The sequence below is a fragment of the Nocardia iowensis genome, assembly GCF_019222765.1.
GTDB lineage: Bacteria > Actinomycetota > Actinomycetes > Mycobacteriales > Mycobacteriaceae > Nocardia > Nocardia iowensis.
Genome location: NZ_CP078145.1, coordinates 3,037,231 through 3,094,901, shown reverse-complemented (window position 1 = coordinate 3,094,901; position 57,671 = coordinate 3,037,231). Strand labels below are relative to the sequence as shown.

Annotated in this window: 48 protein-coding genes (2 of these 48 only partly in view); 20 read left to right on the top strand and 28 right to left on the bottom strand. The window is 67.0% G+C overall.

Annotated features, from left to right (window positions below):
- The 11 genes in view from KV110_RS14210 to KV110_RS14160 are tightly spaced (at most 47 nt apart) and all read right to left on the bottom strand, a layout consistent with a single transcriptional unit that may run on beyond the window.
- A protein-coding gene (locus KV110_RS14210; RefSeq protein ID WP_218476541.1) for a PEP/pyruvate-binding domain-containing protein crosses the window boundary here: on the bottom strand, positions 1-818 show its start. It extends 1,630 nt beyond the left edge of the window; the window shows 818 of its 2,448 coding nt (coding positions 1-818); it begins with the start codon at positions 816-818; its stop codon lies off the left edge, out of view.
- A 2-nt stretch (positions 819-820) separates the two neighbouring features.
- Positions 821-1,141 (bottom strand): antibiotic biosynthesis monooxygenase family protein, encoded by a 321-nt coding sequence (locus tag KV110_RS14205; protein WP_218476540.1) that lies wholly within the window; start codon positions 1,139-1,141, stop codon positions 821-823.
- Positions 1,138-1,509: an antibiotic biosynthesis monooxygenase family protein gene (locus KV110_RS14200; RefSeq protein WP_218476539.1), complete on the bottom strand. Its 372-nt coding sequence runs from the start codon at positions 1,507-1,509 to the stop codon at positions 1,138-1,140. Before KV110_RS14200 ends, KV110_RS14205 begins: the two co-directional genes overlap by 4 nt.
- Complete coding sequence (locus KV110_RS14195; RefSeq protein ID WP_246634527.1) at positions 1,509-2,237, bottom strand: SDR family NAD(P)-dependent oxidoreductase; 729 nt, start codon at positions 2,235-2,237, stop codon at positions 1,509-1,511. The genes KV110_RS14200 and KV110_RS14195 overlap by 1 nt, the downstream gene beginning before the upstream one ends.
- Before the next feature lie 31 nt (positions 2,238-2,268).
- Positions 2,269-2,748 (bottom strand): anthrone oxygenase family protein, encoded by a 480-nt coding sequence (locus KV110_RS14190; protein ID WP_218476538.1) that lies wholly within the window; start codon positions 2,746-2,748, stop codon positions 2,269-2,271.
- Positions 2,748-3,263 carry an SRPBCC family protein gene (locus KV110_RS14185; RefSeq protein ID WP_218476537.1) on the bottom strand — a complete coding sequence of 172 codons (516 nt, stop codon included), beginning with the start codon at positions 3,261-3,263 and terminating at the stop codon, positions 2,748-2,750. Before KV110_RS14185 ends, KV110_RS14190 begins: the two co-directional genes overlap by 1 nt.
- The gene (locus tag KV110_RS14180; protein ID WP_218476535.1) at positions 3,260-3,586 is read right to left on the bottom strand and encodes an acyl carrier protein; all 327 of its coding nucleotides are present in this window, start codon (positions 3,584-3,586) and stop codon (positions 3,260-3,262) included. Before KV110_RS14180 ends, KV110_RS14185 begins: the two co-directional genes overlap by 4 nt.
- A gap of 47 nt (positions 3,587-3,633) precedes the next feature.
- On the bottom strand, positions 3,634-4,872 hold the full coding sequence (locus tag KV110_RS14175) for a beta-ketoacyl synthase N-terminal-like domain-containing protein (RefSeq protein WP_218476534.1): 1,239 nt from the start codon (positions 4,870-4,872) through the stop codon (positions 3,634-3,636).
- The gene (locus tag KV110_RS14170) at positions 4,869-6,134 is read right to left on the bottom strand and encodes a beta-ketoacyl-[acyl-carrier-protein] synthase family protein (RefSeq protein WP_218476532.1); all 1,266 of its coding nucleotides are present in this window, start codon (positions 6,132-6,134) and stop codon (positions 4,869-4,871) included. Before KV110_RS14170 ends, KV110_RS14175 begins: the two co-directional genes overlap by 4 nt.
- A gap of 2 nt (positions 6,135-6,136) precedes the next feature.
- On the bottom strand, positions 6,137-6,547 hold the full coding sequence (locus KV110_RS14165) for a cupin domain-containing protein (RefSeq protein WP_246634526.1): 411 nt from the start codon (positions 6,545-6,547) through the stop codon (positions 6,137-6,139).
- Complete coding sequence (locus KV110_RS14160; protein WP_218476530.1) at positions 6,544-6,867, bottom strand: TcmI family type II polyketide cyclase; 324 nt, start codon at positions 6,865-6,867, stop codon at positions 6,544-6,546. The genes KV110_RS14165 and KV110_RS14160 overlap by 4 nt, the downstream gene beginning before the upstream one ends.
- 150 nt (positions 6,868-7,017) lie before the next feature.
- On the opposite strand from KV110_RS14160, the gene KV110_RS14155 reads away from it, so the two are divergent.
- The 6 genes from KV110_RS14155 to KV110_RS14130 all read left to right on the top strand — a co-directional run bounded on the left by KV110_RS14155 (position 7,018) and on the right by KV110_RS14130 (position 12,822).
- Positions 7,018-8,058 (top strand): methyltransferase, encoded by a 1,041-nt coding sequence (locus tag KV110_RS14155; protein ID WP_218476529.1) that lies wholly within the window; start codon positions 7,018-7,020, stop codon positions 8,056-8,058.
- Entirely contained in the window at positions 8,055-9,197 is a 1,143-nt protein-coding gene (locus KV110_RS14150) for a cytochrome P450 (protein ID WP_218476528.1), read from the top strand. The genes KV110_RS14155 and KV110_RS14150 overlap by 4 nt, the downstream gene beginning before the upstream one ends.
- Before the next feature lie 17 nt (positions 9,198-9,214).
- Complete coding sequence (locus tag KV110_RS14145) at positions 9,215-10,411, top strand: cytochrome P450 (RefSeq protein WP_218476527.1); 1,197 nt, start codon at positions 9,215-9,217, stop codon at positions 10,409-10,411.
- Position 10,412: 1 nt separating this feature from the next.
- Positions 10,413-11,570 carry a glycosyltransferase gene (locus tag KV110_RS14140; RefSeq protein ID WP_218476526.1) on the top strand — a complete coding sequence of 386 codons (1,158 nt, stop codon included), beginning with the start codon at positions 10,413-10,415 and terminating at the stop codon, positions 11,568-11,570.
- A complete protein-coding gene (locus tag KV110_RS14135) occupies positions 11,567-12,007 on the top strand; it encodes a pyridoxamine 5'-phosphate oxidase family protein (RefSeq protein WP_218476525.1) in 441 nt (146 codons plus the stop codon). Before KV110_RS14140 ends, KV110_RS14135 begins: the two co-directional genes overlap by 4 nt.
- A 113-nt stretch (positions 12,008-12,120) precedes the next feature.
- Positions 12,121-12,822, top strand: a complete 702-nt coding sequence (locus KV110_RS14130) for a VC0807 family protein (protein WP_218476524.1) — start codon at positions 12,121-12,123, stop codon at positions 12,820-12,822.
- A 118-nt stretch (positions 12,823-12,940) separates the two neighbouring features.
- Here the strand turns inward: KV110_RS14130 and KV110_RS14125 are convergent, their stop codons facing one another.
- The 4 genes from KV110_RS14125 to KV110_RS14110 are packed head-to-tail and all read right to left on the bottom strand — an operon-like array spanning position 12,941 to position 17,629.
- Positions 12,941-13,315, bottom strand: coding sequence for a hypothetical protein (locus KV110_RS14125; protein ID WP_218476522.1), 375 nt, complete (start codon positions 13,313-13,315; stop codon positions 12,941-12,943).
- Positions 13,316-13,339: 24 nt separating this feature from the next.
- The gene (locus KV110_RS14120) at positions 13,340-14,518 is read right to left on the bottom strand and encodes a cytochrome P450 (RefSeq protein ID WP_218476521.1); all 1,179 of its coding nucleotides are present in this window, start codon (positions 14,516-14,518) and stop codon (positions 13,340-13,342) included.
- Positions 14,511-16,598: a non-ribosomal peptide synthetase gene (locus KV110_RS14115; RefSeq protein ID WP_218476520.1), complete on the bottom strand. Its 2,088-nt coding sequence runs from the start codon at positions 16,596-16,598 to the stop codon at positions 14,511-14,513. The genes KV110_RS14120 and KV110_RS14115 overlap by 8 nt, the downstream gene beginning before the upstream one ends.
- A complete protein-coding gene (locus KV110_RS14110) occupies positions 16,595-17,629 on the bottom strand; it encodes an LLM class flavin-dependent oxidoreductase (protein ID WP_218476519.1) in 1,035 nt (344 codons plus the stop codon). Before KV110_RS14110 ends, KV110_RS14115 begins: the two co-directional genes overlap by 4 nt.
- Positions 17,630-17,868: 239 nt before the next feature.
- Between KV110_RS14110 and KV110_RS14105 the strand changes: the two genes are divergently transcribed.
- The 4 genes from KV110_RS14105 to KV110_RS14090 are packed head-to-tail and all read left to right on the top strand — an operon-like array spanning position 17,869 to position 24,905.
- The gene (locus KV110_RS14105; RefSeq protein WP_218476518.1) at positions 17,869-19,083 is read left to right on the top strand and encodes a nucleotide disphospho-sugar-binding domain-containing protein; all 1,215 of its coding nucleotides are present in this window, start codon (positions 17,869-17,871) and stop codon (positions 19,081-19,083) included.
- A complete protein-coding gene (locus tag KV110_RS14100; RefSeq protein ID WP_218476517.1) occupies positions 19,080-20,381 on the top strand; it encodes a condensation domain-containing protein in 1,302 nt (433 codons plus the stop codon). The genes KV110_RS14105 and KV110_RS14100 overlap by 4 nt, the downstream gene beginning before the upstream one ends.
- Positions 20,365-21,270: an arylamine N-acetyltransferase family protein gene (locus KV110_RS14095; protein ID WP_218476516.1), complete on the top strand. Its 906-nt coding sequence runs from the start codon at positions 20,365-20,367 to the stop codon at positions 21,268-21,270. The genes KV110_RS14100 and KV110_RS14095 overlap by 17 nt, the downstream gene beginning before the upstream one ends.
- Complete coding sequence (locus tag KV110_RS14090; protein ID WP_218476515.1) at positions 21,267-24,905, top strand: SDR family NAD(P)-dependent oxidoreductase; 3,639 nt, start codon at positions 21,267-21,269, stop codon at positions 24,903-24,905. Before KV110_RS14095 ends, KV110_RS14090 begins: the two co-directional genes overlap by 4 nt.
- On the opposite strand, the gene KV110_RS14085 is transcribed toward KV110_RS14090, so the two are convergent.
- Positions 24,902-26,728, bottom strand: a complete 1,827-nt coding sequence (locus KV110_RS14085; protein WP_218476514.1) for an AfsR/SARP family transcriptional regulator — start codon at positions 26,726-26,728, stop codon at positions 24,902-24,904. The two genes, KV110_RS14090 and KV110_RS14085, sit on opposite strands and share 4 nt — an antisense overlap.
- A gap of 474 nt (positions 26,729-27,202) precedes the next feature.
- Between KV110_RS14085 and KV110_RS14080 the strand changes: the two genes are divergently transcribed.
- On the top strand, positions 27,203-27,676 hold the full coding sequence (locus KV110_RS14080; RefSeq protein WP_393540597.1) for a DoxX family protein: 474 nt from the start codon (positions 27,203-27,205) through the stop codon (positions 27,674-27,676).
- 132 nt (positions 27,677-27,808) lie between these two features.
- On the opposite strand, the gene KV110_RS14075 is transcribed toward KV110_RS14080, so the two are convergent.
- Entirely contained in the window at positions 27,809-28,414 is a 606-nt protein-coding gene (locus tag KV110_RS14075) for a TetR/AcrR family transcriptional regulator (RefSeq protein WP_218476513.1), read from the bottom strand.
- Positions 28,415-28,570: 156 nt separating this feature from the next.
- Between KV110_RS14075 and KV110_RS14070 the strand changes: the two genes are divergently transcribed.
- Together KV110_RS14070 and KV110_RS14065 are read left to right on the top strand one after the other, a co-directional pair.
- Positions 28,571-28,819 carry a F0F1 ATP synthase subunit C gene (locus tag KV110_RS14070; protein WP_218478453.1) on the top strand — a complete coding sequence of 83 codons (249 nt, stop codon included), beginning with the start codon at positions 28,571-28,573 and terminating at the stop codon, positions 28,817-28,819.
- Between the two features lie 98 nt (positions 28,820-28,917).
- Positions 28,918-30,276: an MFS transporter gene (locus tag KV110_RS14065; RefSeq protein ID WP_218476512.1), complete on the top strand. Its 1,359-nt coding sequence runs from the start codon at positions 28,918-28,920 to the stop codon at positions 30,274-30,276.
- A gap of 80 nt (positions 30,277-30,356) precedes the next feature.
- On the opposite strand, the gene KV110_RS14060 is transcribed toward KV110_RS14065, so the two are convergent.
- The 3 genes from KV110_RS14060 to KV110_RS14050 are packed head-to-tail and all read right to left on the bottom strand — an operon-like array spanning position 30,357 to position 33,721.
- Positions 30,357-32,126, bottom strand: a complete 1,770-nt coding sequence (locus tag KV110_RS14060) for an oleate hydratase (protein ID WP_218476511.1) — start codon at positions 32,124-32,126, stop codon at positions 30,357-30,359.
- Between the two features lie 48 nt (positions 32,127-32,174).
- The gene (locus KV110_RS14055; RefSeq protein WP_218476510.1) at positions 32,175-33,029 is read right to left on the bottom strand and encodes a 3-hydroxyacyl-CoA dehydrogenase; all 855 of its coding nucleotides are present in this window, start codon (positions 33,027-33,029) and stop codon (positions 32,175-32,177) included.
- Positions 33,026-33,721 (bottom strand): TetR/AcrR family transcriptional regulator, encoded by a 696-nt coding sequence (locus tag KV110_RS14050; RefSeq protein ID WP_246634524.1) that lies wholly within the window; start codon positions 33,719-33,721, stop codon positions 33,026-33,028. Before KV110_RS14050 ends, KV110_RS14055 begins: the two co-directional genes overlap by 4 nt.
- A gap of 203 nt (positions 33,722-33,924) precedes the next feature.
- On the opposite strand from KV110_RS14050, the gene KV110_RS14045 reads away from it, so the two are divergent.
- The 5 genes from KV110_RS14045 to KV110_RS41780 all read left to right on the top strand — a co-directional run bounded on the left by KV110_RS14045 (position 33,925) and on the right by KV110_RS41780 (position 43,944).
- Positions 33,925-38,154, top strand: coding sequence for an LGFP repeat-containing protein (locus KV110_RS14045; RefSeq protein ID WP_218476509.1), 4,230 nt, complete (start codon positions 33,925-33,927; stop codon positions 38,152-38,154).
- A gap of 148 nt (positions 38,155-38,302) precedes the next feature.
- Entirely contained in the window at positions 38,303-39,187 is an 885-nt protein-coding gene (locus KV110_RS14040) for a twin-arginine translocation signal domain-containing protein (RefSeq protein ID WP_218476508.1), read from the top strand.
- Positions 39,180-40,955, top strand: a complete 1,776-nt coding sequence (locus KV110_RS14035; RefSeq protein WP_218476507.1) for a GMC oxidoreductase — start codon at positions 39,180-39,182, stop codon at positions 40,953-40,955. The genes KV110_RS14040 and KV110_RS14035 overlap by 8 nt, the downstream gene beginning before the upstream one ends.
- Before the next feature lie 94 nt (positions 40,956-41,049).
- On the top strand, positions 41,050-43,779 hold the full coding sequence (lanL, locus tag KV110_RS14030; protein WP_218476505.1) for a class IV lanthionine synthetase LanL: 2,730 nt from the start codon (positions 41,050-41,052) through the stop codon (positions 43,777-43,779).
- A gap of 33 nt (positions 43,780-43,812) precedes the next feature.
- Positions 43,813-43,944 (top strand): hypothetical protein, encoded by a 132-nt coding sequence (locus KV110_RS41780; RefSeq protein WP_281427766.1) that lies wholly within the window; start codon positions 43,813-43,815, stop codon positions 43,942-43,944.
- A gap of 56 nt (positions 43,945-44,000) precedes the next feature.
- Here the strand turns inward: KV110_RS41780 and KV110_RS14025 are convergent, their stop codons facing one another.
- Positions 44,001-44,804 carry a methyltransferase domain-containing protein gene (locus KV110_RS14025; protein ID WP_218476503.1) on the bottom strand — a complete coding sequence of 268 codons (804 nt, stop codon included), beginning with the start codon at positions 44,802-44,804 and terminating at the stop codon, positions 44,001-44,003.
- 488 nt (positions 44,805-45,292) lie between these two features.
- On the opposite strand from KV110_RS14025, the gene KV110_RS14020 reads away from it, so the two are divergent.
- Positions 45,293-50,749, top strand: coding sequence for an ATP-binding protein (locus tag KV110_RS14020; RefSeq protein ID WP_218476502.1), 5,457 nt, complete (start codon positions 45,293-45,295; stop codon positions 50,747-50,749).
- 52 nt (positions 50,750-50,801) lie between these two features.
- Here the strand turns inward: KV110_RS14020 and KV110_RS14015 are convergent, their stop codons facing one another.
- The 7 genes from KV110_RS14015 to KV110_RS13985 all read right to left on the bottom strand — a co-directional run bounded on the left by KV110_RS14015 (position 50,802) and on the right by KV110_RS13985 (position 56,907).
- Positions 50,802-51,503 (bottom strand): cation efflux transmembrane domain-containing protein, encoded by a 702-nt coding sequence (locus tag KV110_RS14015; RefSeq protein ID WP_393540724.1) that lies wholly within the window; start codon positions 51,501-51,503, stop codon positions 50,802-50,804.
- Complete coding sequence (locus KV110_RS14010; RefSeq protein ID WP_218476498.1) at positions 51,500-51,829, bottom strand: ArsR/SmtB family transcription factor; 330 nt, start codon at positions 51,827-51,829, stop codon at positions 51,500-51,502. The genes KV110_RS14015 and KV110_RS14010 overlap by 4 nt, the downstream gene beginning before the upstream one ends.
- A gap of 47 nt (positions 51,830-51,876) precedes the next feature.
- Positions 51,877-53,193 (bottom strand): lipase family protein, encoded by a 1,317-nt coding sequence (locus tag KV110_RS14005; protein WP_218476496.1) that lies wholly within the window; start codon positions 53,191-53,193, stop codon positions 51,877-51,879.
- Positions 53,194-53,346: 153 nt separating this feature from the next.
- A complete protein-coding gene (locus tag KV110_RS14000) occupies positions 53,347-55,020 on the bottom strand; it encodes an ABC-F family ATP-binding cassette domain-containing protein (protein ID WP_218478451.1) in 1,674 nt (557 codons plus the stop codon).
- Positions 55,021-55,383: 363 nt separating this feature from the next.
- The gene (locus tag KV110_RS13995) at positions 55,384-55,551 is read right to left on the bottom strand and encodes a hypothetical protein (RefSeq protein ID WP_218476494.1); all 168 of its coding nucleotides are present in this window, start codon (positions 55,549-55,551) and stop codon (positions 55,384-55,386) included.
- A gap of 46 nt (positions 55,552-55,597) precedes the next feature.
- Entirely contained in the window at positions 55,598-56,263 is a 666-nt protein-coding gene (locus KV110_RS13990) for a VC0807 family protein (RefSeq protein ID WP_218476493.1), read from the bottom strand.
- Positions 56,264-56,277: 14 nt separating this feature from the next.
- Positions 56,278-56,907, bottom strand: coding sequence for a TetR/AcrR family transcriptional regulator (locus KV110_RS13985; protein WP_218476492.1), 630 nt, complete (start codon positions 56,905-56,907; stop codon positions 56,278-56,280).
- A gap of 141 nt (positions 56,908-57,048) precedes the next feature.
- Between KV110_RS13985 and KV110_RS13980 the strand changes: the two genes are divergently transcribed.
- Positions 57,049-57,671: the 5' portion of a M48 family metalloprotease gene (locus tag KV110_RS13980; protein ID WP_218476491.1), read on the top strand. It continues 394 nt past the right edge of the window; only the first 623 of its 1,017 coding nucleotides appear in the window; its start codon is at positions 57,049-57,051; its stop codon lies off the right edge, out of view.

The following is a 57,671-nucleotide window of genomic DNA, read 5'->3' as shown; positions in this document are numbered from 1 at the left end:
GAGAACCCGTCGGGCACGACGATCGGGATCGGAATCGGCTCGACCGCCGCGGCCAGTGTGGTGATCGGGCGGGCCTGCACCAGCCACAGCCCGGTCTCGTCGAAGGCCCACTCGATATCCTGGGGTGTGCCGAATTCCGCCGCGACCTGGACGGCAAGCTCGGCTACCTGAGCCGCCTCGGCGGCGGTGAGACCCGCCGAGCCCGCCGCGGAACGCAGCACGGCCTGCCCATCCCGCACGGACCATTCGTCGGCGACCGCGGAGCCGTCCATCAATTGTTCGGCCAGGCCGGACACCGCACTGACCACGGCTTCGTCCGGATCACCGGTCACCGGATTCACACTGAACGCCGCACCGGCGGCGCGGGCCTCGACCATGCGCTGCACCAGCACCCCCATGCGCGGCGCTGCCACGCCCGCCGGATCGTCGGCCCCGCGGTACACCGCGACCCGCTGCGAGCGCGCCGAGCGCCAGCAGGTGTCCACCGCGGCCAGCACAGCATCGATGCCGTGCACATTCAGCGCCGATTCATATTGCCCCGCAAACGATTTCCCGGCCAAGTCCTCCTCGATGCCGGAGGAGCGCACCGCGACGCCCACCGTGTCCGCGTCCAGCTCGGCCAAGGCCGCCGCCACTTCCGCGACCAGATCGGGCACGGATTCGGCCGTCTCCCCCGCCTCGGCGGCCTGCCAGTCGATCGCGAATCCGTCCGGTACCGGGAATCCGGCCCGCCGCAATCGGGCGAGCACCGCGGCCTTTCGGCCGACCCGTCCGGTGTCCTCGATATCCAGTTGCGACAACGCGATGACGTGGACCACGCTCACTCCGATCGTCGGGCTCGGTGGGCGGCCGCCACCTCGAAGACTTCGAACACCTTGCCGCGCGAGTCGTCCTGATACGGCCGCAGCGGTGAGGTGGCGCCGCGATGTGCCTGACCACTCTCCCAGGCGCGGAACGCGGGCAGCGACTCCCATTCGCTCAGCACCGCACCGCTGTCGCCCGCACCGCGCAACAGTTCGTTGCCGAGCAGTCCGGCTGTGCCCGCGAGGTCCGCGCTGATGCGGTGGTAGGCGTCCTCGACCGCCGCGGCGTCGGCGTCGGTGATGGACAGATAGACCAGGACCCGGACGCGTCCGGTCACGCCGAGGCCTGCTGCCGGGTGAATTGCGCACCGGCCGAGTCTGTTCCTGTCGATGCGGCACCGGTCAGGTAGTGCAGCACGGTGGCCACCGCCATCGACCCCTTGCTCCGATACGGGTGCAGCCGGGAACGGTGGTGCAGATGCTCCTCGCTGCGCTCATAGGTCCGGAACGACGCCTCGTCCACCCAATCGCTGACGATGTAGTACACCGCCTGCTCCTCGGTGCTGCGGGAAAGCCACTGCCCCAGATTGGCGGGCTGGCCGGTGATGATCGACGCGCCGTCGAGCCATGCCCGCTCGAATTCGGCCTCCTGCCCTGGGTTCACCTCCATCCGCAGCATCACCCGGAATACCGTGCTCTCGGTCATCAGATACCTCCGTCGACGTGAATGGTTTCGCCGGTGACGTACGCGGCCCCGTCGCCGGCCAGGAAGGCGACGACGGCGGCGATATCGGCGGTCGCGCCCAGCCTGCGCAGCGAGGTCATCCCCTCGTATCGAGCGATCACCTCGGCGGGCAGTTCCACCTCCGTCGCGGTGACTCCGGGGGCGACCAGATTCACCCGAATACCCTGGGGACCTAGCTCTTTCGCCAATGACCGGGTCAGTCCGATCAATCCGGCCTTGGCGGCGGTGTAGTGCGCGCGCAGCGGAATGCCGACCGTGGCGACCCGGGAACCGATATTGATCACCGACGCGCCGCGGTCCAGCAACGGCAGCACCTGCTGGGTCACGTGGAACGCGGCGGTCAACCCGGTATCGATGACCCGATGCCATTCGGCCAGTGGCAATTCCGCGAACGGCACATGGCTGATCGCGCCCGCGTTGTTGACCACCACATCGAGCTTGCCGAAGCGTTCCCGGCAGGTCTGCGCCAAGGCGATCACCTGATCCGGGTCGGTCACATCGGTCAGCACCAGGTGGTGCTCGCCGCCGATCGTGGCGAGTTCCTTCTCCAGCACGTCGATGTGGTCGCCGGGGGTGTGATAGCAGGCGATCACCTGCGCACCGGCCTCGGCCAGCGTCCGGGTGATCGACGCGCCGATGCCGCGTACCCCGCCGGTCACCAGTGCCGTCTTGTTCGCCAGCGCATTCATGATCTCGACTCCTCTTGCTCTCGAGCTGGATTCACCCAGCGAAGGCGGTGGTCAGCACCGCGATGACGAAGGCGGTCGATGCCGACCCGGTGCGCACGACATTCCAGCGCCGCCAGTGCCCGCGCGGATCCCGGTCGGACCAGTCGGCGGGCGGATGATCCGGATCCAGGCTCGCCACATAGCGATTCACCGGCAGGTTCTTGGTCACCGAGATGAGCACGGTCCCGGCCAGCAGCACCGCCGCGAGCCCGAAGCCGATCCGGACCGGGCCGGAATCGGCGACCAGGATCGCGAGCACCAGGTACACCAGCAATGCGGTGAGATTCAGCGCTGGCATGATCGGATCGAAGCGCGGCCACATGAACCGCACTCCCGCAACGTATTCCCGGTAGGACTGCACGCCCTGGTAGGGCGCGACACCGATCACCGTGGCCAGCATGATCCCGGTCGCCAGCCCGTTGGCGGCGATCCCGACCGCCGCAAGCACCGGCCCCGCCGCACCCGTTGGCATCAGCCCGCTCCGTCCGCGGCATGGCGCGCCTCCAGGATCTGCTTGATCCGGCTCATTTCCCGCGGCGTGTTGGTGTTGATCCGCTCGGCCATCTGCTCGTCGGTGACCGGTGCGGTCGGCTTCAGCCGGAAGCGCTGCTGCCAGCGCATCCGCACGCCCTCCGCCTCGGGCGTATATTCCCAACGCAGGTACATGAATTCGAAGGGGCCGGTCTCCACGCGCCTGGCATGCACCACCCGACCCTCGGGATCGAGGCGCCGTTCGGACACCCAGCTCCAGACGGCGCCGTTCGCGTCCGGGTGCATGGTCAGCCGGAAGCGCACGTAATCCGGTCGCTCATCGAGTATTTCGACGGCGGCGTACTCGCTGAACAACCCGGGCCACGCGGACACGTCGTTGGTATCGGCCCAGACCCGATCGAGCGGGGCGTTGATCACCACCGCGTTCTCGGTCACCAGGCCACCGCTGGCCGCGTGCGCGAAAACCGTGCCGATCTCGGCATCGACGCCGGTCATGACTGCGGCACCGGGTTGTTGCCGCGCTGAACCAGTGGCGTCGACGTACTGGTCAGTGCCGCCAGTGGAGCCTCCGCGAGCAGGGCGTTGACCGCGGCGATCAGCTCGGCCGGTGTGCTGGTCCCGGTGATCTGCCCGTCCTCCAGTCGAACGCCGAATTGCCGCCTGATGAGCGCCTGCGTCTCGATCAACGCCAGCGAATCCAGGCCCAGCTCCTCGAATTCGATGGCGGTGATGTCACCGGCGACACCGAGTTCCTCGTCCGGTTCGCCGAAGGCTTGGACCAGAATCGGTCGCAGATCCTCGATCGTGAACTCAGCCATCGCTGTCCCTCCTGTTGCGCGAAATTCGAACGTTGCGGCCGAGGCGTTCATGACGTCGCGGCCAATACCATCGCGGAGTTGAATCCGCCGTGCCCGCGAGCGAGCACCACCGCATACCGCAGCGGTCGCGACCGTGAGCTGCCGATGACCAGATCCAATTCCGGATAGGCCGAAGTGATCTCGCCCGGTGTCGGCGGGATCGTCTGATGGCGCAAGGCCAGCAGGGCGGTGGCGATGTCGAGGGCCGAACCGCCCGCGTACAGCCGACCGGTCAACGCCTTCGGTGCGGTCACCGGCACCGCGCGCGGACCGAAGACCGCGGAGATGGCCGCCGCCTCGGCGGCGTCCAGCTCCGGAACAGCCATCGCGTCGGCGAAGACGACACCCACCTCGCCCGGGGCGCAGCCCGCATCGGCCATGGCGCGCACCAGGACACGGCGCAGACCGGCCCCGGTCGTCGGGGCCGCATCGAAACCCGCCGCGTATCCGGCGATCCTGCCGTAGCCGACGCCGCCGCGGGCGGTGACTTCGTCGGCGGCCTCGACGGTGAACATCGCGCCGCCCTCCCCGGGTACGAAACCGCTTGCGCCAGCGTCGAAAGGCAGATAGCCGCGAGTGGGATCGGTTGCCGCACTGAGTAACCCACCCGCGATCTGGCAGGAATAGGCGTAGGGCGACAGCGGGGCCTCGGTGCCGCCCGCGAGCATCAACCCGGCGCCGCGGCGCACCTCCCGACGCGCCTGCGCCAGCGCGTCCAGACCCGCCGCCTGCTCGGTCAGCACGACCGAACACGGGCCCTTCGCGCCATTGCGAATCGACACCTGCCCGGTCGTCGCCGCGTAGAACCAGGCGATCGATTGGTACGCACTCACCTCCGCCGGGCCCGAAGCCCACAGGTTCGCGATCTCGCGCTGGCCGAATTCGTTTCCGCCGGAGGAACTTCCGGTCACCACGCCGATAGATTCTGCGGGCAGGCCCGCCGGGTCCACCCCGGCGTCGGCGATGGCCGATGCCGTCGCGGCGAGACCGAACCAGGTCCACCGATCGGTCTGTACCGTCAACCGGCGCGGGATATGTTCGGCGGCAACGAACTCGGGAACCGGAGCGTGGAGAATGCTGAGGTACCCGCTGTCGCGGTACTGCTCGTTTACCCGAATTCCGCGCACGCCGGATAGGCACGCCCGCCAATGCGCGTCCGCACCGACACCGGTCGGAGCGACGATACCGATCCCGGTCACCACCGCCTCGACGGTTTTCGAGCGCACATCGGCCACATCGATACTCATCGCACGGCTCCTACTTCGGCCAGCACCATCGCGGACTGGAACCCGCCGAAACCGCTGCCGACCGTCAGCACCGTCCGCAGCGACGCATCGCGCGCGGTCCGCGGCACATAATCGAGATCGCAGAACGGATCCGGCTCGTACAGATTCGCGGTCGGCGGCACCACCTGATGACGCAAAGCCAAAGCGCACGCGGCGATTTCGATCGAGCCGATCGCACCGAGCGAATGTCCGACCATCGATTTGATCGAACTCACCGGCACCCGATACGCGTGCGGGCCGAGCGCTCGCTTCAACGCCATGGTTTCGTGCCGATCGTTCTGCTGAGTGCCTGATCCGTGCGCACTCACGTAGTCGATGGCGGTCGGGTCGAGCCGAGCCCGGTCCAGGGCTGCGCGGATGGCCCCGGACAGCTCCAGCCCGTCCGGACGCAACCCGGTCATATGAAATGCGTTGGCCTGGCGGCCTTCACCGGCCACGGCGCAATAGATGTCCGCGCCGCGCCGCCGCGCCCGTTCGGCGGTCTCCAGCACGAACATCGCCGCGCCCTCGGCGAGGACGAAACCGCTGCGCCTGCGATCGAACGGGCGCGAGGCGCCGGCGGGATCGGAGTCGTCGGCGGTGGTCGCCAGGATGGCGTCGAAGGACGCCGAGGAGATCGGCGAAATCGGCGCCTCGGTCGCACCGACCACGGCCACCTCGGCCGACCCCTCCCTGAGCAATTCGGCCGCGTGCGCCACCGCATCGATGCCCGCGGTGCAGCCGGTGGAGATCATCGCGCACGGCCCGCCCGCGCCGAGGGTCCGGGCCACCTCGGCGACCGTGGCGGACGGCACGAGATAGGTGTAGGCGTGCGCGGACAGCGCCGCGGCGTCGACCAGCCAGCGCGCGCCGGACCCGCTGATGTTCACGAATTCGTGCTCCAGGCTGGTGGTCGCGCCCACCGCGCTGCCGATCACCACCGCGGTTTCCGCGCCGCATTCGGACAGCTCGATGCCGCTGTCCGAGATCGCCTCCGCAGCGCTGACCAGCGCGAACTGGGTCATCCGGTCCAGTTCGGCGGCCTGACGCCGGTCCAGGCCGTTGGCGGCGGGATCGAAATCGACCTCGGCCGCGATCCGCGACCGGAAGGCCGACGCGTCGAAGAGGGTGATCGGCCGGGTCGCGGTGCGTCCGTCGACCAGTAGCTGCCAGAAGTCTTTGCTGCCGACACCGCCGGGCGCCACCACCCCGACTCCGGTGATCACCGGCGTGCGCGCGTCCATGGTTATCCGGTCACCTGCGGCTGGGCGGCGTCCGGATCGGGTAGCGGCTCGGTATCGACGTGGCCGAGCGCGGGCTCCGGCGCCAGCGGCCCGAGCTGGAATACCGCTTCCGCGGGCACCGTACCCCGGTTCTCCACCCGATGCCGCACCCCGATCGGCACGAAAATCCCACTGCCCGTGGCGACTTCGAGCGGCTCGCCGTCCAACAGCACCGTCAGCGAACCCGAGACGACGTAGAGGAACTCCTCCGAATACGGGTGGTAGTGCTCGCTGACGAACTCGTCCGGCGCCAGCCGCAACACACCCAGAAATCCGGATGTCGACTCGACCGTGCGCGGGCTGAGCAGCACGCGCAGGTCGCCGCCGCGCCGCCGATTCGGCTCGACCGCGGCCGCCGCCACCACCCGCGTCACGGCCGCGTCCACTGATAGAACGGCCGGGCCATCGCGTCGGCCGGACTGCGCCAGCTCGGCGAATAGGGCTCGATGAACGGCAGCAGACCGTCGTTGATCTCCCGGAACAGCGGATGGTCCCGCACCTCGGCGACCCGGCCCGCCACCGCCGCGTCGGCCTCGATCAGATGGAAATACAGGTCGTGGAAAGCGAACAACGTGCGCCGCCGCACCCCGACCAGATGCGGCAGTTCGGTCTCGTCCGAACGCGCGAACAGCTCGGCGACCCGCTCGCTGTCCCCTGGCCGCATCCGCGCCACGATCAGACTGAGCTCCGACATCTTCGCTTCTCCTCACGTTGCTCAACGCCCCCAATGAGATTCGCCGGACTCTGTCACTTCCTGATCGAGCCGCACTGTGGACTCGATCGAAGACAGCAGGTCGAGAGCTGCTCCAGCGATCGTGGAGCGCGCGAACCGACGATCGCTCGCATGTCGACCGAGACCACCACGGGTGGGCAGGCCCAGCAACAGCTCCTCGGATTGCTGGCCGGAAAGATGATCTCCGCGACCATCTGCACGCTGGCCCGAATCGGCATCGCCGATCACCTCACCGATGGCCCGCAACCGGTGACCGCGCTGGCCACGGCCACCGGGACCGACCCGGACATGCTCTACCGCTTCCTGCGCACCGCGGCGGCGGTCGGCGTGTTCACCGAGCATCCGGACAAGTCGTTCGAACTCACCGAAACCGGTGCGCTACTGCGCTCGGACGTAGACGGCTCGCTGCGGTACCTGGCCTACCTCTACGGCGAGGAAAGTGTCTGGAACTGCTTCGCCTACGCCGCCGATACGCTGCGCACCGGCAAACCCGCGGGCCCGGCCCTGCGCGGCGGACGCGGCTGGTTCGACTACATGGCGGACAGTCCGGAATACGCGGAGGTCTTCCATCGGGCGATGACCGGGGTGAGCAATCGCGCGCCGGAAGTGGCCGCTGGCTACGACTTCAGCAGGTTCGCGACGATCGCCGATATCGGCGGCGGGCAGGGCAGGCTGCTGTCGGCGATCCTGGCCGCCAATCCGCAGCAGCGTGGTCTGCTCTTCGATACCGAATCCGCGATCCGTGGCGCCGAGCCGGTGCTGACCGAATTCGGGGTGCGCGACCGGGTGGACTGCGTGGTCGGCGACTTCTTCGAGAGTGTGCCGCCGGGGGCGGATGCCTACCTGCTCAAGGCGATCCTGCACGACTGGAACGATGCCGACGCGCTGCGCATCTTGCGCGGTATTCGCGCCGTAATCGACGAGGACGCGCGGGTTTTCGTGGTCGAGGCGGTGGTGCCCGGACCGGGCGAATGGCACTTCAGCAAGGCGATGGATATCGCCATGGCGGTCAGCCTCGGCGGTAAGGAACGCGACCTCGACGAATGGCGAGAACTGTTCGCACAGGCCGACTTCCAACTCGTCGGTGCCACCCGCACCGCGCCGCCGCACTGGCTGATCGAGGCCGAACCGGTAGCGAGGCAGCGGCGATGACCGGTGATTGCCCCTACCCGTTCGCCTGGCCCGCCGACCTGACCCAGCCCGAGGCGCTGCGGCTGGCGCACCGCGACCCGTTTCCGGTGGTGACCCTGCCCAGCGGGGATCAGGCGGTGCTGGCCACCCGTTACCAGACCATCCGCACGCTGCTCGCGGACCCACGAATCAGCAAGGACCGCAACCGAACCGGCGTGGCCAAGATGACCACCCGGCCGCAGAAGGTGTTCCAGCGGCCGGTCGATATGTCGCCGCCCGCGCACGCCCGAATGCGGCGGCTGATCGCCCGTGAATTCACCGCCGCCCGCGTCGAGACGATGCGACCGCGCATCGCGGCCATCGCCGAAGAATTGCTCGATCGGATGGCGGCGACCGGATCGGCCGAGCCGGTCGATCTGAACACCGCTTTCGCGTTTCCGCTGTCGATCCAGGTCATCTGCGAATTGCTCGGTGTCCCCGCGCAGGAACGCCACCATTTCGGCGACACCAGCAGGCCCCCCTGGGACTACATGCGCGCGCTCATCGAACGCAAACGGCAGGATCCCGGCTCGGATCTGATCAGCGCGCTGATCACGGTGACCGACGCCGACGACGGTCGCCTCACCCCGGATGAGCTGCATTTCTGGTCCACCTTGCTGCTGCTAGCGGGCTATGAGACCACGGCGAACCAGATCGCGGGCGCGGTCGTGCTCTTGCTGAACCACCCCGGCCAACTGGCGCTGCTGCGCGCCGATCCGACCCTCATCACCGGTGCCGTCGAGGAGTTGCTGCGCTGCCAGGTGGTCGGTACCTCGCTGTCGATGCTGCGCTACGCCACCGAGGACGTCAGCATCGACGATCGCGTTATCCCCAAGGGCACCAGCATCATTCCCGCACTCGAATGCGCCAACCACGACCCCGGCGTATTCGCCGAACCCGACCGGATCGACCTCACCCGCCGCGACGGCCAACAGCTGACCTTCAGCGTCGGCAGGCACTTCTGCCCCGGCGCACCGCTGGCGCGCGCCCAGCTGCAACTCGGCATCGGCGCGCTGATCGAACGCTTCCCCACGCTGGAGCTCGCGGTGCCCGCCGAGCGACTCGGCCGGGTCGACGACCATTTCTTCCAGGGCTTCCGCACGGTCCCCGTGCGGTGGTGAACAGCAGGAAGGCGAACATGACCGCCGCAGACCCCGTCCACTATCCCTTCACCCGGCCTGCCGCGCTGGAACCGCCACGCGAGCTGTTCGGACTGTCCGAATGTCCGATAGTTCCGGTCCGGCTGCCGAGCGGGGACGACGCGGTGCTGGTCACCCGGCACGCCGATATCCGCGCGCTGCTGGTGCATCCGGCGGTGAGCCGCAATCTGAACCGGCCGGATGCCGCCCGAATCAGCAAGCACAACAGCATGTTCCAGGACGCGAAGCTGGACCCCGACCCGCCGGAGCACACCAGGGTGCGGCGGCTGGTCATGCAGGCGTTCAGCCCCGCCAGGGTGGCGGCACTGGAACCGTTCATCGGTGCGGTCGTCGACGAACTGCTCGACGCGATGGCAGCGCACGGCGGACCGGTGGATCTGAATCAGGCCTTGGCGTTTCCGCTGCCGATCCGGGTGCTGTGCCGACTGCTCGGCGTCCCCGCGCAGGACGAGGCGCGCTTCCGCGGCTGGACCGAGCACTTCCTCTCGGTCAGCCAGTTCAGCGGTCCGGAGATCGGGGCCGCGATGCGAGAGATGAACGAGTACATCGCGACGTTGATCGAGGCCAAGCGCGACGAACCGGGCGACGACTTGATCAGCGCCATGATCGCCGCGCACGATGCCGACGACGGCCGCCTGACCGGTTATGAACTGCACTGGTGGTGCCGTCTGCTACTGCTGGTCGGCTACGAGACGACCGCGAGTCAGCTCGCGGGCACCGTCGCGCTGCTGCTCTCGCGGCCCGATCAGCTAGCCCTGCTGCGCGAGGATCCCAGCCTGGTACCCGGCGCGGTCGAGGAGGCGTTGCGGTGGAAGCTGGTCGGCTCGTCGGTGTCGATGCTGCGCTATGTCACCGCCGACATCACCATGGATGGTTACACCATTCCGGCGGGGACCAGCGTCATTCCGGCGGTGGACGCCGGGAACTTCGATCCCGCGGTGTTCGAACGTCCCGAGGAATTCGACATCACCCGCACGGACAACGACCACCTCACCCTCAGCCGAGGGCCGCACTTCTGCATCGGCGCGGGCCTGGCGCGCGCCGAACTCACCACGGCGGTCGGCCGACTGATCACCCGCTTCCCGACGCTGCGGCTGGCGATTCCGGCGACCGAGCTGCGTCGGCAAGAGGGGGCGCTGCTGGAAGGTTTTCTCGGCATCCCGGTGGAGTGGTGAGATGCGCGTTCTGGTCGTCAACTGGGCGTGGCCCTCACACTTCATGCCGCTGGTTCCGGTCTTGTCGGCGCTGCGCGCGGCGGGCGCGGACGTGCGGGTGGCCAGTCAGCCGATGCTGCAACGCGTCGTCACCGACGCGGGCCTCGTCTTCGTCCCCGCCGGTGACGACGTCGACCATTCGGCTCTCCGGGCCCGCACAGCCGAGGCGGCACCGCGCGCGACCGAGATCTGGCAGGTCGACGAACGCACAAGGATGACACAGGTTTTCGCGGTCTTCGCCGAACGTGCGCGGCTGATGCTCGACGACACGGTCGACTACGCGCAACGCTGGCAGCCTGATCTGGTGTTCTACGAGCCGACCAGTTTCGCGGGTCCCCTCGTTGCCGGACTGCTCGGCGTGCCCGCGATCCGGCATATCCACGGCGTCGATATGACTTATCGGGCCAGGGAAGCCACGCCGGAATTGGTCGCGCCGTTGGCCGAGCAACTCGGCATCCCATTGCCGGATCTGCTCGGCACCCGCACGGTCGATCCGTGCCCGCCTGCACTCCAGATCCCCACCGAGACCACGTCGACCACCGTGCGCTACATCCCCTACAACGGGCCCGCGGTCATTCCGGCGTGGCTCGCGGAGCCGCCGACCGTGCCCCGGATCTGTCTGACCTGGGGTACGACGGTCACCGCGCAGGGCGGGGAATTCCTGCTGCCGGAGGTGCTGGCCGCACTCGACGGGCTCGAGCTCGATGTGGTGGTGACGGTGCGGGCCGCGGAGATCGAGCACCTCGGGCCGTTGCCGAGCAATGTGCGCGCCGTCTCCGGACTTGCCCTGCACCTGCTGGTGCCCTCCTGCGCGCTGGTGATCCATCAGGGTGGCTTCGGCACCATGCTCACCTCGGTCGATGCCGGGGTTCCGCAGCTACTGCTACCACAGTTTCCGCACCACATGCTGCCCGCCGAACAACTACGCGGCACCGGCGCCGCGGCGGTGCTTCCGGTCGCCGATTTCGACCGCGGTGTGGTCCGGGAACTGGTACTGCGGCTGGTCGGCGACTGTCCCGAGCGCGTCGCCACCGCGGAACTTCGCGCCGAACTGCGCGCACAGCCGACGCCCGCGCAGGTCGCGCCGGAGCTACTGAACCTCGGAAAGGGGACACCGTGAAGCAAGCGGCTCCGCGCGCACTGTCCGACCGCAAAGATCATGTTCTCGAACTGCTCGGCGGTGGTCATCTGTGGCTGGCCACCGCGGCCGATTCGGGGCCGCATCTGGTGCCGCTGGCCTTCGTCTACGGCGCCGGGGATCTGCTGATGGTGACCAAACCCGACACCAGGACCGCGCGCAGTCTCGACGGGTCCGGCCGGGTCCGGGCCGCGCTCGGCGATACCAGGGACGTCGTGCTCATCGACGGCGAGGCGACCCTGTTCGATCCGCGCGCAGCCGACGCGTCCATCGGTGAACTGCTCGACGCGCTGCCGATGGGACGTCGAGTGCCCGGCAGTGTCGGGATCAGGCTGCGGCCCGACCGCATTCAGGCATGGCAGTCGATGGCCGAGATCGGCGATCGCACGTTGATGTCGGGCGGCCGGTGGCTGGTCTGAACGCGACGGGACAGGAGATAACTCCCATCGAAGTCGGCGGTTTCGTCACTTCGCCGCGCCGACCTCGCCCAATAGCCTGAAATGGCCACCACCACAACCGATCAGGAGCATCGATGACGGTCGCGACGCCGAAGAAGACGAGCAGGTTCAAGGCACTGTTGCCGTTGTTCGGCAATGTGATCGTGTCGACCGTGCTGTACTTCGCCCTGCGCGCGGTCGGCTTCAGCGAGATCTGGTCACTGGCCATTCCCGGCATCATCGTCGCGATCACCACCACCGTCGGCAGTATCCGGCGGCGCTCACTGGACGTCATCGGCGCGCTGGTCATCGTGGAACTGGCGGTCTCCCTCGGCTTGGCGTTCGTCACCGACGACCCCCGCATCGCTGCCATCCGCCCCGCCCTGTACATGCTCACCACCGGCGCGTTCTTCCTGTTCACCTGCGTAGTCGGCAAGCCGGTCATGTACCTGCTCGCCACCCCCATGGCCACCAATGGCGGCGAACCCCGTCGAACCGCCGCCTACCACCGCGCATGGGACGAGGAGCCACGATTCCGCCGCCTAGAGCGCGTCATGACCGCAGGCGTCGGTTTGACCATGTTCCTCGACTCCGGCCTACGAGTAGCCATCGTCTACAGCTCCCCCGCCAGCGACCTCGACCGCTCCTTCCTGGTCTCCAACGGCGCCGCAATCGTCATGGTCGTCCTAGTAGTCGTGATCATGTTCACCTGCATCCCCCGCCTCTCCAAAATCGTCGACCAGGTCCAACAACGAATCCCCGCCGAACTCCCCCAAGACGAGGCCCGCACCCCCTGATCAGGCGCGCCTCTAATCCCAGCCACCCCCAACCCAGGCCTCGTCGTAGATCCCACGAACGGAGGCGGGTCGAGCTGCGGCCGCTGTCGTGGCCAAGCTGGTTAGCCACGGCACCCGGCTACGCGAGTTCGCTGCGGAGACGGCGTATTTCAGCGATGAGTCGCGGGATGTCGGTGCGGGCGTGTGCGATGAAGTCGTGGTCGGCGGCAGAGGCGGGCACGAGTCGTTGTCCGATTGCGCGTGACACGTACATGTCCGCTTCGCTGTCGTCGAGGCCGCCGATTCGGATGAAGGTGTCACCGCTGTCGTGGTCGCGCCCTTCGATGAAGGGTTCCCACGGTGGTGTGCTCGCCGCTCGGCATCTCGCCTCGATGGCGTCGAGTTCGTCGGCCTCGATTGGGCCGTAGTCGGCCATGTTGTCCTCCGTCGCACGATCTGCCGGTAGGCGGCAGATCCACGACACCATGGTGCCAGCGCCCGGGTGAACGTTCACGACACAGATAGTCAGGGCTTCGGGTCACCAGGTAATCGGTAGTGCGTGCAGACCGAATAGGACCGAGTCGTATTTGACTGCGGTATCGGGTAGTTCACCGGCCAAGCGCAGATCGGGGAGCCGGGATAGGAGGGTGGTGAAGACGATGTCCAGTTCGAGTTGGGCCAGGGCCGCGCCCATGCAGGCGTGGGCGCCGTGTCCGAAGGCCAGGTGGCGGCGGGCGTCGCGGTGGATGTCGAGGACGTCGGGGTTCGGGAAGACCGAGGGGTCCCGGTTGGCGGAGGCTGCCAATGGGATGACGCCGTCTCCGGCTCTGATGGTGGTTCCGGCGAGCTCGATATCCCTGGTGGCGGCCCGGCAGGTGGCGAGCTCGGCGACCGAGGTGTACCGGAGCAGTTCGGCGATGGCGGCGGGCATCGCGGCGGTGTTGCGACGCAAGGCCGCCAACTGCTCCGGATGACGCAGTAGCGCAAGGACTCCGAGGGAGATGGTGTTGGCCGTCGTCTCGTAGCCGGCCAGCAGGATGAGGATTAGGACGATCGTCATCGAGCGGAGTTCCAGGTCGCCTGAATTCACGTGCTCGCGCAGGACTCTGGAGATCAGATCGTCGTCGGTTGACCCTTGCTTGGCGCGCACCAACCGTTTGACGTAGTCGACCAGTGCCTCGAAAGGTTCGGCGCCGCCGTGGGTGATCACCCGCACCGTCAGCTCCTCGAAAAGCGCCGAATCGGACGAGGGCACACCGAGTATGCGGCCGATGGCCAGCGCGGGCACCGGCAGCGCCAGCGCGGCGACCAGATCCGCGGGTGGTCCCGTGTCGACGAGCCGATCGACGCGCTCGTCGACGCAGCCCTGGATGTAGGGGCGCAGCGCGGCGACATTGCGCGCGGTGAACTCGGGCGCGAACATGCGCCGGTGCGGTCCGTGCTCCGGCGCGTCCATCCCGACGAAAACCTTTATATGGCGCAGATATTCGGCCTCGTCGGTCAAGAATGGAAAACCTGGCGCGGCCCGATCGGCGCTGAGGCCGGGATCGGTGAGGACGGCCCGGACATCGGCATAGCGGGACACCAACCACACCGGCTTGCCGTTGTGCAACCGGGCGCAGCGCACCGGCTGATCCTCGCGCATCACCCGATACTCGGCGGGCAGGTCGAACGGGTTCGGACGGCGGAGCGGGAACGCCGGAACTGTCTCATTCATGTCGGTCCCCTTGTTCGACGAGCGACCTGTCCGCGGTTGTGCCGATGAGGTAACGCGGCGGCCGTGCACTATTGCCCAGTGCGGCAACGAATTCCGCGAAGGTCGGATGCTCGTAGAGCAGGCCCACCGGGACCCGCCGGTCGAGCTCCGCACCTAGCAACGCCACGCAGCGGACCGCCGACATCGAGGTACCGCCCGAGGCGAAGAACGATGTGGTCGGTCGCGGCGCGGCCGTGAGGCCGAGCAGCCCCGCCCACACCTCGGATACCGTCGCGGCCAAGGGATCTCGCCGCGAGTCGGCCAGGGCGATAGGCCGCGCTGATACAGCGGCCGGACGCACGCGGTGATCCGCGCGCAGACGCGCACGCTGCACCTTGCCGGAGCTGGTGCGCGGAAACTCGGCCACGGGCAGGACCCGCACCTCATCCACCGAGAAGCCGAAGCGCCGCGCGACACTCTCGCGAATCCGCGAGGCGACCTCGAAACCGGTACGCACGCAGACGAACACAACCCGGCACGGCACGCCGTCGGGCACCTCGATCACCCCGAACGCGGCATATCCGGCCAGCACGCCATCGACGCGCTCGACCACCGCTTCGACTTCCTGGCACGGAATATTGACGCCGTTGATGACGACCACATCATCGTTTCGCCCCGTGACGACAAGTGCTCCGCCCGTGACGAACCCCTGGTCACCGGTGGTGAACCAGCCGTCCACCGGTTCCCTGCCGTAATAGCCTGCGAACAGCGTCGCGCCACCCACCTGCACGGTGCCGATCCGATCCTCGGGCAGCACCAAACCGTCGGGTCCGACGACGCGAATCCGCACCCCCGGCACCGGCACACCGGTCACCGCCAGCTCCAGCCACCCGTCCTGGCTCTTGGCATCCGCAGATCGGACTCGCGGCGCGACGGATTCCGGGCGAACGTCCGACCCCGCAACATCCGGATCATGCCACACCCGTTGGTCCGGCCCATCCATCCGAACCCGCACTGCGGCGATCTTCTCGGCATCGCGTGACAAACGCGAATACACCACGCCGGAACCGGTTTCCGACATCCCCCAAGCCGGACAGAACGCAGCAGCCGACAGCCCGTGAGGCGCAAGCCGACCAAGGAACTCGTCGGCCACCGCGGCAACCACGGCCTCACCACCGTCGAGCACATGACGTAGCCGATGCAGATCCCACCGCCGATCCGGGTGCCGGCGAAGCGCCGAACAGACAAGCGCGAAACCGAAATTCGGCGCCCAGGTGGTGCTCGCCCGATGCGCTTCCAGCAGATCCAGCCAAGTCAGCGGATCACCGAGCACGCGCGCGGTATCCACCTGAACGAGCGAACACCCGAGAAACGCCGCTTGCACAACCCACATCACAATGCCGCCGACATGATCGAGCGGCATCCAGTTCAAGGCCACATCGGCGGCCCGCAAGTCATTGAATTCAGCTGCGGCCCAAGCTCGATGAGCCAAAGCAGCGTGGGTCAACAAGACGCATTTGGGTTTGCCCGTACTCCCGGAGGTGAGCAGTCCGATCGCGATATCCTGCGCTACTCGCGGCGCGGCAGGCAGTTCGGGCGCGCCATGCCACGATCGCCCGTCGGCATTCCACACATCGCCGTCCCGATCGACCAGCACCTGATATGCGACAGCAACGGCGGACACCACCTCATCGACCAGAACCAATGGGCCACCGAGCAGTTCATGCGCGGCACGAATACGCTCGACCCCCGCCGCCGCGTCACCGAGCGCCCCAGTGGCCCCCACCGGAACGGGCACCGCCCCTGCGATCACACATCCCCAGAACGCGGTCAGCTGCACCCGGGCGTCACCAGCGGCAATCAACACCGGTGTGCCAGGCGCTACCCGCTCGGCAATCCGCCGCGCCGACAATCCCGCCGCGCGAAGAAGATGCCGATAGTTCTGAAACCGTTCCCGCCCTTCATCATCGACATAGGTGATCCCCCGGCTCACTGTTCGCGCAGCGCGTTCCAACGCGGCAGGCAGCGTGCGCGGCCAGTCTTCCGGCGGCGCGGTGTCGGCCCCGGTCAACAGCGCCTGATCGGCAGTAGCCCCAATCACGAGCGGACCCCTTGCGCAAGGGCGCGTGCGCGCGCCGCAACCCGCAGCGTGCACAGCTGATCGTCGAAGCCGGGGGCGAGCACGGTCAGCCCCAAGGTGGTCACACCCGCCGCCGCATATTCCCCCATCCTGGCAGCGATGGTGGTTTCGTCACCGAGCAAAGCAGTGCGTTGGATCAACTCGAGCGGAACCGCCTCGGCCGCGGCGGCACGATCCCCGATCGACACCAGGTGGTGGACCTGCTGAACATGTTCGCCGTACCCCATGATGGTCGCTACGGTGGCGTACGCGCCCGCACCACGACCGAGGGCGAGAAAATTCGCGTAGTAGGGCCGCAATCCGACGGCAGCGGCTTCGGGATCGGGTCCCACACCGATGGGGACCGAGGGCAGGACCCGGAATCCGTCGAGATCCAGCCCCGCACTCCGGCGGCCCGCGCGTACGTGGTCCATCGCCCACGCGATGCGTTCGGGGGAGCAGAACGCGCCGATCCAGCCGTCCGCGATGGCCCCGGCCAGTTCGATGGCGCGGGGACCAACGCCGCCGAGCAGGATGGGCAGCTGTGGACGTGGCTCGATCGCGCGCAAGTGCGCGACGGCCGCGTCGTCGTCCGAGTTGTCCGGCGGCAGCCGCCAATGGTCGCCCGCGTATCGCACCGGTGCGCCGGACAGCGCCGCCCGCACCACCTCCACGTACTCGCGCAGCCAGGACAGCGGGCGTTCGATCTGCACCCCGTACCAGCCGCGCGATACTTCGGCGGCGGACACCCCGAGCCCTAGGTGGAACCGTCCGCCGGACAGTTCGTCGAGGGTGGCGGCGGTCAACGCGGTGAGCACCGGGCTGCGCGGCGGCGCCTGCATCAAGCCGGAGGCCAGCGTGATCCGGGTGGTGACCGCCGCCGCCGCCCCGAGCACGCTCACCGCGTCACCACGGAAGCCCTCGGGAGCGAGTGCGTACTCGAAGCCGAGCTGTTCGGCGGCCGAGGCGATGCGCAGAGCGTGCCGCGGGGACAGGAACACCGCAAGCCGCATCCAAACCTCCTCCTCGCGCCGGGCACTGCCGCGCTCGAACGATTCGCCGTCGCACTAGAGGATCGGCCGTGCCGTACTCGACACCGGCGCATCGGATCTCAGGACAGCGGGACCCGCGGCGCCGCGCGCCCGGACACACAGTGCTGCTGGAGCGATCTTCGAGCGCACCGACGGACCCTGTGCGCACGGACTCTCGCGGGCCGGGTATTCGGCCGCGAATCTCTCCGATGGAGGCGAAGATGCGCGTCCTGTTGGCGACGTGGAACATGCCCGGCCATCTGCACCCCATGGTGCCGCTCGGCTGGGCGTTGCGCGCGAGCGGCCATGACGTCGTGGTGGTGAGCAATCCGGATCTGGTGCCGACGATCGTCGGCGCCGGACTGCCCGCGCTCGGCGCGGGCCCGGATTTCGATTCCTACGCGAAGCTGCGCCAGGAACTGGCCGAACGCGCCTGGAAACCCGCACCGCCCGCACCGAGCGCCGATCCCGACGTCGCCGCGGAACGAGCCAGACGGCGACGGCTCAACGGATTCCGGCTCGCGGCCGCCGCGGCACAGGCCCAGGCTCCCGACGCGGTGGCGTTCGCCGAGCGCTGGCGTCCCGACCTTGTCGTCTTCGAACCGGCCGGGTTCGTCGGCCCACTGATCGGAACGCTGCTCGGCGTACCCACCGTCCGTCATCTGTGGAGCATCGATTTCACCGCGCCCATCGCGGAATTCGAACAGGACATCATCGGTGAGCTCGCGGCACCGTACGGCCTGACGCGAATCGGGGTGAACGGCGATATCACCCTCGATCCGGCGCCAACGCGGTTGCAGATCGCCGACGGCCAGGTGCGCAGCCCGATCCGCTACATCCCCTACAACGGTCCCGCGGTGCTGGAACCGTGGCTGTTGACGCCACCCGAGCGACCCCGGATCGGCATCACCTGGGGGACATCCCAGACCCGCCTCGGCTTCGATCACATGGTGCTCGCGCCACGGGTGATGGCCGCGCTCGCCCGCCGCGATGTCGAACTCGCGGTCGCCGTCACCGACGATCAACGCAAGTTGTTCGAGCACGTGCCGGACAATGTGGTTCACCTCGGGCCGATTCCGCTGGACGCCCTCGCCTCGACCTGCTCGGTGCTGGTGGACCAGGGCGGCGCGGGCGGGGTGATGACCGCGCTGATCAACGGCGTGCCGCAGCTGGTCATCTCGCAGATGCCGGACGAGGTCTTCCACGGCCACCAGGTGCGCGACAGCGGCGCGGGGTTGAACCTGCCCGGTGCCGACATCGCCGACACCGATATCGACACCGCCGTGCAGCGACTGTTCGAGGACGACTTCCGCCTCGCGGCAGGTGAATTGCGCGCCGATATGCTGGCGCGGCCGACTCCACTCGCCGTGGTCGGACAACTGGAACAGCTCGCCCGCGACGGGGTGCCGGGTGACCGGGTAGAGGCCGTGGGATGAGGGAGGCCGACACCCCGGGCATTCGTTGGCTGGCCGGACTTCCGGTGCCGCAGTGGCGGTTCTGGTACCGGGAGCAGAAGCAACCCGGCTACCGGGACGGCATCGACACATTCGTCTTCCGGATCACCGGCGAACTGTCGCCCTGCGCACTGGATCGTGCGTTGCACTGGGTGATCGCGGGCCATGAAGCCCTGCGCAGCAAAATAATCCGAGTCGGGGAGCGCGGCACCCGAATCGAGGTGACCGCGCCGGAGTCGACACCATCGGTGCTTGCCGTGCACATCGGGGAGCCCGACGAGGACGCCCCGGTGGTCCGCGATTTCGTCGCCACACCGTTCGTGCTGCCTTCGGAACTGCCGATTCGCGCATTGCTGTGCACCGATGAGGCCGAACGCCACCTGCTGGTGGTGAGCGTGCATCACACCGCGTTCGACGGCTGGTCGGCGATAGTGCTCTTCACCGAACTAGGCGCGGCCTACACGCGCGAACGCACCGGCGAACCGGCCCCCACCCGCACGCCGACCAGCTTCCGCACCAGCTGGGCCGAACAGGAACAGCTCGCCGGACCAGCGGACCAGGACGAACTCATGCGGTGGGGACGGCAATTGGTCGACGTGCCGGACCTGCCGCTGCCCCATCCGGACACCGCAGCCGCCGAACTCACCGTCGGTGCCGTCGATGAACTCTGGTTCGACTTGCCCGACAATGCTTTCCGCAATGTCGGCAGTACGACCCCGAGCATCATCATGCTGGCCGCCTGGGCGCGAGCAGTGCGAAAATACACCGGCGCTGACGATTTCGCGATCGGCGTGCCGGTATCCGGCCGCGGTGTCGCGTCCAGCATGGACACCATCGGCTGTTTCGCCTCGGCGATCGCCCTGCGGTTCCAGCGCGGCGCGCACGACGATCCGCACACCGACCTCGCCACCGCCGCGACCGGGCTGATGCGGGCGATGGACTTCCAGTTCATGCCGCTGGAGCAGATCATTCGACTCGACCCGCACCGCGATCCACGGCGAATGCCGTTCTGCCAGATCGGGTTCGTCGCCCAGAGCGGTGCCAGCGTCGAACTCGCGCTGGCCGGTGCGCAGGTGGAGTACCTGCACCGCCCGAAGCGAGAATCCTCTTACGAACTGACCCTCGAGGTGTGGTCGGGCGAACGGCCGAGCGGACGGCTCTGGTACCGCACCGACATTCTCACCCGCGATCGCGTCGAGCAGTTGCGCGATCACTGGCTGGCCGAATTGGACCGGTGCACCGTCGCGACGAAGGAGGCCGAGCATGCCCGCGCCCACTGATGACGCACGCGTCGGTGCGTATCTCCGGCGAATCGGATTCGGTGCGGCCCCGCCCCGCTCCGCGACCGGCCTGGCCGAGTTGCACGCCGCACACGCCGCGCGCATTCCGTTCGAAACCCTGTGGCACACACCGTCCATCGCGGTGGACGATGCCGTCACGCGCATTGTCGACCATGGCCTCGGCGGCATCTGCTACCACCTCAACGGCGCTTTCGGCTGGCTACTCGACCACCTCGGATACCGTGCGCGACTACATCCGGCCGCCACACAGAGCCGCTTCGCCGCGACAGCCCAACCACCCACCGGAACGCATGTCGTGCTGACCGTCGACCAACTGCCGACACCGGACAATCCGGAGGGCCGCTGGTTGCTCGATGTCGGGGCGGGCGAGGGATTCGATCGACCGCTCCCCCTCGTCGCAGGCGAGTACCTGCGTGGCGACTTCCGCTACCGGTTGCGCCGCTCCGACCTGGATCCGCGCTGGTGGCGATTCGACTACGACCGCCGCGAATCCTGCCGCGGCGTCGATTTCGCGGAAGCCGAGCTGGCCCTCGACGATGTCGCCGACACGTACACCCGCATGGCGGAAACCGATATGGCGATCTTCTTCCGCTACGGATGGGTGAAATGCCATGACGAATCCGGCTTCGACGAGCTGATCGGCTGCCAGCTGTCCCGGGTCACCGCCGCGGGCCGCATCATTCGCACGATCGAAGACCAGGACGACTACTTCACGACACTGGCCACGGTTTTCCACCTCGCGGTCACCGACTCGCCCGATGAGCGAGCGCAGCTGTGGCAGCGGGTCGTCTCGGAATGGTCGGCGCAGCGCTTCCGGGACGACTGGGCACCGGCGCGGGCACGCGACGATATCGCCGCACCGCGATGAGCGTCGAACTCGTCCGCAGTGTCCTCGCGCGTCCGGATGTGCTGGACTGCATCGCGATTCCCGGCACCGCCCATCTCTACGTGGTCGCGACCGCCGACGCCGATCCGGTGGATGTGCAGCGCGAGCTGAGCCGGATGCCTGGTGTCACGGTGCGCGTGCTGCGCCGGATTCCGCGGCTGCCGAACGGGAATCCCGACCTGGCCGCACTGCCCGCGCCCGGCACCGCCGATAGCTGGGTCCCGGTGCGCTATCCGCTCGAGTACCGGCGTATCAACGGGATCCGGCCGATGCGGGACTCCGCTGTGCCCGAGACTCGCAAGCCCGCTCAGGCAACTGGCCCGGAACTCATTGTGGCCCGGACCGATCCCCGAACCCTTCCCGAAGCCTTGTGCACAGCCGCCGCCACTGCGCACAGCGTGGTGATCACCGGACCCGACGGGGACACGCGCCGGTCGTATGCGGACCTGCTCGAGCACGGACACCGGGTCGCGGCGGGACTGCACGGCCACGGTTTCGGCCCCGGCACCAATATCGTGCTGGCCTTACGCGATCTGAACGACTACGTGGTCGCGGTGTGGGCTTGCCTGCTCGGCGGGCTGGTCCCGGTCACCATGCCCGAACCGAAGCCGGACGACCTCGACGCGTTGTCCGCGCTGTCCGCACGGCTGTCCGGCGCTCCCGTTCTCACCTCATCTCCGGTAGCCGCAAGTCTCAGTGCGGCTGTCGCGTTCACCATTGCCGAACTGTCAACGGCAACAGCGGATATAGCGGTACATGAACCGGACCCGGACGACGTCGCATTGCTGGTGCTCTCCTCCGGCAGCACCGGTCGCCCCAAGCTGATCCAACTCACCCATCGCGCGATCGTCCAGAATGCCCTGGTCGCCCGCCAGCTCGACCTGATCCGCGGTGGTGAGACGAGCTTCAATTGGCTTCCCTTCGACCACGCGCCCGCCCTGGTGATGTACCTGCTGCGCGATGCCGTGCTGGGCTGCACCGGCGTGCACGCGCCGACCGACTACATCACCGCGGATCCGTTGCGCTGGCTCGACGTACTGCAGCGACACCGGGTGGCCCACACCTGGTCGGCCAACTTCGGCTATCGCATGCTGACCGCGGCACTGGAGCAGTCCCCGGATCGGCGCTGGGACCTGTCCGCGCTGCGCACCCTGCTCAATGCCGGTGAGCAGTGCATTCCGGCGGTGGTCACCGAATTCCTCGGACAGATGGCGCGATTCGGCATCACCGCGGCGAATGTCGTGCACATGTGGGGTATGGCCGAGACCGCGACGGCCGCGTCGTGCGCGTATTTCCGCGCGGCCGACAACATCGTGACGCACAACGGGATCGAGTACGTCAGCATGGGCGCGCCCGCGCCGGGCAGCCAGTTACGGATCGTCGACGATGCGGTGCCGACGGCGGAACACATTGTGCCGGTGCCGGAGTACACGGTCGGCCGCCTACAGGTGCGTGGCCGACGCGTGACGCCCGGCTACCTGGACAGCGCCGAGGCGAATGCCGCCGCCTTCACTGCCGATGGCTGGTTCGACACCGGCGACCTCGCGTTTCTGGCCGACGGGAAGCTGGTGATCACCGGCCGGGCCAAGGAGGTGGTCGTGATCAACGGCGCGAAGCACCACAGCCACACCATTGAGGAAGTGGTGCACGAAATCGCCGGTGTCCGGCGCGGATTCGCCGCTGCCGTCGGCATCCCCGATCCCGAGGTCGGCACCGAACTACTCGCGGTCTGCTACGTACCGACCAGCTCCGCTGACCATGATCAGATCGCGGATCGGATCGCGGCGGCGGTCACCGATCGACTCGGTCTGCCGGTCGCCGTGATCGCCGCCGTCACCGAATCCGAATTCCCGCGCACGACAGGCGGAAAGGTCCAACGCGCGGTGGTGGCTCGGCGGCTGGCGGCCGGGGAATTGTCCGGCCGCACCGCCCCTGGAATGGGTAATGCGCCCGGCGCGACACCGAATTGCGTCTATGTCACCCGGTGGGCCCCGGTGCCACCCGCCCCTCGCCCCGACACCGGCCTGCGGGGGCCGGTTGTGCTGTTCGCCGACGAGTCCGGTGTCGCCGAACACTTCGTGCGGCGGGTACCGGGGCCGTACACCGTGGTACGAAAAGGCTCGACATTCCGGCACACCGGCGACGGCTATGTCATCGACCCGTATCGCGACGAGCATTGGCTCGCCCTCAGCTCCGAGCTCAGCGCGCCGGAGACGGTGTTGTACCTGTGGAGCTCGGACCTCGAAACAGACTCCTGTGCACGCCATCTCGTGAGCGCCATCCGCTGCTGCACGGCAGGTGAACCTCGACTTATCTCGATCAGCCGGGGCGCTCACGTGATCACCGGGGCCGAACCCGGTGCCGTCGCGGCCGCGGCGACGGCGGCGATCACCGCCGTCTATCGCCGGGAACACCCCCGCAGCAGGGCAATACATATCGACCTGGCCGAGGAAGACGCCGCCACCTGCGCGACCGACCTGGCCAGCGCACTCGCCGACCACCGCACTGCCTACCCCGAAATCGCGTGGCGGCAAGGACATCCGCACCTCCCCGCGTTGCGACGGATCGACACCCCGGTCACCGATCTCGGGCCACTGCGGACCGGTGGCCGCTATGTCGTCTTCGGTGGAGCGGGCGGCATCGGCACTGAATTGCTGAGCCGCCTCGCCGCCACGTTGCGAGCCCGGTTGCTCGTGCTCGGCCGCACATCGCTCGATGGGCCGAACAGTGCCGCCAGGCAAGCCAATTGGCGTCGACTGCGGGACGCGGCCGAGCAGGCGGACTACGCCGCCATCGATATCGGCGACCATGCGGCGGTGGCAACAGCCGTCGCGGCGGCGGAAACACGATGGGCCGCACCACTCGACGGCGTGATCCATCTGGCGGGCGAATACCGCATGCGCCCGCTGGCCGAGGAACTGCCTGCCGACTGGGATCTCACTGCCACCAGCCATATTCGTGGCATCCGAGTGGCCGCCGAGCTGATCCGGCAACGCCCTGGCGCGCACCTGATCATCGGTTCCTCACTGATGGGTGACTTCCCAGCCGCCGGTTGCGCGGCGTATGCCGCCACGAACGCACTGTCCAGAGCGCTGGCCGAAGAACTGCGGCGGGACGGACTTTCGGTCACCAGGGTGGCCTGGAGTCTGTGGCGGGACACCGGTGTCAACGTCGGAAACCGCTACGAGACCGCCGCTGCGGCGCGCGGCTTCCTCGGCCTGAGCCCGAGCCAGGCCGCCGAACTGACCATCGAAACATTGCGCCGCCCGCCGGGCGACTACCAAATCGGTATCGACCGCCGCGGCACCGACGTTCGCGCGCTCATCGACGACACCCGCGATCTCGCCCGCACCGAACCGGACGACTCGACCCGTAGGCCCGACCTCCCACCGGAGGCCACCGAAATCCTCGGCCGCATGATCGGCGCCCTGGACGGATTCACCGGCCAGCGGTTGTCCACCCACACCCCCATCACCTATCTCGGCCGCACCTCGGTGCAGATGGTGCAGGTGCACGCCCGCCTGGAAGCCGCGCTCGATACCGCGATACCGCATGAAATGTTCTTCGCCGCACCGACACTCGGCGCCCTGGCGGGCGCACTACACGCCGCCCGCTAGCAGGCCTCGATGGTAGGGCCGGACAGCGCGCCCACATAGCGGGCCTCGATGTTCGGGCTGATCAGCGAGCTCACATGACAGGCAACGAGTTCGGGAATGTCGAAGCTGTCCACCCCACCCACGCCCCAGTCGCATCGGACGAGGCCGACCTGGATCAGCTGCTCGACCGCGGTGTCGGCACACACCTGTTCGACCGCGCACAGTTGCTCGGCCCGCAGCATGGTCAGGCTGCTCAGTCCGGCGGCGACCGCGGCGTCGAGCAGCGCACGGGCGGGCGCGTCCAGCTCCCGGTAGCTCGCCGCGACCGACTGCCCCATGTTCCAGTCGAGGAACTGCAATTGCTGCAACCGTCGCCGTGGATCGGACAAGCGGTCCGCGAGCGTGGACAGCGAGAGCAATCGATGGGTGAGCAGTTTCGCACCGACGATGCGCAACGCCAATGGAATTCGATCGCAATACGCGATGACCCGTTCCGCGGCGTCACTTTCGACAGCGACGCGTTGCGCGCCGATGATCGACGACAGAATCTGGCGGCTCTGGTACGCGTCGGGTGCGTCGAGTTCGAACGGGACCGCGCCTTCCAGACCCGCGACGGCATGAAAGGAACCGGTGATCAGCACCGCGCTTCCGGGACCACCCGCGAGTAGTTGTCGAATCTGGGCGCGGGCGGTGACATTGTCGAGTACGATCAGTACCCGGCGCCCGGCCGCCCAACTACGGAATAATTCCGCGCGCTCGTCGAGATCATCCGGCAGTCGATCTGCCGAAAAGCCCACCGCTCTGAGAAAACGGCCGAGTATTCCGCTGGGACCGCCCCCGTTTTCCCGGAGGTCGGCGTAGAACTGCCCATCGGGAAAGCAACTCCGCGCCTTGTGTCCGGCATGTATCGCCAACGCCGACTTACCGACTCCCGGCCCACCGGTAACCGTGACCACGACCGCCGTGGCAGCGCCCTCATTGGTGAACAGTTCGGTGAGCCGTTCGGTTTCCTCGGCCCGTCCGGAGAAATCAGACAAATCGCGCGGAAGTTGTGCCGGTGCCACGGTATTGCGGACATCGTCGGCGCCCGGCGACTCGATCGCGCCATCGAGCAATCCCCGTTGCAATTCCTGAATCGCCGAGGACGGCTCGATGCCGAGCTCCGCACTCAGGTTGGAGCGCAGCAGGTGATAGACCTCGAGCGCCTCCGACCGGCGGCCACATCGGTGCAGGCAGGTCATCAGATTGCCGTGCAGTCCCTCGTGATAGGGATGCTCACCGCACAGCAACTTCAGTTCGGCGATCAGGTCCCGATCATGACCGAGCCGCATGCGCGCCTCCACCCGCAACTGCGTGACCTGCAACAACGACTCGCGCAACCGGTTGATCTCCGGTTCCAAAATCGGACCGGCGCAGATGTCGTACAACGGGGTGCCGGTGCACAATGCCGAGGCCTTCGACGCCGACAACAGCGCCTCGGCCACCGCGCCGTCGGCCAGTTGGTCGCGCGCACGCTGGGCGAGCTGCTCGAATACCGCAATATCGAGTTCGTGGTCGGCCAACCGTATTTCGTAGCCGAGCGGATGTGTCCGCAGCACGTCCCGGCCATTGGCACCATGCGCCTGCAGCAGCTTTCGCAGCTGATAGACGTAGGTCTGCAGGGTGGCGAGCGCACTGATCGGCGCCTCCTCGTCCCACAGTTCTTCGAGCAGCACGCCGGTGGGCACGATGCGATTTCGCCGGACCGCGAGCACGGCCAGCAGACTGCGCAACTTCGGCGCCGTCGGCGTAATCTCATCATCATCCACGTTGACTTGCAGCCTGCCGAGCGTTGACACGAACATCCAAACTCCTGGATCTTCTGGCAATCCCCACTGAATCCTGATAGTTAGCCCCGCTCAACACATTCGAACACGGCTTCAAAGGGACGACTACCAGCAAATCGGACAATGTGATGTAAATTACAGTCCCCGGACTCACCGCAGCCGTTGCAAATCGGACATTCGCCGAATCAGACTTGCTTATAACAGAATTAGAAGTGCTTATCAGCAGCTTCAGAACTATCGCCACGGGCCACGGCGAGCATGAGCAAGAAGGCCGATTCCGACATTCCATACAACTGCGACATTCGTCCAATCTATTGCATCCATCGCGTCCGATGAATTGGCAACTGGCGCAATGTAGAAGGTAAGCCAATCCTTTCTCAGGGCGAAGCAGTACGGATTGCGCCGTCTTACCACCGCCGTCGCCCTCCGCGATTTACGCTGTGCGCGAGGCACTTACACAACCGAGCCGGATCCTCAGGAGGTGAACAACCGGTGAACCTACGGAGCACGATCGTCGAGCCCGGTCCCTCGTCGGCCGCGATCCTGGTCAGAGCAGCGGTGGGCGTGGTCTTCCTGTCCGAGGGGATCCTGAAGTTCCTGCGACCGTCCGATCAGGCGGCCGGACGGTTCACCACCATCGGGATTCCGGCACCGGAGTTCTTCGGGCCCCTCGCCGCAGTGACCGAAACACTGTGTGGCACATTAGTTCTCGTCGGATTGCTGACGAGGATCGCGGCACTCCCCTTGCTGATCGACATGGTATTAGCGCTCGCACTGACCAAAATCCCCATCCTGTGGGGCGGGTCGGCCGACAAACCGAAAGCCGACGGCTTCTGGGACATGATGCACGAGGCACGCCTCGACTGGGCCCTCCTGCTCTGCTCGACTTTCCTGCTCGTGACCGGCCCGGGCCGCTGGTCGCTGGACGCGGTGATCGCACGCCGGACGACTACGTCAGCTCGGTGAGATCTGAGGCACCTCGGGCCGCCGCGGACTTGCACCCACCCCTGAGCCGGGGAGTAGGGTTTTCTCGCTGAGCGTTAGCTGAAGTTCGTCAGGTCGGTGAAGCCGCACCGACCGGGACGGCGCCATCGACACCTACCCGCGGTCGGGGGATCCGAAAGCGCGGTCCAGCTGATGATCCAGCGCCGCCAGCGCGGCATCGGCTTCGATCCCACCGACCATCAGGCGCATCATCAATCCGTCGGCGAGGGCGAGCAGTATTTCTGCTTCCCGAGCGGGATCGGCTGCGGACTCGCCGTCCGAGCAGGCTTTGCCGACCTGCTCGGCAACGAACGCGTGCAGGGCACGGGTGCCTTCGCGCAGCGGGTCCGCCATCCGCGGTTCCACCACCGCACGCGCGAAAAAGGCAATCCACATGGGCATTTCGGCCCTGGCATGCGCCCCGACCGGCATCATCTCGACCAACAGCGCCCGCACCAGCGACCGCGCGTCCGGCGGCTGCGGCAGTGTCGCGACCGCCTGGGCGACGCGATGTTCGACGCGTTCGCTGATCGTCCCGAAGGCGAACAGCAGCATCTCGTCTTTGGTCTTGAAGTAGTGCTGGATCCGGCCCATCGACACACCCGCCTCGGCGGCGACGTGGCGCAGGCTGACCCCCTCGAGCCCGCGGGTCGCCGCCAATCGGCACACCGCCGCGGCGATCTGCTGACGGCGTTCGTGATGGTCAACCTGTTTCGGCACATCCACCTCTCCACCTATGGCAATGCGATCGCATTGCCATAGCCCATCCGATCGGGTTACGATGCGAGTGCATTGCAACGAGTTGGGCAAAGTATAGGACCGGCCGTCTCGGCCCGGTCGTCGACGGGAGGGACCGCCATGGCATCTGATCCGGAAATGGTGCAGGCGGTGATCACCGCGGGCGCATTCATCGGCGGTGGACTGATGATGGGCGGCGCCGCCGCCGGCGCCTGCCTCGGCGACGGGTTCGCCGGCGGACAACTGCTCGCCGGGATCACCAGGCAACCCGAGGCCGAAAAGCGCCTGATGACCCCGTTTCTCATCACCGTCGGCCTGGTCGAGGGAACCTACTTCATCAACCTCGCCTTCATGGCGCTGATCGTGTTCGCCACGCCGGGTAAATAGGGAACGACCGCGTCCCTCGCCGAAATCGGCGACCCATGATCGGTCGTTAAGCCATAGTCGTACAAGACCTTTCGGCACGAGAGCGATGGACCACGACTATGAGCAACCCGAGCCCGGCCACTGGCGCGCGCTTCGCCAGGATCGTCGCCGCCAGCGTGGCCGGGACGACGATCGAGTTCTACGACTTCTTCCTCTACGGCCTCGCCGCGGCGCTGGTCTTCAACAAGGTCTTCTTCCCGGCCGGCGATCCGCTGACCGGCGTCTTGCTGGCCATGGGCACCTATGCCGTCGGATTCCTCGCGCGTCCGCTGGGAGGGGTGCTGTTCGGTCACCTCGGTGACCGGCTCGGCCGCCGCCGCACGCTGTCGATCACCCTGATGCTGATGGGCGGCGCGACCGTCGCGATCGGCCTGCTCCCCTCCTACGCCAGCATCGGGGTCGCGGCGCCGATCCTATTGGTGCTGCTGCGGCTGGTGCAGGGGCTCGCGCTCGGTGGCGAGTGGGGCGGCGCCGTCTTGCTGGTCGCCGAGCACGGATCCGCGGCGCACCGCGGGTTCTGGAGCAGTTGGCCGCAAACCGGTGGGCCACTGGGAAATCTGATGGCCACGGGCGTGCTCGCCGCCCTCGGGCTCGCCATCTCCAACGCCGAATTCCAGGACTGGGGCTGGCGGATTCCGTTCCTGCTCTCGATAGTGCTTGTCCTGGTAGGGATGTGGCTGCGGCACGCGGTGGAGGAGTCGCCGATCTTCCTGGCGGCGCAGCGGCGCGCCGCGACCCATACCGGGCACGCGCCGCTGCGGATCGTCCTCGGCCGCTATCGCAAGCAGGTGCTGCTGGCCGCGCTCGCCGACGTCGGCGAAAAGGCGACGTACTACACGTTCAGCATCTTCTTGCTCGCCTACCTCACTCAGGTGGTACATGTGCCGAAATCCACCGCGCTGACCGCGATTACCATCGCTTCGGTCTTTCAGGCGACCGCGATCGTGCTCGGTGGCGCGGTCGGCGACCGGTACGGACGACGGGTGTCCAGCGTGCTCCTCGCCGGGGTTATCGCGGCGTGGGCATTGGCCGCATTGCCCATGGTGGACACCGGAAGTCCGGTCCGGATCACCCTGGTGATCACAGTCGGGCTCACCCTGCACGGATTGCTGACGGGTGTGCAGGCGCCTTTCTTCGCCGAACTGTTTCCCAGCGAAGTGCGCTACACCGGAGCGTCATTGGGTTATCAGCTCGCCACCATCGTCGGTGGTTCGCTGACCCCGATCATCGGAGTCGCTCTGCTGCACCGCTATCCGTCGACCGTGCCGATCACGCTGCTGCTGTGCCTGACGCTGGCCGGTACAGCGAGTGCGTTCCTGTGGGCGGGCGAGACTCGTGGACGCGATCTGCGCGATATCGCACGAGACCCGACGGACAGCGCGCCGACCGACAAGAGCCGATCGACGCCCACGTCCTGAATGCCGCATTGCCGGTTGGCCATCCGGATACGACGGTGGCTCGGCCCAACGGGGCCGAGCCGCCAGCCGTGGGAGGAAGGCTACTTCTTGTCGGCAACCAGCCCATACTCTTCGAGCATCACACCGATCTCCGTGGAATCCAGCTTCTTCATCAACTTCTTGCGCAGCAGGTCGGGTCCGGGGATGTGTAGCTCGTCGCCGTCGCGTAGTCGGCTCGTCGCCGCCAGCAGCTTGCGGACGTCGTAGGTCGAGTTGTAGACCTCCGGCACTCCCCTTTCGATGCCGAGCAGCTGGTAGGTCGCCTCCATCGCGGTGCGCACGGAGTACTCCGTGGTGAAGATGCAGTCACGGGTGGTCTCGGCGAACTGACCGATGAAGGCGAAGTTCACCGAGCCGGCCGGCACGACATCCGGGCGGTCTCCGGCTTGACGCGGCATGAAGAACGCCGTGATGTACGGCATCATCACCGGCACGCATTTCGCCGAATTCGCCGCGAGGTCGGCGATTTCGTCCTCCGGCACACCCATGTGGTACAGCCATTCCTGGGTGATCTCTTCGCCGGTGCACGCGCTCATCGGCTTCTTGACGTAGTCGCCCGGGACGTCCACGAACAGCGAGTAGATCCAGACCACGATCTGGTCCTTCGGCTGCTGCTTGAAGTGTGGCTGCCGGTTGACCGTCCAGCTCATCAGCCAGCTGGAGTCCTTTACGGTGACAATGCCGCCGGTGACCACCTTGCCGCTGAAAGGATCACGTTTGCAGATCTTTTGGATGTAACTCGGGATCCGCTCGTCGAGCGTGGTGACGGTGGCCGACTCCCATTTGGTCTCCGGAATGTGTCCGCCGAACACGTCGGGATGCCCGAATGCGGGGTCCTTCGCCGCGATGTGCCGCCACAGATCCCAGGCGGGTGCGGGACCGTCGAGTAGCTTCGCCGGGGTGTGGTGATCGCCTTCGTTGGAGTTCTCGGTGAGCGAGCCGATGGTGGCGAAGACCAGATCGTTCTCCCCCACATCGACGCTGCCCTCGGTACCTTCGGATACCCAGTGGATCTTGGTGGCCTGCTTGCGTTCCCGGGTGAGGTGGAAGTCGATGTCGGTGATCTCGGTGTCGAACCGGAAGGTCACGCCCTGATCGAGCAGCCAGCGGTACAGCGGCAGCACGAGCGATTCATATTGGTTGTACTTGGTGAACTTCAGTGCCGAGAAATCGGGCAGACCACCGATGTGGTGAATGAAGCGATGCAGATACAACTTCATCTCCAGCGCGCTGTGCCATTCCTCGAAGGCGAACATCGTGCGCCAGTACAGCCAGAAGTTGCTCTTCAGGAAGTCCTCGCCGAAGACCTCGTTGATGCGCTTGTTCTCCATCTCCTCGGGCGCGGCGAGGAATACCTTGATCATGTCCTTCTGGGCCTTGTTGCTCAGGGTGAACAAGCCGTCGGTGTGGGCGTCCTGGCCGCGCTTCTCGGTGGCGCGCTGCAACGACGAGTTGGGGTCGTCCTTGTTCAGCCAGTAGAACTCGTCGAGGACACTCGCCCCGTCGATCTCCATCGACGGGACCGACCGGAACAGGTCCCAGAGGCATTCGAAGTGGTTCTCCATCTCGCGGCCACCGCGGATCACGAAGCCCTTCTTCGGCTCCTTGATGCCGTCGAGCGCGCCGCCGGGTAGCTTCAACTGCTCGAAAATGGTGATCTTGTCACCGGACATCTGACCGTCGCGGATGAGAAACGCCGCACCCGACAGCGAGGCGAGCCCCGCGCCGACGAACCACGCCGTCTTGTCCTCCACCCCCGCCGGCTTGCGTGGACGGGCGAAGGCCTCGTAGTTGCCGCTGCTGTAGTACATGTGACTCCTCTCCTCGAACTGGTTCGGAATGACTTGCCGCGCTTGCGGTTACGAGTACTTGTAGAAGCCCTCACCGCTGGCTACGCCGAGCTTGCCCTTGTCGATGTAGTTCTCCTTCAGCCACGCCGCGAGCTTCTTCCCGTTCTCGTCGCTGCTGTTGGCGAGGATGTTGTACGGGGTGGTGAGGCCGATGACGTCGATCATCTGGAACGGTCCGAACGGGGCGCCCGTGGCGATCCGCCAGGTCTTGTCCACCGCCTCCGGGTCGGCGTAACCGCCCGCGCTGAGTGCCATGGCGGCGTTCAACAGCGGCACGAGCAGCGAGTTGACCACATAGCCCGCCTTCTCCTTGTGCAACTCGATCGGCACCATGCCGATCGCGTCGGCGAACTCGGCGACCGCCCGGAACACCTCCGGGTCCGTCTCCTTCGTCCCCATCACCTCGGCAGTGTTGTACCGCCACACGTCGTTGGCGAAGTGCAGCGCGAGGAACCGGTCGGGGCGTCCGGTGGAATCCTTGATGTCGCTGGGCAACAGGGTGGACGAGTTGGTGGCGAAGATCGTTCGCTCCGGCGCCAGTTCGCCCAGCTTCTGGTAGGTCTCCTGCTTGATCTTCAGCACCTCGGGCACCGCCTCGATGACGAGGTCGGCATCCTTCGCCGCCGCGGCGAGATCGGTGGTCAGGGTGATGGCTTCGGCAGCCTTTTCGGCCTTGCCGTCGCCCGCGCCGTCCACCTCGTCCCGGTAGATCGCCACCAGTTTGGTAAAGCGATCGCGCGCTGCGGACAGGGCATCGTCGTTGATGTCGTAGGCCGTGACGTCGAATCCGCTGAACGCGGTTTGGAACGCGATTTGTGAACCGAGAACCCCGGTTCCGAGGACGGTCACCTTGCGGATGGTCATTGCGTTCTCCTTCCTGCCGGAGGCGAGGTTCGCCCCTCGACGTCCACTTCACCGATCGAGGCGAGGAAACCCGCGACGATCTGGGCGATCTGGTCCCGCAGGTCGCCGGTCGCGTCCCGACCCGGATGAGCTCCGGTCGACGGCCGGGCGAGGATGAGATGCAGCACGGCGAACACACTGCGACCCGCCAGCAATGCGCGGGCGAACAGGTGATTCGCGTCGACACCGCGGACGGTCGCGGCCGCGGTGAGCCGGTCGGCGATCATCGCCTCCAGCCGTGCGACCAAGGCGAGACCTTCCGCGCGGTACTGCTCGGCGGGTGCACCGAACAACAGCTCACGCTGGTAGGCCACGGTGTTCTCGACGCGCCGGTCGGCGGCTTCGAGAATCGGCCGGACCATGGCAAGTACCGCCTGGACCGGGTCGTCCTCGGCGCGCGATGCCTGGTCACCCAGCTCGAGTGCCGCCCGGAAATCCTCGTTGTAGACCATCAGCAGCAGCTCGCCCTTGGACGAGGCGTACCGGAACAGCGTCCCGGCGGCCACGTCCGCGCGCTCGGAGATTTCCTGGGTGGTGACGCTGTCGAAGCCACGTTCCGCGAACAGCGCCGCCGCGGCCTCGAAGATGCGGGACTGCTTGTCTCGCATATTGCGCAGTCGGCGGCCGACTTGCGCTGCTCCAGGCGTGGTCATCTGCTGCGGTACCTCCCAATAATGAGTGGACTCATTTCTGAGCGTACTCCTAGTTATTCAAAGGGCAACCCCGGATTCGGGGTCGGCCCTCGGCCGTGCAGCGGTCCCGGTCAGCACCACGCACCGTCTGAACAACCCCTTGAAATAAGTCAGAGAGACTGATTAAATTAGTCAGATGGGCTTACCAAATCGGAGATACGACGATGACAACGTGCATTCAGGACGCGGTCGGTTCGATCGGTGATCGGTGGCGGGAGACCGGCGCCCAATACGGCCCACTGGGTTGCCCGATCGCCGCCGAGACCGTCGACGCGGCCGGAAACCGCACCCAGCAGTTCGAACGCGGCGAGATCGCGTGGTCGGTCGCGCAGGACATGATCGTCACCTGCTATCGCCTGCGGGATTACGCCTGCTTCGAATGGCAGCTCGCCAGCGACCACTATCGCTACAAATATTGGCAATTCGAGGCTTTCATCGACAACAAGGGCCTCGGGCTAGCGGCCACCACCTTCTTCTTCGATGAGGACGTGCCGCATCGCCTGACCCGCGGGCGTCGGACAATGCGGATCCAAAGCGCTGGCCGCTACGAGTTCCAGGTCCGGGGCTGTGACGACGCGGATGGAGATACCTGCAGGCAGGGGTATACCAAGCGGATCGGATTCACCGTCGGTCGCGTCGGCGTCAGCCCCTTCCCGGACGACGCGCCGGTCGAAGGTTTGATCGCGGACCGCTGGCATCTGTACGACGCGTGGGCGGGACCGCTCGGCCGACCCGCTGGGCCGGTCATCGCACAACCGAACGGCCAACTGCAGCAGAACTTTTCGAGCGGTCAGATCAGTGTGGATCCCCGCTTCGGAAACCTGGTCAGTGTTGTCTACGCGGTCCGCGAGGCGATTTTCGTCAGCTGGGGTCCGGCCGCGTATCCCGAGGCGGATGGGCTGCGGCCGACCCATTACCGGCTCGAGGGGTTCCGGGAGATGACCCCGCTCTTCACCGAGTACCTGCAACCCGACCCGGCGTGGATCGAATTCAGCTGCGGTGGTTACCAATTCGATCCGCGAACGGTTGGGGCGACCCAGTACCAGTTCCACCTGTATCCCGGTCTACCCGACTCGCCGGTGGGTGAAGTCGGGCCCGCTATGCCGCTGATGTCGGTGGGCTTCCGGCCACCGACCAAGGGTTTCGAGCTGGATGTCACGACGGTCGGCGGCACCCCGGCACGCGCCGTCGCCACGGACACCGCGCGCTGCCGTGCGGTGGTGCACGCGGTTGCGACGACCACTACCGTCCGACCGGCACAGCAGCTGTATGAGAACGAAGATCTGGGTGCCTACCTGGTCGCACATTTGCAGGCAATACGCAATCATCGGTCGTCCCTCGACGATGGCGGGCACCTGACTTACGCGGTCCCCGGCGATCGGCTTTTCCAGGTGACGATCGTCAACGAGGCCATTCTCAACTTGGCGCCCGGCCCGGTCGGTACCGACAGCGGCGAACACCTCAGTGGTCTCACGGTCCTGTACTGCAACAAGCTCAACGGCGAATACGACACGCTGCTCAAGCATCTCGTCGCGATCGCTTTCCGCTACGACGATCTGCTGCAACCGCGGGTCCGTGCGCACCTGCTCGACCGTTTGCTTTCGATGCGCGGCAGGCACGACGACAGTGTCGAAGTCAGGCAATTGTGCTGCAACTGGTCCGAACTCGGCGAGGTCGCGGTCGCCGCGGCCGGAACGATCGTCGGCCCGGTGGTCTTCGCGCTGATCGGCGGACCGCCGTGCCTCGAAATCGCGGAATCGGAAAACCATCTACTGCTCATCGAGAGCGCGCGCTACCTCACCAATCAACTACTCCACCAACGGGATCCGCGCATCGAGTACGACAACAGTCGTAACGGGTTGCGGGAGTGGCTGCTCGGGCGGCTACAGGTCGCGGCGAGGCACGACTTCCTGGAGTTCAACTCCAGGCCGTATCTGCGCTACACCACGAACGCGTTGCTGAATCTCGAGGAGTTCGCGGACCCGGAGGTTTCGACAGCCGCTCGGGTCCTGCTGGACTATCTGATGGTCAAGTTCGCGGTGTCGAGCAGCGAGTTGCGCCGGCTCGGACCGTTTCGGCGGCTGCGGGACAACAACAATGCCGAGAGCCCGCCGGACCGCAACAACTTCTACTCCGCCACCTCCGATCCGATGACCGGCTTCTTCCATCAGTACGCCGGGCCACCGCGCACGGCCACCGGGGAGCCCGGTAAGCACATGCCCGGCCTGTGGTACATCGAATGTCTCATCGTCGGTCTCGCCCGGTACCGGCCGCCAGCTGCCGCCTACGTGCTCGCCATGGACAACACGTGGTCCGGCACGCACCTGTTCCACCACGGCTCCCGGCCGGTCATTCGGGCCGGTGAGCAGGCCGACGCGGGTGTCGAAATCTATTACCGCTCACCGTCGTTCCTGCTGACCGCGGGCGGCGTGTTCCTCAACAGCGGCTACGGGCACGACGAAATCGTCGAATACGAGAATGCCAGTGGGCCGCAAGCGATCACGCTGCTGCCGACGCGGGGCAACTTCACCTTCGAGCAGCTCATCCGGCTCGATCCCTGGCCCAAGGCGGGCAGCGCCGTGAATACCGCCGTCTGGCGAGGGTTCGCGTGCGGAGCGAACCTGCGCATCCCGGCATGGCTCAAAGATCCGACGGTGCCGCTGGTCGGCTGGTACTTCTTCGACCTGAACCAGGACTTCCCCGGTCGCGGGAAACTGGGACTGCACGTCGTCGTACTGGTAACGCCTCCGGGCGAGATCTTTCTCGACGGCCGACACGACCGGGACTGGCCGACGAACTGGGCGTTCATCTACGCGATGGAGGCCACGCTGGGATTCGATGAATTCCGGCAGCGAACCCTGGACCGCAACCGCGACATCATCGCGGACTCTTCCTATTTTAGGTCCGGCATCGACTATGTCTTCAACTCGCCGGACGGGCATCGGATCGAGTTCGTCATCGCACCGGCCTCGGACCGTGCTTGGGGTGCCGGGTTCGTCAGGGGTGACCGGTACTCCTCGCGCATCAAGCGCTTCGGCGACACGATTCTCGAGCCAGACTTGCAGCGACTTCCGCTGGCCAGTGGCGAGTATCTGCGGTCCGACGGTCACACCGGCCGTTTCGAGATCCGCTATCCGGGTTGCGACGCCCCGCTCGTCCTCGACTTCCGAAATCCGGCCCATGCCGAACGCACCGGCGAGCCCGCCTGCCCCGCTTGGTACCCGGATGTCATCCGCGCCTACCACGAAGTAGCCCAAAAGCTTCGAACAGTAGGTCGGCACACCGAAGCCGCGGGCATCGGCCGCAAAGCACTGCAGGCCGCCGCCGAAATCCGCGGACTGGCCGCCCAGCCCGTCATCGCCGCGGACGTCGCCGGGAACCTGATCTTCATCGGCGCCTATCTCGAGGCTGGCGAAGAAGCCGTCGCGGTGACTGCAGCAGGCACCCAACTACTGCGCGACCTCGTCATCGCCCAACCCGGCAATGCCGAGTATCTCAACAGCCTCTCGTGGGCGCTGCACAACCTCGCCGCTCGTCACCACAGCGCCGGAAACGCACCCGGCGCCGCCGGGCTCGGCACCGAAGCAGCCCAGCTACCACCGCGGTTCGAACTGGCCGCCGCAACTCCGAGCGTCCGTGCCCACGTCGCGTCGAACCTCACCTACGTCGGCGCGTATCTACCGGCGGGTGACGAGGCGGTCGATGTCACGATTGCGGCCGTGCGGGTCTATCGCGAACTGAATACCAGCTATCCCAGCGATTCCGGCTATCTCGACAGCCTTTCTTGGGCACTACACAACCTTGCCGCGCGGCACAGTGGCGCCGGAAACCCGGGGGCCGCAGTCGGACTCGGCGTGGAGGCAGCCGATCTTCCGAAGCGATTCGATGCCACCGCCGCCCCGGCGAACGTCAAAGCGCATGTCGCCGCCAACCTCGTATACGTCGGCGCCTATCTGCCCGCGGGCGAGGAAGCGGTCGATGTCACGACTGCGGGGACTCAGACCTTCCGGCAACTGAACGTCGACTTCCCTGACGATCCCGCGTATCTGAACACCTTCTCGTGGGCGTTGCACAACCTCGCCGCCCGCCATCACAGTGCCGGACACCCCCACGGCGCGGTCGGCCTCGGCACCGAAGCAGCCCAACTGACAGCACGGTTCGACACCACCCATGCTGATCACTTAACCCGAGCCTCCGTCGCCTCGAACCTGGTCTATATCGGCGCGTACCTACCGGCAGGCAACGAGGCAGTCGAGGTGACCGCCACGGCAGTCCGCATATACCAAGCCCTGACAGCCGCACATCCCGAAAACCCCGACTACCCCGTCAACCTCGCATGGGCCCAACAGAACTTGGCGGCTCGGGTAGCCGCCGCCGGGGCAGGCCCCGCATAGAGCGACTGAGCGAGAGGCTTTGGTGCAGTTCACAATTGGCGAGCATTTGAGCTGTGCACCAGAACATTTTCGGGCAAACGGCCCAGGGCGGCGGCCTGACGCCGATACGGTTGATTCAGGTCATTCCGGACTCCGGTAGGAGCCTACGATGTCGGACGAGAACGATGCCGCCACGGCTTTGGATCGGCGAGATTTTCTGACACGGGTGGCCTGGTTCGTGGCCTGTGCCGGAGCCGGATCGCTGGGGGCGGGGGTCATTTCGCCAAGCGTCGCGGACGCTCAGCCGGTCGGTCCCCTTGCCGCTGTCGACGCCGTGGTGCTGGATACCTTGCGCGGCGTGTGCGTGATGGTGTTTCCGGGGCCGGACGAGTGGTCACGGGTGCAGGGCACGCCGCGGGCGGGGCCGGGGGTGATCGAGGTCGGCGGCGGCGAGTTCATGATGGGTCTGTTCGACAACTATTTGGCCGCCGGGGATCAGCTGGCCAGGCCGTTGGCGTTGGCTTTCGGGCAGGCGTTGGACGAACTCGGCATACCGGCGCCGCTGCTCGGGCTGTCGCCTGAGCAAGGCAGGCGAATCGATCAGTCGCTCGGGTACATGTATTCGGATCGGATACTGCCGCTGTCGGTTCTGGTCATGCTTGCCCTCAACTTCGGGGCGGTGCTCGTCGCGCCCGGCACCCTCGTCGGACCGCTGGGCTCACCGTTCGCTCGATTGAGCCTGCGCGACAAATGCCGCGTCCTGGAGTTGCTCGAGCGCCCGATCCCGGAGCTGGTCTCCATTGTCGACCGCGGTCTGCCCGCTCCCCTTCGCGGCTCGGGCACCGGCTTCCTCCGGTTCGCGGGCGGGCTCGTCCTCGAAAGTGCGGCCTTCAGTGTGCATTCCGAGATGGAGATGTTCGACCCGAGGACACGCACCGTTTCCGGACGACCACCGTCCTGGGAGCTCACCGGCTACCGCCCGGACGGGCTGGTCGACGGGCATCCCGAGTTGATCGGCTACTACCAGGGGCGGACGGAGGTGCGCGATGCGTGATGTCATCGTGATCGGTGCGGGCGGTGGCGGTCCGGTCGTCGCGGCGGAGCTGGCCGGGCGTGGCCTGGATGTGCTGCTGTTGGAGGCGGGTCCGCGCCACGCCGATCCGCGATCGCAGTGGTCGCACGCGGAGAACGACGCGAACAATCCCACCGACGGCTATCTGCGCTTCGGCCCGCAGGATCGCCGGAAGCCCGGCTGGTTTCGCGAATGGGCGTCGAACCTGTATGCCTGGCAGCTGGCCGGAGTCGGCGGGACCACCGCGCACTATTTCGGCAACTGCCCCCGGCCGTATCCCGGTGTGTTCCAGGGCTATTCGGGTCCGGACGCGGCGGCCTACGATCGAGAACACGAATTTCCCTTCAGCTATGACGAATTCGTGCCATACCTGGAGTGGGTCGAGGCCACCCTGCCGGTACAGACGGCGGCGATGGGCACCAAGGAGGCCATCACCTTCCGCGGCTGCGAAAACGTGGGCCTCTCGGTACAGACATCGCGGACCACGACGAGCGTTTCCTTTCGGCCGCAACAGAATGCGATCCTGCAGCCGGGCGGCAACGCCGGGCGCACCGACCGCACCGACCTGCTGACCTATCCGGCCGCGACCGGCTGCACGTTCTGCGGCCACTGCTTCCAAGGCTGTTACGCGCCGGTGCGTGCGCCACGCAACCTGGTTGCCAAGCGTTCGACGGACAACAGCTATGTGCCGCTCGGACTGGCGGCGGACGCGGTGCGGCCGAGCGGCAAACCGGTCAAGTTGATCGCGGATTCCTTTGCCACCTCGATCAATTCGGAACAGCGCGGCAACGAGGTGGTGGCGACCGGGGTGAGCTGGCGGAACAACACCACCGGTGCCCAGTTCACCGAGGACGCCCTGGTGGTGGTGCTGGCCGGCGGCGCGACCGAAAGCCCCCGGCTGTGGTTCAACAGCGGACTGCCCAATCCCAACGACTGGGTGGGTCGCGGGCACACCGATCACTTCCTCGACTGGGTTGTCGGCAGCTTCGACGAATACACCGGAAACTCCAAGGGCGCCAACTCCGCTGCCCGAGTCGATTTCCCCGGTCACGGCGGTATCGAGAATGTCGGCTTGACCCCGGCGATCCAGGCATTCTCGATGTGCCTGTCCGACAGTGGGGTTCGGGGGGTATACGACAACGGCCGCGGCCCGTTCGGCCCATGGGACGGACCGGCGGGCCGGTTGGTAGGCCACGAACTGATGGATCTGCTGGCGGGCGGGATCGACAATCTGCTCAACTTTCTGGTCATCACCGACGACCATGTCGAACCCCGCAACCGGATCACTCCGTCACTGTTCCCCGCCGACGAGAACGGCGCACCCGCGAAGATCGATGTCGCACGGCGCCAACGCAAGTCGCAGACTCTGGCGAACCGGGAGTTCATGGCGTGGCGGGCCGCGGAAATCATGCGCGCGGCCGGTGCGAAGAAGGTGTACCGGATGGACTGGGCGCCACTGCTGTTGCACGTACACTCCTCGATGCGGATGGGTACCTCGCCGGTGAACTCGGTACTGGACGCCAACGGGGAGGCCCGCTGGGTCAAGCGGCTGTTCATCGCCGACAACTCCGCGTTGCCCAATTCCCTGGGCGGCCCGAACCCGACGCTGTCCACCCAGGCGCTGGCGACCCGGACGGCGGAGCGGATGTTCCAAACCTATTTCGGCGGCGACTCCTGGGTGGACAAGGAAGCGCCGATCGTCACGACCGATCCGCGCATCACCGCCCGCCTGGCCGAACTCGGGCTGTAACCCCTGCTCGCACACCAGAAGTATGGTCGCGACAAGTACTTCGGCGGCCGATAGCATCGAATGTCTCCTGGATCACCTTGCTCTGGAGCACTGGATGGGGGGCATCCGTTCGATGACCGAGGTGCTGACCGACTCGCCGCGCTCGGCGGTGACATCGGGTTATCGGTCGATCGCCATGGCTGTGCTGGCGGAATCCGCCATCGGCCCGCGATGGCGGCTGCGCGAAGGCGACACATGGTGCACGGTAACGCCGCCGGGGCACCGGTCCAGGACACAGGGCTGGAAGTTGCATGTGTCCGCTACTCCGGTGTCCGCGCCGCAGGTATTGACGAACGCGGTCCCGGTGCTGGTGGCGCACGAGTGCGCGTTCAAGTTCGCCGCGACTCCGCGAATCGTCGCCGAGCTCAACGCGAGTCGGGCCGACCGCGCGCAGTCGGGCAAGTTCCTCACCGTGTACCCGATCGATGACGATCAGCTGCGCGCGCTTGCCGAACTGTTGCACGACGCCACCCTCGGGCTCGCCGGCCCGTCGATTCTGTCCGATCGGCGCTATCGGCCGGACAGCCTGGTGCACTACCGATTCGGTTGTTTCGTGTCGCCGACCCGGCTCGACGACACCGGATTCTATGAGGGACAGTTGTCCGCGCCGGACGGCACCTTGGTAGCCGACGAGCGCAACCCCTGGTTTTCCCCGCCCGCCTGGGCCAGCCCGCCGTTCGACCCGCCACCGCGGACCAATGGACGCAAGCGGGGCGACCCGGTGCTGATCGCGGGCCGCTACCTGGTCACCCACGCTATCCAGCACGCCAATCGCGGCGGCGTCTATCGCGCCCACGACCAGCACACCGGCGAACAGGTGCTGCTCAAGGAGGCACGCCCGCATATCGCGACGGATCCGGATGGGAAGGATGTCCGGGACCGGCTGCGGCACGAGGCAGCCATCCTGGACCAACTCGGCCCGGCCCGGATCACCCCGGCGGTGCGCGACGTGGTGGCGGTCGCCGAGCACATATTCCTCGTCGAGGATCTGATCGCGGGCACAAACCTGCAACGATGGCCCGCGGTGCATGCTCGGCCGAGTGACGGTCAGGTGCCGGTGACCGAGGTGTGGCGGCTGGCGCGCGAGCTCACCCGGCTGATCGGCGCGGTACACGACATGGGCTTCGTACTACGCGATTTCACACCGGGCAATGTCATGGTGACACCCGAGAACATCCCGGTGCTCGTCGACATGGAATGCACAATCCACACCGATCAACTGGCATATGTCGCGGGCACACCGGGATTCGGTGCGCCGGAATACTTCGACGAGCCCCGCCGCAACAGCGCGATACCACTGCCCGCCCCCGGCCCGGAAGTGGATTGCTTCAGCCTGGGCGCCACGCTGCTGTATATCGCCGGTGGCATCAACCCGGTGCTGGCTGCCGACGCACCGGTCGCTCGGCCGACCGGCGCGCGGATCGCGGCGATCGTCGAGGCCGCCGCGCCGACCTCCCCCGCGCTACACGCACTCGCCCCGGTCATCCTCGGCCTCACCGCCGACGTACCGGACCGGTGGACACTGCCGCGAGCCGCGGCGTTCCTCGCCACCGAACCCGTTGTGGCGCAGGCTCGTCCGGGTCCAGCGCTGTCCGAGGAGAATCGCGACCGGCTGCTGCGGGACGGACTCGCTCACCTGGTCGACACGATGACCCCGAATCGGGAGTACCTGTGGCCGCGCCCGCAAGCGCTGCCGCCCGGCGACCCGTGCAACGTGCAACTGGGCGCGGCCGGGGTGCTCGCGGTGCTCGACCGCGCGGCGCGCTGCGGGCAGCGGTGGGTGACACCGGCATTGGCCACCGCGGCACGCTGGCTTGACCATCGACTGACCGTGCCGAGCCGGATCTTGCCCGGGTTGTATTTCGGTCGCTCGGGAACCGTGTGGGCGCTGCACGCCGCTGCCCAGACTCTGGGCGACAAGGCCTTGGCCGAGCGCACGTTGGAATACGCGCTGCGCATTCCGCTGGACTGGACGAATCCGGATATCTGCCACGGCCTGGCCGGTGCCGGTTCCGCACAGCTCCAGCTGTGGCGAGCCAGCGGTGACCAGCGATTCGCCGACCGAGCCATGGAGTGCGCCGAGCGGCTGATCCACTTGACCAAGACGGCTGAAACCGGAGTGGACTGGCTGGCCGAGCCAAGGTACCGCGACGAGCTCGCGGGGTCGGCGTCCTACGGCTTCGGCCACGGCCTCGCCGGAAACGCGACGTTCCTGCTCGCCGCGGGTTCCGTCCTGAATCAACCCGACCTGATCGAGATCGCGATCGGTGCCGGGCACGCGCTCTGCGCGGTGGCCGAATGTCACGGCGCCAGCGCACGCTGGCCGAAAGGGCCGGGTAGGGCGGGCAGCCTCGACGTGAACTTCTGGTGCAACGGCACCTCCGGTATCGGCACCTTTCTCGTCCGGCTCTGGCAGGCGACCGGCGAACCGCGGTTCCGCGAGTTCGCCGAACGCGCGGGACACCGGGTGTACCGGGACCGGTGGCGCCTCGGGACGGGCACTTGCCACGGGATATCGGGCAACGCCGAGCTGCTGCTCGATCTCGCCGCGGCCACCGGACAGGACCGCTATCGGCGGTGGGCGGCGGAAATCGCTACCTGCCTGTATGTCCGGGCGGCCGAACGAGACGGCAGGCTACTGGTTCCCGACGACACGATGCGTGAGGTCTGCGCGAGTTACAACGTCGGGCTGGCCGGCGTATTGGACTTCTTGCTGCGCCTTGGACACGGCGGTCCCCGTTCCTGGCTGGTCGACCACGGCCGATCCATCGATGGGCCACCATGATCGGAAGAACACAGGAAAAGGAAGAGGCGAACCATGGAGACCGACGTCTTGGAACTGCAGGACCTGCCGGAAATCGAAGAGCAGCCGATGGAGCCGCAAATGTGCTGCCGCAGCCACTATCGCAGTTTCGAATGGGCTGACAACTACACCGCTGTCCCCGAATAGTGCGGCCGATGCCGTGCAGGGGAGCTAGTGCCGACCCCTGCTCGGCCTGGCGGAACTCATCGCGGTTTTCGCCCCCAGGTCTGGACCATCCGAGGTGCGGCCAGCACCATCGACGAGTCGTCCACCGCCGCACGGAGGTCGGTGAGCATTGCGTCGAGTTCGGCGGGGCTGGTGAGCCCGGCCTGGAGTGCGGCGTCGGCGATGTTCTCCAGGGTGAGAACGTGGATGGACTTGATCGTCGGGTCCGGTTCGGCGAGCTGGTTTATCTGGATATGGATGTCAGTGCAGCCCGCCTCGTGCAGGAGCAGCGGCAACCTCGGGCCGATCAGCGGGTCGGCGCCTCGGTAGCGACCGGTGCGAATGTAGAGATCGTGGTAGGCGCGGAACGCGGGCAGGTCGGGACAGCACACCAGTGCGCTGAAGTCGACGTCCTCGACGGCCAGAATGCCGCCCGGCCGAAGAGCCCGGCCGATCGCCGCGACCGCCGCGCCGGGGTCGGTCAGGTGCGAGAGCAGAAAGCGGGCGTGCGCGATATCGAAAGTTCCGTCCGGTGCCCCGCCCATGATGTTGCCGACTCGATACTCCACCTGCGGATATGCGGAGGCTTCGGCGCGGGCCAACGCGACCTTGGCCGGATCGATGTCGGTGCCGAGTACTCGGCCCGCCGGACCGACCATGTCCGCGATCATCACCGTCACGTCCCCGCCGCCGCATCCGACGTCCCAGCATCGGTCGCCCGGCCGGACCGGCAGCCGCTCAAGCAGCGCCCGCGTCGTCGGCGCCAGCACTCCGGCCAGCACGCGCAGTCGTTCCCGGCCCGGCCGCCCGCCGCGAATGATGTAGGAACCGGCTTCGCTCATGTCATCCCCTGCCGCGGCCGAGCACACCCTGACTGTCACTCCTGCTCATCATCGCGCAACCGGCAACGGCACCAATCGAATCGGCACATCATCGATGGCCCCCAGTTCCGGTGGCGCACCTTCGCGGGTCTGTCCGCGACGTTGACAAGGCCAATAGCCTTACCGATGGCGGGACGGGACCGCTGGCGTCCCGGCTCTGTCCGGCGATCGGAATGTCGGTTTCGCCGATCGGAATGTCTGTTCCGATGCGGCCGATTCCGGCCGTTTACGGGCGCCGGAGATCGAATTTGCGCTGCTACCGATGAGTATCGTCGTTGCGGGCAGGGCGTTCGCGGCGAAAACCCTTACGCTCGAGTCGGTATCCGTAGTGTCCTACCGTGCTGGCTCGAGCCACACCCGCACCGGGGTGGCTTCGGGACCGGGTCGACACGCACGATAAAGCCGCACACCGCGCGGGCTAAATGCCTTTGAGAGGAAGGGCTGTCGAGTTGTTCAGCCGTATCGCCATCGTCAACCGTGGTGAGGCCGCGATGCGGCTCATCCACGCCGTCCGGGAGCTTGCCGCCGAGACCGCGACGCCGATCGAAACCGTCGCACTGCACACCGACGTCGACCGCACCGCCACCTTTGTGCGCGAGGCCGACATCGCCTACGACCTCGGTCCCGCCTCCGCGCGCCCGTACCTCGATCTGAAGGTGCTCGAGCGCGCGCTACTGGAGACCAAGGCCGACGCCGCATGGGTCGGCTGGGGCTTCGTCGCCGAGGACCCGGCGTTCGCGGAACTGTGCGACAAGGTCGGCGTCACCTTCGTCGGGCCGAGCGCGGACGCCATGCGCAAACTCGGCGACAAGATCGGCGCGAAGCTGATCGCCGAAGAGGTCGGCGTTCCGGTCGCACCGTGGAGCCGCGGCGCGGTCGAGGACCTGGACACCGCGCTGGCCGCGGCGGCCGAGATCGGCTACCCGCTGATGCTGAAGGCGACCGCGGGCGGCGGCGGGCGCGGCATCCGTGTGGTCACCAACGAGGCCGACCTCGCCGACGCCTACGAGCGCACCAGTCAGGAGGCCGCGCGCGCATTCGGCAGCGGCATCGTGTTCCTGGAGCGGCTGGTCACCGGTGCCAGGCACGTCGAGGTCCAGGTGATCGCCGACGGCCAGGGCACCGCATGGGCGCTCGGCGTCCGCGACTGCTCGGTGCAGCGGCGCAACCAGAAGGTCATCGAGGAGTCGGCGTCACCGGTGCTCAGCCCGGCGCAGGCGGCCGAGCTGAAGGCGTCGGCGGAGCGGTTGGCCATCGCGGTCGATTACCGCGGCGCGGCGACCGTCGAGTTTCTCTACCACCCCGGCGACAAGCAGTTCGCGTTCCTCGAGGTCAACACCCGTTTGCAGGTCGAGCACCCGATCACCGAGTCCACCACCGGATTCGACCTGGTCAAGGCGCAGCTGCGGGTCGCTTCCGGCAGCAGGCTCGAAGGCGAGCCGCCGGTGGAGCGCGGGCACGCCATCGAGGCACGGCTCAACGCCGAAGACCCCGATCGTGACTTCGCCCCCTCCCCCGGCCGCATCGCCCGGCTGGATCTGCCTGCCGGGCCCGGCATCCGGGTGGACACCGGTGTCAGCGAGGGCGACACCATCCCGGCCGATTTCGACTCGATGATCGCGAAGATCATCGCCTACGGCCACGACCGCGACGAAGCGCTCGGCAGGCTGCGCCGGGCGATGGCGCAGACCACGGTGATCATCGAGGGCGGCGCGACCAACAAGAGCTTCGTGCTCGACCTGCTCGATCAGCCCGAGGTGATCGACGCCAGCGCCGACACCGGCTGGATCGACCGCGTCCGCGGCGAAGGCAGGCTGGTCTCGCACCGGCACTCCGCCGTCGCGCTGGCGGCCGCCGCCATCGAGGCGTACGAGGAAGAAGAACGCGTCGAGCGGCAGCGGCTGCTGTCGACGGCGTTCGGCGGACGCCCGCAAGTACAGCACCAGAGCGGCCGGCCGTTGGACGTCAAGCTGCGAGGCGTCGGCTATCGGGTACGCGTCGCGCGGGTCGGCGCGGATCGGTTCCGGGTCGGCGTCGAAGCGGGTGACGACGTGCGCACCGCCGACGTCGAGCTGGACCGCTTCGACCGGCATACCGGGCAGATCGTCGTCAACGGCGTCCGGTACCGCCTGCTCACCGGCACACATGGCCCGATCCACCTGGTCGAGGTGGATGGGGTGACGCACCGGGTCAGCCGGGACGAGGGCGGCGTCGTCCGCTCGCCCGCGCCCGCGCTGGTCGTCGCCACGCCGCTGGAGGTCGGCGACGAGGTCGAGGCGGGCGCGCCGGTACTGGTACTGGAGAGCATGAAGATGGAGACGGTGCTGCGGGCGCCGTTCCGGGCGCGACTGAAGGAATGCGTCGTCTCGGTCGGCACCCAGGTGGAGACCGGTGCGCCGCTGCTGCGGCTGGAGCCGCTCGCCGACGGCGCCGAAGCCGAGGACACCTCGGCCACCCAGTCCGTCGAGCTCGACCTGCCCGCCGCGCCGGGGCCGATCCCGGCCTGGGAACGCACCGCACGCGGCCGGGAGGACCTGCGCAGTCTGCTGCTCGGCTTCGATGTCGATCCGCACGACGACAACCGGGTGCTCGACGACTACCTGGCCGCGCGTCGCGCCGCCACCGACGAAGGCCACCGGCCGCTGTCCGAGGAACTCGAACTCATCGACGTGTTCGCCGACCTCGCCGAGCTGAGCCGCAACCGGCCCGCCGGTGAAGACGGCGGTGACGGCCACGTGCGCAGCGCCCGCGAGTACTTCCACACCTACCTGCAAAGCCTCGACGTCGAGCGGGCCGGGCTGCCGGAGGCATTCCAGGCCAAGCTCGCCAAGGCGCTCGGGCACTACGGTGTCACCGAGTTGGAGCGCTCCCCCGAGCTCGAAGCCGCGGTGTTCCGAATCTTCCTCGCTCAGCAGCGCGCGGCGGCCGCCGCCACCGTTGTCACGACATTGCTGAACACCTGGCTGCGGCAGCCACCGCCGGACGAGGTGCTGCGCGAGCCCGCCGGTTTCGCGCTGGAGCGCTTGGTGGCCGCGACTCAGGTCCGCTTCCCCGTGGTCGCCGACCTCGCGCGTGGCGTGGTGTTCGCCTGGTTCGGTCAGCCGCTGTTGCGCCGCAACCGCGCCCGGGTCTACGCCGACGTCCGCAAGCATCTGCGCCACCTGGACGCCCACCCGGACTCGCCGGACCGCGCCCAGCGCATCGCCGAAATGGTGCGCAGCACCGAGCCGTTGGTGCGGCTGCTCGGCCAGCGGTTGATCCGCGACCACCTGGACAACGCGATCATGCTGGAGGTGCTGACCAGGCGGTACTACGGCAACAAGGAACTCACCGCCGTCCGCACCCGCGAGGTCGCGGGCTGCACCTTCGTGGTCGCCGAGCGCTCCGGCTCGAGCGTGGTATCGGCCGCGGTGAGCTTCGACGAACTCGGCAGCGCGTTGCGCGGGCTCGCGGAGCTGGCCAGCGGCGAGGACGACATCGACGCCGACATCTACCTCGCCTGGGAGAAGCAGCCGGAAAGCTTCGACGCGATGGTCGCCGCGCTGCACGAGGTGCTCAACGCGCAGCCGCTGCCGAGCCGGGTCCGGCGGATCACCGCCACCGTCGCGGGCAGCGGCGCCGCGGTGATGCACCACCACTTCACCTTCCGCCCGTCGACCACCGGGATGATCGAGGAGCGGTTGATCCGCGGCCTGCACCCGTATATCGCGCAGCGGATGCAAATGGAGCGGCTGAGCAAGTTCGACCTCACCCGGCTGCCGTCCTCGGACGAGGAGGTCTACCTCTTCCAGTGCGTGGCGCGGGAGAACCCCTCCGACGACCGACTCATCGTGTTCGCACAGGTCCGCGACCTGACCGCGTTGCGCGATCACGAGGGCAGGCTGCTCGCGCTGCCGACCGCCGAGAACACCATCGCCACCTGTGTCGACTCGATCCGCCGCGCGCACGCGCTGCGTCCGTCGCGCAAGCGCTTCAACACCAACCGGATCGTGGTCTACGTCTGGCCGCCGAGCGAGATCACGCGCGCGGAGTTGGAGATGATCGCCGAGCGCGTGCTGCCGACCACCGCGGGCGTCGGACTGGAGGAGATCCTGTTCATCGCGCGGCAGCGCGAACCGGAGACCGGCGAGCTGACCAAGGTCACCGTGCGCATCTCCTTCGACGCCACCGGCGGTACCGAGCTGACCATCGGCGAGCCGTCGCTCGCGCCGGTCGAACCCGTCGACGACTACCGGCAGCAGGTGTTGCGCGCGAGCAGCCGCAACACGGTCTACCCGTACGAGCTCACGGCCCTGCTCGGCGATTTCGTCGAGCACGACCTCGACGCGACGAACACGCTGGTGCCGGTCGATCGGCCGAAGGGGCGCAACAGCGCGGCGATCGTCGCGGGCGTGGTCAGCACGCCGACCCCGCGGCACCCGCAGGGCGTCACCCGGGTGGTGCTGCTCGGCGATCCGACCAAGTCGCTGGGCGCGCTGTCGGAGCCGGAGTGCCGCCGCGTCATCGCCGCACTCGACCTGGCCGAGCGGATGCAGGTGCCGCTGGAGTGGTACGCGCTGTCCGCGGGCGCCCGGATCTCGATGGAATCGGGCACCGAGAACATGGACTGGGTGGCCGCGGCGCTCAAGCGGATCGTCGAGTTCACCCAGGACGGCGGTGAGATCAACATCGTGGTCGCGGGCATCAACGTCGGCGCGCAGCCGTACTGGAACGCCGAAGCGACGATGCTCATGCACACCAAGGGCATCCTGGTGATGACGCCGGACTCGGCGATGGTGCTCACCGGCAAGGACGCGCTCGACTTCTCCGGTGGTGTCTCGGCCGAGGACAACTTCGGCATCGGCGGCTACGACCGGGTGATGGGCCCGAACGGGCAGGCGCAGTACTGGGCGCCGAGCCTGGGCGCCGCACGGGGCGTGCTGATGTCGTACTACGACCACACCTACGTCGCACCCGGCGAGAGTGCGCCGCGGCGGGCCACCACGAGCGACCCGCTCGACCGTGACGTCTCCGATTTCCCGCACGTCGTCGGCACCGATTTCAGCACCGTCGGCGAAGTGTTTTCCGCCGCGGCGAATCCGGACCGCAAGAAGCCGTTCGACATCCGGACCATCATGCGGGCGCTGTCCGACCAGGACCATCCGGCCCTGGAGCGCTGGGCCGGGATGGCCGACGCGGAAACCGCGGTGGTGCAGGACATCCACCTCGGCGGCATGCCGGTGTGCCTGCTCGGCATCGAGTCGCAGTCGGTGCCGCGGCACGGCTTCCCGCCCACCGACGGCCCGGACACCTACACCGCGGGCACGCTGTTCCCGCGGTCGGCGAAGAAGGCAGCGCGGGCGATCAACGCGGCCAGCGGCAACCGGCCGCTGGTGGTGCTCGCGAACCTGTCCGGCTTCGACGGCTCACCGGAGTCGATGCGCAAGCTGCAGTTGGAGTACGGCGCCGAAATCGGCCGGGCGATCGTGAATTTCCGTGGGCCTATTGTGTTCTGCGTGATCTCGCGGTACCACGGCGGCGCGTTCGTGGTGTTCTCGAAGGCGCTCAACCCGAACATGACCGTGCTCGCCCTGGAGGGTTCGTTCGCCTCGGTGCTCGGCGGCGCCCCCGCCGCGGCGGTGGTGTTCTCCGGTGACGTCAATGCCCGCACCGCGGCCGACCCGCGCGTGCGAAACCTGGAGGCCAGGGCGGCGGCTGCCTCCGGTGCCGATCGCGGCACGTTGACCGCCGAACTCGATGAGCTTCGCTCCTCGGTCCGCGCGGAGAAGCTGGGCGAGGTAGCGGCGGAGTTCGACCGGGTGCACAACATCCAGCGCGCCGTCGAGGTCGGCTCGGTCGACGCCGTCATCAGCGTCGCCGAACTCCGGCCGCGCATCATCGAGGCCATCGAGTCTCGGCTGCGATAGTTCCGAATACCTGGCCGGGGTCGTCGAATTCGGCGGCCCCGGCCGGTATGACTCAATCGCAGCAGTCGCAGGCGTCGGTCTTGCTGTCGGTGCCGGATACCCGACCGACCGGGCTGGGGCAGCAGGTGTCGCCCTTCCAGGCGTTGGCGCCCTCCCTGACCGCGATCACCGCGATCACCAGCGCGGCGATCGGATCGGCCCACGACCAGCCGAACAAACTGTTGAGCAGCAACCCGACCAGCAGCACCGCCGACAAATAGGTGCACAACAAGGTCTGCTTGGAATCCGCGACGGCCGACAGGGAGCCGAGTTCGCGCCCGGCGCGGCGCTGGGCCAAGGACAGCACTGGCATGACAGCCAAACTGACTGCGGCCAAACCTATTCCGACCGGACTATGCCGGGCCTCCACTATCCCCAGCAAAGCCCGGACCGCATCGACCGTGACGTAGGCGGCGAGGCCGAAGAACGAGAACGCGATGATCCGCAGCGCGACCTTCTCCCTGGCTTCCGGGTCGCGACCGGCGAATTGCCACGCCACCGCGGCCGCCGAGGATACCTCGATCACCGAGTCGAGACCGAAGCCGATCAACGCCGTCGACGACACCCGAGTGCCCTCGACCAGCGCGATGATCGCCTCGACCACGTTGTAGCTGATCGTCGCGGCCACGAACCAGCGGATCCGCTTCGCCAGCACCGCCTTCCGGTCCGGGCTTGGCCCCAGCGTGACCAGCGGCATCCCGAGCTCCGACATCAGCAGCACTCCTCGGCCTCGGCGGCCGGGCAGCAGGCCGGGTCGACCGCGAGCACCAGCCCGACCAGGTCGTCCAGCGCGCGACCGATCCGCGGGTCGGCCAGCTCGTACCGGCTGCGGCGACCCTCCGGGACCGCGACGACCAGGCCGCAACCACGCAGGCAGGCAAGGTGATTGGACAGGATCTGGCGCGACACCCCGATCTGGTCCGCCAACTCCGACGGATAGCCCGGCGCGGTACGCAGGCTCAGCAGAATCTGCGTCCGCGTCGAGTCCGACAGCGCGTACCCGAAGCGGGACAGCGCGTCACGATGCATCAAGGTGTCCACACCCGAACGATACAGCTATTTCTGTATTCAGAAAAGTCTGTACTCGCCTAGCCGGGGAGCTGGAAGTCTGCCTTGAACCGCGGACCCGGCGGCAGACCGCGCAGGACCGCACTGATCCAGGCCACCGCGGGCGGCCAGCCCGCACCGGCGTTGACGATGTGCTCGGGTAGCGGCATGGTGTAGAACCGCAGGTCGGCACCGCGGTTCCAGTAGTCGTTCACCACCGGCAGCACCACGGACGCGGGGATCAGCTCATCCCAGATCCCGTGCCACCAGAAGATCGGGCTGTCCGGAATATGCTGACCCAGACTCTGTTCCCGCAGCACCCGCATCACCCCGGGAACGGATTCCAGGGTCATGCCGGGCTGGTAGTAGTCGCTGATGGGTCGGTACATGCCGGACAACGCGATCGTGTACACGCAACGACTCTGCATATCCCGCAGAATCGCTTGACCTTCCTTGTTCAGCAGCTTTGTCGCATCGAATTCTTCGGGGAACTCCTTGGACAACCCGGCGAAGCCGAGCCACATGGTGAAGTTGCTGATCCCGGCGAGCCCGGGTTGCTGTTCGGTCGCGTACCGTGCCTGCAACTGGAGGTCACCGGGGGTGCCGCCGATCGCGGTGCCGAGTAGTCGTACGTCGGGCGCGTAGCTTTCGCGCAGTTCGGCGGCGCGGATCGAACCCGAGCCGCCACCGGAGTAGCCGTACAGCGCGATTCCGGAATCCGTAAGGCCCAGTGCCGCATCGTTTTTCATGGCCCGAAGGCTGTCCAACACCATCTTGCCCTCGTCGAAGGTATTGAAGGTATTGAATTTGCCGTCGAAGTCCGGAACGTTGATCGCGAAACCCTGCGCCAGCCAGAATTGCGCCAGCGCCGCTTCTTTCATGGTGCCCACCTGCAGCGTGTACGACGGGTTGCACGCCGAGTTGGTCGAGTCGATCGCCTCCTGGAACGAAACGACCGGGCGCGGGCTGCCCGACCATGGAATGCCCGGCGTGATCACCGAGGTGGCGGTCGCGATCGGATTGTCGCGAATGTCGTTGCTGCGGAACAACAGTTGTTTGGTGTGCACCGGGAACGGAATGCCGAGTATCCGGGTCTGCACGGTCCGCGAGCGAATGATCTGCCCCGGCGCGTACGAGGCCAGGTCCGCCGGATCGTTGTACCAGGGGTCCTCGGCAGGCACTGGAATCGGCAGCAGATCATAGAGCTGCGGCTCGGATGGCAATTGCGGCAATTGATTCTGATCCGGCGGAAATGTCGGGTATGGATCACTCGCGGCCACACCGGCACTGGACGCCACCAGGCACAGCACCGCCAATGGCACCGCCGCCCAGATTAATTTTTCACGAACCCCGAACATGCACCCTCATCTCCACGTGTGACCCAGCCCATCCGAACACGGACAGGTGACAGTAGACACCGGAGTGAGATCGTTCCGCTATCAACATTCGCCCAGCTTTGTCGGTCGGTCGTTGTGCACATACCTAAATGGGTTTCCGAGGTCGAAAAATAGTCACGACGGCTCCTCGTCGTCGACGGCCTCCGATGCCAGCGAAAGGTGGGGCCACGCTGCGAGGTCGGTGAGCATCTGCCGATCGTGGGTGGCCACGACAACGGCGGCCGGAGTTTCCGATAGTGCGGCGGTGAGTTCGTCGACCAGAGATACCGAGAGGTGGTTCGTGGGTTCATCGCAGAGCAGCACCATCGGGCGGGCGGCGAGCTGCATCGCGAGGTGAAGTCTGCGCTGCTGCCCTTGAGACAGTCTGCCGACGGAGGTGCGTTGCGATTGCTTCTCCAGTAAACCTGTCGATGTCAGTGGTAGGGGTTCGATGTTGTTGTGCAGGGCGAGGCTTCGGATGTGGCGGTCGTAGAGCTCCTGCGCGGTCAGCTCGGGCTCCCAGGCCGGAACTTCTTGGCCGATCAGGGCGACTCGGGCAGCTCCGTGCTGGTGGATGCTGCCGGTGGACGGTTCCAACTCACCGGCGAGCACGGCGAGCAGGGTGGATTTACCCGCACCGTTGTGACCGGTGACCAGCAGGCGTTCACCCGCCTCCAGGCACAGTGTGACGGGCGAATCCAGTCGGCCGGTCACGGTGATGTTGTCGCAGCGAAGCAGCGGCGTTCCGGGACGGACGGTCAGGTCGGGGAACCGCAGTCGCAGGGGTGGTTCCGGCACGGTGACGGTGTGTGCCTCGAGTTCGGCTTGGCGTCGTTTGAGCGCTTGGACCAGGCCTGGCGCTCGGGACTGGCGCTGATGCTTGCCATGTCCTTTGTCGGGTCGCCAACCGGTGCTGAGCCGGTCGCGGGCACCCGCGACGGCTTCCCGCAGCCGCGTGCGCTCGGCGAGTTGGTCCTCGTACTCCTGTTCCCACCGGTCGCGAGCCCGATGACGGCCCTCCTGCCAGCCCGCATAGCCGCCGGCGAACAGTTGCGGACGTCCGTCCTGGCTCGGGTCCAGATCCAGGAACTCGTCGGCGACATCGCGCAGGAGTGCGCGGTCGTGGCTGACGATGGCCAGCCCGCCCGAGTGGGTCCGCAGGCGGTCGGTGAGGAAGTCCAATCCGTCGCGGTCGAGGTGGTTCGTCGGCTCGTCCAACAGCAGGATGTCGTGTGCGGCTCCGAGCAGGCACGCCAGCCGAACTCGATAGCGCTGCCCTACCGAGAGTGTCGCCAATGGGCGCTCTCGGTCCGTGCACGCGTGCAGCGCCGCCAGCGCGATGTCGACGCGGCGTTCGGCATCCCAGGCATCGAGCCGGGTGGCGGTGTCCAAGGCCGCTGCGTAGGCGTCGTCGGCTTCCGGCGCTCCGTCGGCGAGCAAGATCGTCGCAGTGTCGAGTTCTCGCAATGCCCGCACGGCGGGCTCGATGGTCTCGGCGACGAGTGCGCCGACGGTCTCGCCTTCACGAAAAGGTATGGCCTGCTGAGCAACACCGATCGTGCCGACCCGGCTGACGGTACCGCTGTCGGGTTGCAGTAGCCCGGCGAGCACGTGCAACAGCGTGGTCTTGCCACGCCCGTTCTCCCCGACAATGGCAAGACGCGAGCGGGCCGACACCGTGACGGAGACGTCCGCCAGCACCGGTCGCGACCCGAGAGTCACTTGGATCGAGGTCGCTCGAATGTGTGCATGCGCTCCCGCAGGCAGATTGTCCCTGGACGAGAAGTTCTGGTGTGAAGGTGTGGACAGACTTCGGTCCACATGGGAAATAGACACTGATTCTCCGCAGCTCGAGGATGGAGCCGGGACAGCACGAAACCGCCCGGCGCGATTACCCGGACGGCGGCTTCAGTTGGATTTCAGGTCGCCGCCGTCAGCGGAGCGACCAGGGCTTCATGATCATCGCAGGGCCTATACACATGGGCGGAACCCTAACCGACACCTCAAAACGTTGCCACCGATTATCGAGCACTCGTGCCGCCGCATCATTGACGGACGATTCGCGACCCCTCGCGGCTGGACTTCGATGAGTAGGGGGAATCGACGGAGGCTTTGAGCGGGAGCGCACCTCTAGACCAACTCGACCTCGTCGAAATCGACGGTCAGACTGTGTCAGCGCTCCCGCAGCACCCCGCCTTCGCGATGGACAAGTCCCTCACCGAAGTCGATGCGCAGCTTGGCCCTACGGGCGTCGACTTCTCGCACGACCCCGCAAACACCGCTGAACGGTCCCTCCGGAAAATAGACGACATCACCTGGACCATATTCGGCAAACCCCACGCCGCCACAGTAATCCAAGTCGGCGACGTTCAGCCGCAATGGCGGCTCAGGCCTTCAGTCCGTGTTTGGTGACGTAGATGTTGTGGAAGATCAGGACGACGGCGAGGACAGCGAGCCATTGCAAGGTGCTCACCAGCGGTACCGAATCGATCGGGAGTGTGTAGGCGAGCACTACTCGCACCAGCGCGTCAGCCGCGAAGGCCGTACCCCACACGGCGGTCAGCACGCGCAGGTGACCGCGGAACCGGGAATCGTTGTCCCAGCGGGCATCCCACTGCCGGTAGCCTTCCTCACCGATCTTCGCCGTGACTATCGCGCGGGAGGCAGTGCGCATGAAGGGGCGCGGGGTCAACAGGGTGGCCAGCATCCACAGGCCGATGACGCCGAAAATCCAGCTGTCGCGCACCAGCAGCGTGCGGGGGTCTCCGGTCACCAGGGTCATCACCGTGCCGATCACGATCATGGTGAGGGTGAACAGCGCGATCGTGTCGAGGCGACGCTGTCTTATCGCGTAATAAGCGAGTAACCCCCCGATCAGCAGTGCGGGCGCGATCAGCGCCAGCCACGGGTCCACCCCGGCTGCGCGCAGGGCGTAGTAACCGCCGAGTGGGAGCACCAACTCCAAGGTCAGCTGGCGTAGGAGGTGACGGCGGGCTGCGGTGCGTTTCTGCTCCGGCGTGCGGTCGGCGGGAAGCGTCTGCGGTGAGTTCATCTCGGCTCCAATAATCACGACTGCTCGCGGGCAGCGCGTTCGAAGAGATCGCCCAATTCACGGGCACAGGCCACGGTGTCGAAGTCGGGATCGTCGGCCGCGCGGGCGACGGCCGCGTCTCGGGCGGCCCGAATGGCCAGCGCCATGATCGCGGGATCGAAGGCCCGAAATTCCCCGGCCCGCTGCGCTTCTCGGAGCCACTCCTCCTGACCACGGGCGATTTCGGCGACGTGCTCGATCAGGCCGAACAGCTCCGGATCATCGGACCTGGCATTGGCGACAATGCTGGCGAGCGCCCGCTGATGCTGGGGATACTCGTCGAGCAACGCCATGTTGGCCGTGAAGTAGGCGCGCAGACCGGCCGTGTACCCGACCTCGGGCTCGAGCTTGGCGACGACGAAATCGGTGTTCACGCGCACGATTTCGGCCGCTACCTCGCGGATCAGCTCATTCTTGCCCCGGAAATGGTAGGAGATCATGCCGGTGCTGCTCAGCCCGGCTTGCTGCGCGATCTTCGCGAACGAGGTATTGGGCAGGCCGTGCTCGGCGATCACTTCGATCGCGGCGTCGACGATCTGTGCGCGCCGAGCCGCCTCGGTGAATGTTCGCCCGACTTGCTTGCTCGAGCCACTTCTTGCTTGCATGAGCAAAACCGTACCGGCTTTTGCTTACGTAAGCAAGATTTGATGCAGCCAAGCAACCAACGCCCCGAGCTGCAAGTAGTTGGCCATCGCGCGATCACCGCCGGTTCAGCGGCGTGGCCGGAATCCGCTGTACCGTCGGGCATGACCTCCGAAGTGATCGCGAAGGCGAATTACCCAGGCGGAACTGCGGTTGCCCGTCGGTCGGTCGCGGACCGGGTGCGGGCGTGGATCGTGCTGCTGCTGGCCGCGATACCGTCCGCGGCGTTGATGACGGTGTTGCTCTACGGATTCGGCCTCGCGCTCGGCGTCGGTGTTCGGGGCGTGCTGGCGGCGACCTGGTTTCTGCTGTGCACCGCCTGGAGTGCGGTGTCTTTCCGAGGCGCGGAACATCGCTGGATGTTGCGAATAAACGGTCTGCGGGAGCCTACGTCCGACGAACAGCGCACGCTGATCACCGCGTGGGAGAACGTCGCGCGCCAGGCCGACGTGCCCGCCTCGTCCTACACGCTGTGGGTACAGAAGGCGGATCGGCAATTGGTGACGCCCGGCCGAATGATCACGACATCTCCCGAATCACTGCAGCGACTCGAGCCGCGGGAGTTGGAAGCCGTGCTCGCTCATCAACTCGCGCAACGAGTGCAGGGACGAGCGGCCTTCTGGCAGTTGGTGTTTCGCAACTACAACTTTCCGGTGGTCGGGATCGAGCGGACGTTGATGTCGAGTCTGGATCTGATCGCCGTCGGCGACACGATCGCGCAACGGTT

Coding starts and splice junctions, on each gene's coding strand:
- KV110_RS14200 (WP_218476539.1), bottom strand. CDS start 1,509: ATGACCGAGAGCACGGTATTCCGGGTGATGCTGCGGATGGAGGTGAAC.
- KV110_RS14195 (WP_246634527.1), bottom strand. CDS start 2,237: ATGAATGCGCTGGCGAACAAGACGGCACTGGTGACCGGCGGGGTACGC.
- KV110_RS14190 (WP_218476538.1), bottom strand. CDS start 2,748: ATGCCAACGGGTGCGGCGGGGCCGGTGCTTGCGGCGGTCGGGATCGCC.
- KV110_RS14185 (WP_218476537.1), bottom strand. CDS start 3,263: ATGACCGGCGTCGATGCCGAGATCGGCACGGTTTTCGCGCACGCGGCC.
- KV110_RS14180 (WP_218476535.1), bottom strand. CDS start 3,586: ATGGCTGAGTTCACGATCGAGGATCTGCGACCGATTCTGGTCCAAGCC.
- KV110_RS14175 (WP_218476534.1), bottom strand. CDS start 4,872: ATGAGTATCGATGTGGCCGATGTGCGCTCGAAAACCGTCGAGGCGGTG.
- KV110_RS14170 (WP_218476532.1), bottom strand. CDS start 6,134: ATGGACGCGCGCACGCCGGTGATCACCGGAGTCGGGGTGGTGGCGCCC.
- KV110_RS14160 (WP_218476530.1), bottom strand. CDS start 6,867: ATGTCGGAGCTCAGTCTGATCGTGGCGCGGATGCGGCCAGGGGACAGC.
- KV110_RS14155 (WP_218476529.1), top strand. CDS start 7,018: ATGTCGACCGAGACCACCACGGGTGGGCAGGCCCAGCAACAGCTCCTC.
- KV110_RS14150 (WP_218476528.1), top strand. CDS start 8,055: ATGACCGGTGATTGCCCCTACCCGTTCGCCTGGCCCGCCGACCTGACC.
- KV110_RS14145 (WP_218476527.1), top strand. CDS start 9,215: ATGACCGCCGCAGACCCCGTCCACTATCCCTTCACCCGGCCTGCCGCG.
- KV110_RS14140 (WP_218476526.1), top strand. CDS start 10,413: ATGCGCGTTCTGGTCGTCAACTGGGCGTGGCCCTCACACTTCATGCCG.
- KV110_RS14130 (WP_218476524.1), top strand. CDS start 12,121: ATGACGGTCGCGACGCCGAAGAAGACGAGCAGGTTCAAGGCACTGTTG.
- KV110_RS14120 (WP_218476521.1), bottom strand. CDS start 14,518: ATGAATGAGACAGTTCCGGCGTTCCCGCTCCGCCGTCCGAACCCGTTC.
- KV110_RS14110 (WP_218476519.1), bottom strand. CDS start 17,629: ATGCGGCTTGCGGTGTTCCTGTCCCCGCGGCACGCTCTGCGCATCGCC.
- KV110_RS14105 (WP_218476518.1), top strand. CDS start 17,869: ATGCGCGTCCTGTTGGCGACGTGGAACATGCCCGGCCATCTGCACCCC.
- KV110_RS14100 (WP_218476517.1), top strand. CDS start 19,080: ATGAGGGAGGCCGACACCCCGGGCATTCGTTGGCTGGCCGGACTTCCG.
- KV110_RS14095 (WP_218476516.1), top strand. CDS start 20,365: ATGCCCGCGCCCACTGATGACGCACGCGTCGGTGCGTATCTCCGGCGA.
- KV110_RS14090 (WP_218476515.1), top strand. CDS start 21,267: ATGAGCGTCGAACTCGTCCGCAGTGTCCTCGCGCGTCCGGATGTGCTG.
- KV110_RS14085 (WP_218476514.1), bottom strand. CDS start 26,728: ATGTTCGTGTCAACGCTCGGCAGGCTGCAAGTCAACGTGGATGATGAT.
- KV110_RS14070 (WP_218478453.1), top strand. CDS start 28,571: ATGGTGCAGGCGGTGATCACCGCGGGCGCATTCATCGGCGGTGGACTG.
- KV110_RS14065 (WP_218476512.1), top strand. CDS start 28,918: ATGAGCAACCCGAGCCCGGCCACTGGCGCGCGCTTCGCCAGGATCGTC.
- KV110_RS14060 (WP_218476511.1), bottom strand. CDS start 32,126: ATGTACTACAGCAGCGGCAACTACGAGGCCTTCGCCCGTCCACGCAAG.
- KV110_RS14055 (WP_218476510.1), bottom strand. CDS start 33,029: ATGACCATCCGCAAGGTGACCGTCCTCGGAACCGGGGTTCTCGGTTCA.
- KV110_RS14050 (WP_246634524.1), bottom strand. CDS start 33,721: ATGACCACGCCTGGAGCAGCGCAAGTCGGCCGCCGACTGCGCAATATG.
- KV110_RS14045 (WP_218476509.1), top strand. CDS start 33,925: ATGACAACGTGCATTCAGGACGCGGTCGGTTCGATCGGTGATCGGTGG.
- KV110_RS14040 (WP_218476508.1), top strand. CDS start 38,303: ATGTCGGACGAGAACGATGCCGCCACGGCTTTGGATCGGCGAGATTTT.
- KV110_RS14035 (WP_218476507.1), top strand. CDS start 39,180: ATGCGTGATGTCATCGTGATCGGTGCGGGCGGTGGCGGTCCGGTCGTC.
- lanL (WP_218476505.1), top strand. CDS start 41,050: ATGGGGGGCATCCGTTCGATGACCGAGGTGCTGACCGACTCGCCGCGC.
- KV110_RS41780 (WP_281427766.1), top strand. CDS start 43,813: ATGGAGACCGACGTCTTGGAACTGCAGGACCTGCCGGAAATCGAAGAG.
- KV110_RS14025 (WP_218476503.1), bottom strand. CDS start 44,804: ATGAGCGAAGCCGGTTCCTACATCATTCGCGGCGGGCGGCCGGGCCGG.
- KV110_RS14005 (WP_218476496.1), bottom strand. CDS start 53,193: ATGTTCGGGGTTCGTGAAAAATTAATCTGGGCGGCGGTGCCATTGGCG.
- KV110_RS13990 (WP_218476493.1), bottom strand. CDS start 56,263: ATGAACTCACCGCAGACGCTTCCCGCCGACCGCACGCCGGAGCAGAAA.
- KV110_RS13985 (WP_218476492.1), bottom strand. CDS start 56,907: ATGCAAGCAAGAAGTGGCTCGAGCAAGCAAGTCGGGCGAACATTCACC.